This is a genomic window from Mesorhizobium sp. M0968 (genome assembly GCF_040319065.1).
GTDB lineage: Bacteria > Pseudomonadota > Alphaproteobacteria > Rhizobiales > Rhizobiaceae > Mesorhizobium.
Genome location: NZ_JAMYNL010000017.1, coordinates 57,672 through 111,585, shown reverse-complemented (window position 1 = coordinate 111,585; position 53,914 = coordinate 57,672). Strand labels below are relative to the sequence as shown.

General features: G+C 63.4%; 62 protein-coding genes and 1 pseudogene (2 of these 63 only partly in view). 27 read left to right on the top strand and 36 right to left on the bottom strand.

The window, feature by feature from the left end; translation table 11 throughout:
- From dapB to NKH67_RS24425, 7 genes are all read right to left on the bottom strand, one after another.
- Positions 1-112, bottom strand: partial view of a 4-hydroxy-tetrahydrodipicolinate reductase gene (gene dapB / locus NKH67_RS24455; protein ID WP_352473556.1) — the 5' end (the start) only. 722 nt of this gene lie to the left of the window's left edge; only the first 112 of its 834 coding nucleotides appear in the window; it begins with the start codon at positions 110-112; its stop codon lies beyond the left edge, outside the window.
- Entirely contained in the window at positions 109-1,968 is a 1,860-nt protein-coding gene (locus NKH67_RS24450; RefSeq protein WP_352473557.1) for an ABC transporter ATP-binding protein, read from the bottom strand. The genes dapB and NKH67_RS24450 overlap by 4 nt, the downstream gene beginning before the upstream one ends.
- A 119-nt stretch (positions 1,969-2,087) precedes the next feature.
- Complete coding sequence (locus NKH67_RS24445; protein WP_352473558.1) at positions 2,088-3,113, bottom strand: glucokinase; 1,026 nt, start codon at positions 3,111-3,113, stop codon at positions 2,088-2,090.
- 121 nt (positions 3,114-3,234) lie between these two features.
- Positions 3,235-4,332, bottom strand: coding sequence for a penicillin-insensitive murein endopeptidase (gene mepA / locus NKH67_RS24440; protein ID WP_502893800.1), 1,098 nt, complete (start codon positions 4,330-4,332; stop codon positions 3,235-3,237).
- Positions 4,333-4,388: 56 nt separating this feature from the next.
- A complete protein-coding gene (locus NKH67_RS24435; RefSeq protein WP_352473561.1) occupies positions 4,389-5,297 on the bottom strand; it encodes an SDR family oxidoreductase in 909 nt (302 codons plus the stop codon).
- Positions 5,294-6,454 (bottom strand): tRNA epoxyqueuosine(34) reductase QueG, encoded by a 1,161-nt coding sequence (gene queG / locus NKH67_RS24430; protein ID WP_352473562.1) that lies wholly within the window; start codon positions 6,452-6,454, stop codon positions 5,294-5,296. The genes NKH67_RS24435 and queG overlap by 4 nt, the downstream gene beginning before the upstream one ends.
- Entirely contained in the window at positions 6,435-7,127 is a 693-nt protein-coding gene (locus NKH67_RS24425; RefSeq protein ID WP_023678968.1) for a glutathione S-transferase family protein, read from the bottom strand. The genes queG and NKH67_RS24425 overlap by 20 nt, the downstream gene beginning before the upstream one ends.
- A 161-nt stretch (positions 7,128-7,288) precedes the next feature.
- On the opposite strand from NKH67_RS24425, the gene NKH67_RS24420 reads away from it, so the two are divergent.
- Together NKH67_RS24420 and NKH67_RS24415 are read left to right on the top strand one after the other, a co-directional pair.
- Positions 7,289-8,095, top strand: coding sequence for an undecaprenyl-diphosphate phosphatase (locus NKH67_RS24420; protein ID WP_352473563.1), 807 nt, complete (start codon positions 7,289-7,291; stop codon positions 8,093-8,095).
- A 94-nt stretch (positions 8,096-8,189) separates the two neighbouring features.
- Positions 8,190-9,440, top strand: a complete 1,251-nt coding sequence (locus tag NKH67_RS24415) for a flavin-containing monooxygenase (RefSeq protein ID WP_353031907.1) — start codon at positions 8,190-8,192, stop codon at positions 9,438-9,440.
- A gap of 56 nt (positions 9,441-9,496) precedes the next feature.
- Here NKH67_RS24415 and NKH67_RS24410 read toward each other — a convergent pair whose 3' ends face one another.
- From NKH67_RS24410 to rsmI, 5 genes are all read right to left on the bottom strand, one after another.
- A complete protein-coding gene (locus tag NKH67_RS24410) occupies positions 9,497-9,622 on the bottom strand; it encodes a PDDEXK family nuclease (protein WP_352502686.1) in 126 nt (41 codons plus the stop codon).
- A 140-nt stretch (positions 9,623-9,762) separates the two neighbouring features.
- Positions 9,763-9,999, bottom strand: coding sequence for a metallothionein (locus NKH67_RS24405; RefSeq protein WP_352926009.1), 237 nt, complete (start codon positions 9,997-9,999; stop codon positions 9,763-9,765).
- Positions 10,000-10,081: 82 nt separating this feature from the next.
- The gene (locus NKH67_RS24400) at positions 10,082-11,053 is read right to left on the bottom strand and encodes a complex I NDUFA9 subunit family protein (protein WP_352473565.1); all 972 of its coding nucleotides are present in this window, start codon (positions 11,051-11,053) and stop codon (positions 10,082-10,084) included.
- A gap of 212 nt (positions 11,054-11,265) precedes the next feature.
- A complete protein-coding gene (locus NKH67_RS24395) occupies positions 11,266-11,643 on the bottom strand; it encodes a YraN family protein (RefSeq protein ID WP_023678973.1) in 378 nt (125 codons plus the stop codon).
- Complete coding sequence (gene rsmI / locus NKH67_RS24390) at positions 11,636-12,562, bottom strand: 16S rRNA (cytidine(1402)-2'-O)-methyltransferase (protein WP_353031905.1); 927 nt, start codon at positions 12,560-12,562, stop codon at positions 11,636-11,638. The genes NKH67_RS24395 and rsmI overlap by 8 nt, the downstream gene beginning before the upstream one ends.
- 176 nt (positions 12,563-12,738) lie before the next feature.
- Between rsmI and NKH67_RS24385 the strand changes: the two genes are divergently transcribed.
- Together NKH67_RS24385 and NKH67_RS24380 are read left to right on the top strand one after the other, a co-directional pair.
- A complete protein-coding gene (locus NKH67_RS24385) occupies positions 12,739-12,924 on the top strand; it encodes a hypothetical protein (RefSeq protein WP_352473567.1) in 186 nt (61 codons plus the stop codon).
- Between the two features lie 7 nt (positions 12,925-12,931).
- On the top strand, positions 12,932-13,117 hold the full coding sequence (locus NKH67_RS24380; RefSeq protein WP_023678976.1) for a hypothetical protein: 186 nt from the start codon (positions 12,932-12,934) through the stop codon (positions 13,115-13,117).
- Between the two features lie 72 nt (positions 13,118-13,189).
- Here the strand turns inward: NKH67_RS24380 and NKH67_RS24375 are convergent, their stop codons facing one another.
- The 5 genes from NKH67_RS24375 to rph are packed head-to-tail and all read right to left on the bottom strand — an operon-like array spanning position 13,190 to position 16,500.
- Complete coding sequence (locus NKH67_RS24375) at positions 13,190-13,513, bottom strand: low molecular weight protein tyrosine phosphatase family protein (protein WP_352473568.1); 324 nt, start codon at positions 13,511-13,513, stop codon at positions 13,190-13,192.
- A 4-nt stretch (positions 13,514-13,517) separates the two neighbouring features.
- Positions 13,518-14,681: a radical SAM family heme chaperone HemW gene (hemW, locus tag NKH67_RS24370; protein WP_352473569.1), complete on the bottom strand. Its 1,164-nt coding sequence runs from the start codon at positions 14,679-14,681 to the stop codon at positions 13,518-13,520.
- Entirely contained in the window at positions 14,678-15,325 is a 648-nt protein-coding gene (gene rdgB, locus NKH67_RS24365; protein WP_352473611.1) for an RdgB/HAM1 family non-canonical purine NTP pyrophosphatase, read from the bottom strand. Before rdgB ends, hemW begins: the two co-directional genes overlap by 4 nt.
- A gap of 14 nt (positions 15,326-15,339) precedes the next feature.
- Entirely contained in the window at positions 15,340-15,750 is a 411-nt protein-coding gene (locus NKH67_RS24360; RefSeq protein ID WP_352473571.1) for a VOC family protein, read from the bottom strand.
- A gap of 33 nt (positions 15,751-15,783) precedes the next feature.
- Positions 15,784-16,500, bottom strand: coding sequence for a ribonuclease PH (rph, locus tag NKH67_RS24355; RefSeq protein ID WP_352473573.1), 717 nt, complete (start codon positions 16,498-16,500; stop codon positions 15,784-15,786).
- A gap of 146 nt (positions 16,501-16,646) precedes the next feature.
- On the opposite strand from rph, the gene hrcA reads away from it, so the two are divergent.
- From hrcA to NKH67_RS24325, 6 genes are all read left to right on the top strand, one after another.
- Positions 16,647-17,759, top strand: a complete 1,113-nt coding sequence (gene hrcA / locus NKH67_RS24350) for a heat-inducible transcriptional repressor HrcA (RefSeq protein WP_502893799.1) — start codon at positions 16,647-16,649, stop codon at positions 17,757-17,759.
- A gap of 36 nt (positions 17,760-17,795) precedes the next feature.
- Positions 17,796-17,993: a hypothetical protein gene (locus NKH67_RS24345; protein ID WP_023678983.1), complete on the top strand. Its 198-nt coding sequence runs from the start codon at positions 17,796-17,798 to the stop codon at positions 17,991-17,993.
- 100 nt (positions 17,994-18,093) lie between these two features.
- Entirely contained in the window at positions 18,094-19,449 is a 1,356-nt protein-coding gene (locus NKH67_RS24340; RefSeq protein ID WP_352473575.1) for a PQQ-dependent sugar dehydrogenase, read from the top strand.
- 87 nt (positions 19,450-19,536) lie between these two features.
- Positions 19,537-20,154: a LysE family translocator gene (locus NKH67_RS24335; RefSeq protein ID WP_352473576.1), complete on the top strand. Its 618-nt coding sequence runs from the start codon at positions 19,537-19,539 to the stop codon at positions 20,152-20,154.
- A 165-nt stretch (positions 20,155-20,319) separates the two neighbouring features.
- Positions 20,320-21,300, top strand: a complete 981-nt coding sequence (cysK, locus tag NKH67_RS24330; RefSeq protein WP_352473577.1) for a cysteine synthase A — start codon at positions 20,320-20,322, stop codon at positions 21,298-21,300.
- 175 nt (positions 21,301-21,475) lie between these two features.
- Positions 21,476-22,099: a glutathione S-transferase family protein gene (locus NKH67_RS24325; RefSeq protein WP_352473578.1), complete on the top strand. Its 624-nt coding sequence runs from the start codon at positions 21,476-21,478 to the stop codon at positions 22,097-22,099.
- Between the two features lie 15 nt (positions 22,100-22,114).
- On the opposite strand, the gene NKH67_RS24320 is transcribed toward NKH67_RS24325, so the two are convergent.
- A complete protein-coding gene (locus NKH67_RS24320) occupies positions 22,115-23,371 on the bottom strand; it encodes an RNA polymerase sigma factor (protein WP_352473579.1) in 1,257 nt (418 codons plus the stop codon).
- Positions 23,371-23,724, bottom strand: coding sequence for a YciI family protein (locus NKH67_RS24315; RefSeq protein WP_023718846.1), 354 nt, complete (start codon positions 23,722-23,724; stop codon positions 23,371-23,373). Before NKH67_RS24315 ends, NKH67_RS24320 begins: the two co-directional genes overlap by 1 nt.
- Before the next feature lie 253 nt (positions 23,725-23,977).
- Here NKH67_RS24315 and NKH67_RS24310 point away from each other — a divergent pair, with 253 nt between their 5' ends.
- The 3 genes from NKH67_RS24310 to NKH67_RS24300 all read left to right on the top strand — a co-directional run bounded on the left by NKH67_RS24310 (position 23,978) and on the right by NKH67_RS24300 (position 27,572).
- Entirely contained in the window at positions 23,978-24,937 is a 960-nt protein-coding gene (locus NKH67_RS24310) for a TAXI family TRAP transporter solute-binding subunit (RefSeq protein ID WP_352473580.1), read from the top strand.
- Between the two features lie 158 nt (positions 24,938-25,095).
- Positions 25,096-27,192 (top strand): TRAP transporter permease, encoded by a 2,097-nt coding sequence (locus NKH67_RS24305; RefSeq protein WP_352473581.1) that lies wholly within the window; start codon positions 25,096-25,098, stop codon positions 27,190-27,192.
- Complete coding sequence (locus tag NKH67_RS24300; RefSeq protein ID WP_352451865.1) at positions 27,189-27,572, top strand: DUF1850 domain-containing protein; 384 nt, start codon at positions 27,189-27,191, stop codon at positions 27,570-27,572. Before NKH67_RS24305 ends, NKH67_RS24300 begins: the two co-directional genes overlap by 4 nt.
- Here the strand turns inward: NKH67_RS24300 and NKH67_RS24295 are convergent.
- The 3 genes from NKH67_RS24295 to NKH67_RS24285 all read right to left on the bottom strand — a co-directional run bounded on the left by NKH67_RS24295 (position 27,461) and on the right by NKH67_RS24285 (position 30,060).
- Positions 27,461-29,212, bottom strand: a complete 1,752-nt coding sequence (locus NKH67_RS24295) for a saccharopine dehydrogenase family protein (protein ID WP_352473582.1) — start codon at positions 29,210-29,212, stop codon at positions 27,461-27,463. The two genes, NKH67_RS24300 and NKH67_RS24295, sit on opposite strands and share 112 nt — an antisense overlap.
- 63 nt (positions 29,213-29,275) lie before the next feature.
- Positions 29,276-29,719: a thiol-disulfide oxidoreductase DCC family protein gene (locus NKH67_RS24290; RefSeq protein WP_352473583.1), complete on the bottom strand. Its 444-nt coding sequence runs from the start codon at positions 29,717-29,719 to the stop codon at positions 29,276-29,278.
- 194 nt (positions 29,720-29,913) lie between these two features.
- Complete coding sequence (locus tag NKH67_RS24285; protein WP_023718851.1) at positions 29,914-30,060, bottom strand: hypothetical protein; 147 nt, start codon at positions 30,058-30,060, stop codon at positions 29,914-29,916.
- A 400-nt stretch (positions 30,061-30,460) separates the two neighbouring features.
- Between NKH67_RS24285 and NKH67_RS24280 the strand changes: the two genes are divergently transcribed.
- From NKH67_RS24280 to ligD, 3 genes are all read left to right on the top strand, one after another.
- A complete protein-coding gene (locus NKH67_RS24280) occupies positions 30,461-30,967 on the top strand; it encodes a YciE/YciF ferroxidase family protein (RefSeq protein ID WP_352473615.1) in 507 nt (168 codons plus the stop codon).
- A 119-nt stretch (positions 30,968-31,086) separates the two neighbouring features.
- The gene (gene ku / locus NKH67_RS24275; RefSeq protein ID WP_352502680.1) at positions 31,087-31,938 is read left to right on the top strand and encodes a non-homologous end joining protein Ku; all 852 of its coding nucleotides are present in this window, start codon (positions 31,087-31,089) and stop codon (positions 31,936-31,938) included.
- 9 nt (positions 31,939-31,947) lie between these two features.
- Complete coding sequence (gene ligD, locus NKH67_RS24270; protein WP_352473587.1) at positions 31,948-34,449, top strand: DNA ligase D; 2,502 nt, start codon at positions 31,948-31,950, stop codon at positions 34,447-34,449.
- Between the two features lie 120 nt (positions 34,450-34,569).
- Here ligD and NKH67_RS24265 read toward each other — a convergent pair whose 3' ends face one another.
- Positions 34,570-35,244: an ArsR/SmtB family transcription factor gene (locus NKH67_RS24265; protein WP_352473588.1), complete on the bottom strand. Its 675-nt coding sequence runs from the start codon at positions 35,242-35,244 to the stop codon at positions 34,570-34,572.
- Positions 35,245-35,312: 68 nt separating this feature from the next.
- Here NKH67_RS24265 and NKH67_RS24260 point away from each other — a divergent pair, with 68 nt between their 5' ends.
- The 3 genes from NKH67_RS24260 (at position 35,313) to NKH67_RS24250 (ending at position 36,298) form a co-directional block, all read left to right on the top strand.
- On the top strand, positions 35,313-35,528 hold the full coding sequence (locus tag NKH67_RS24260) for a DUF1127 domain-containing protein (RefSeq protein ID WP_352473590.1): 216 nt from the start codon (positions 35,313-35,315) through the stop codon (positions 35,526-35,528).
- A gap of 96 nt (positions 35,529-35,624) precedes the next feature.
- A complete protein-coding gene (locus tag NKH67_RS24255; RefSeq protein ID WP_352473591.1) occupies positions 35,625-35,957 on the top strand; it encodes an NIPSNAP family protein in 333 nt (110 codons plus the stop codon).
- A complete protein-coding gene (locus tag NKH67_RS24250; protein WP_352473592.1) occupies positions 35,954-36,298 on the top strand; it encodes an antibiotic biosynthesis monooxygenase family protein in 345 nt (114 codons plus the stop codon). The genes NKH67_RS24255 and NKH67_RS24250 overlap by 4 nt, the downstream gene beginning before the upstream one ends.
- On the opposite strand, the gene mbfA is transcribed toward NKH67_RS24250, so the two are convergent.
- Complete coding sequence (mbfA, locus tag NKH67_RS24245; protein ID WP_352473594.1) at positions 36,295-37,278, bottom strand: iron exporter MbfA; 984 nt, start codon at positions 37,276-37,278, stop codon at positions 36,295-36,297. The two genes, NKH67_RS24250 and mbfA, sit on opposite strands and share 4 nt — an antisense overlap.
- Positions 37,279-37,457: 179 nt before the next feature.
- Here mbfA and NKH67_RS24240 point away from each other — a divergent pair, with 179 nt between their 5' ends.
- From NKH67_RS24240 to NKH67_RS24230, 3 genes are all read left to right on the top strand, one after another.
- Positions 37,458-37,775 (top strand): hypothetical protein, encoded by a 318-nt coding sequence (locus NKH67_RS24240; RefSeq protein WP_352451855.1) that lies wholly within the window; start codon positions 37,458-37,460, stop codon positions 37,773-37,775.
- 197 nt (positions 37,776-37,972) lie between these two features.
- Positions 37,973-38,950 carry a threonine ammonia-lyase gene (locus NKH67_RS24235; protein ID WP_352473596.1) on the top strand — a complete coding sequence of 326 codons (978 nt, stop codon included), beginning with the start codon at positions 37,973-37,975 and terminating at the stop codon, positions 38,948-38,950.
- Between the two features lie 92 nt (positions 38,951-39,042).
- Positions 39,043-39,696: a glutathione S-transferase family protein gene (locus NKH67_RS24230; RefSeq protein WP_352473598.1), complete on the top strand. Its 654-nt coding sequence runs from the start codon at positions 39,043-39,045 to the stop codon at positions 39,694-39,696.
- Between the two features lie 36 nt (positions 39,697-39,732).
- On the opposite strand, the gene NKH67_RS24225 is transcribed toward NKH67_RS24230, so the two are convergent.
- Genes NKH67_RS24225 through NKH67_RS24210 form a run of 4 tightly spaced genes read right to left on the bottom strand, consistent with a single transcriptional unit; the run spans position 39,733 to position 43,461 of the window.
- Positions 39,733-40,869: an ABC transporter permease gene (locus NKH67_RS24225; RefSeq protein ID WP_352473617.1), complete on the bottom strand. Its 1,137-nt coding sequence runs from the start codon at positions 40,867-40,869 to the stop codon at positions 39,733-39,735.
- A gap of 8 nt (positions 40,870-40,877) precedes the next feature.
- Complete coding sequence (locus NKH67_RS24220) at positions 40,878-41,798, bottom strand: ABC transporter ATP-binding protein (protein ID WP_352473600.1); 921 nt, start codon at positions 41,796-41,798, stop codon at positions 40,878-40,880.
- Positions 41,795-42,748 (bottom strand): HlyD family secretion protein, encoded by a 954-nt coding sequence (locus NKH67_RS24215; protein WP_352473602.1) that lies wholly within the window; start codon positions 42,746-42,748, stop codon positions 41,795-41,797. The genes NKH67_RS24220 and NKH67_RS24215 overlap by 4 nt, the downstream gene beginning before the upstream one ends.
- Positions 42,745-43,461, bottom strand: a complete 717-nt coding sequence (locus NKH67_RS24210; protein WP_352473604.1) for a CerR family C-terminal domain-containing protein — start codon at positions 43,459-43,461, stop codon at positions 42,745-42,747. The genes NKH67_RS24215 and NKH67_RS24210 overlap by 4 nt, the downstream gene beginning before the upstream one ends.
- 88 nt (positions 43,462-43,549) lie before the next feature.
- On the opposite strand from NKH67_RS24210, the gene NKH67_RS24205 reads away from it, so the two are divergent.
- The 3 genes from NKH67_RS24205 to NKH67_RS24195 are packed head-to-tail and all read left to right on the top strand — an operon-like array spanning position 43,550 to position 45,800.
- Positions 43,550-44,023, top strand: coding sequence for a CYTH domain-containing protein (locus NKH67_RS24205; protein ID WP_352473606.1), 474 nt, complete (start codon positions 43,550-43,552; stop codon positions 44,021-44,023).
- Positions 44,020-44,961, top strand: coding sequence for a CHAD domain-containing protein (locus NKH67_RS24200; RefSeq protein WP_352502682.1), 942 nt, complete (start codon positions 44,020-44,022; stop codon positions 44,959-44,961). The genes NKH67_RS24205 and NKH67_RS24200 overlap by 4 nt, the downstream gene beginning before the upstream one ends.
- Positions 44,962-45,002: 41 nt before the next feature.
- Positions 45,003-45,800: a C40 family peptidase gene (locus NKH67_RS24195; RefSeq protein WP_352472849.1), complete on the top strand. Its 798-nt coding sequence runs from the start codon at positions 45,003-45,005 to the stop codon at positions 45,798-45,800.
- A 126-nt stretch (positions 45,801-45,926) separates the two neighbouring features.
- Here the strand turns inward: NKH67_RS24195 and NKH67_RS24190 are convergent, their stop codons facing one another.
- Positions 45,927-46,730: a helix-turn-helix domain-containing protein gene (locus NKH67_RS24190; RefSeq protein ID WP_352472848.1), complete on the bottom strand. Its 804-nt coding sequence runs from the start codon at positions 46,728-46,730 to the stop codon at positions 45,927-45,929.
- A 115-nt stretch (positions 46,731-46,845) separates the two neighbouring features.
- Here NKH67_RS24190 and NKH67_RS24185 point away from each other — a divergent pair, with 115 nt between their 5' ends.
- A complete protein-coding gene (locus tag NKH67_RS24185; RefSeq protein ID WP_352472847.1) occupies positions 46,846-47,706 on the top strand; it encodes an SMP-30/gluconolactonase/LRE family protein in 861 nt (286 codons plus the stop codon).
- 39 nt (positions 47,707-47,745) lie between these two features.
- On the opposite strand, the pseudogene NKH67_RS24180 reads toward NKH67_RS24185, so the two are convergent.
- From NKH67_RS24180 to NKH67_RS24170, 3 genes and pseudogenes are all read right to left on the bottom strand, one after another.
- Positions 47,746-47,970, bottom strand: a pseudogene (locus NKH67_RS24180) (sodium-independent anion transporter); the annotation flags it as partial.
- A 258-nt stretch (positions 47,971-48,228) separates the two neighbouring features.
- Complete coding sequence (locus NKH67_RS24175; RefSeq protein ID WP_352472846.1) at positions 48,229-48,930, bottom strand: phosphatase PAP2 family protein; 702 nt, start codon at positions 48,928-48,930, stop codon at positions 48,229-48,231.
- 14 nt (positions 48,931-48,944) lie between these two features.
- A complete protein-coding gene (locus NKH67_RS24170; RefSeq protein WP_023679017.1) occupies positions 48,945-49,283 on the bottom strand; it encodes a hypothetical protein in 339 nt (112 codons plus the stop codon).
- Between the two features lie 199 nt (positions 49,284-49,482).
- Between NKH67_RS24170 and NKH67_RS24165 the strand changes: the two genes are divergently transcribed.
- Positions 49,483-51,474 (top strand): PhoX family protein, encoded by a 1,992-nt coding sequence (locus tag NKH67_RS24165; protein WP_352472845.1) that lies wholly within the window; start codon positions 49,483-49,485, stop codon positions 51,472-51,474.
- A gap of 101 nt (positions 51,475-51,575) precedes the next feature.
- On the opposite strand, the gene NKH67_RS24160 is transcribed toward NKH67_RS24165, so the two are convergent.
- From NKH67_RS24160 to NKH67_RS24145, 4 genes are all read right to left on the bottom strand, one after another.
- Positions 51,576-52,256, bottom strand: a complete 681-nt coding sequence (locus NKH67_RS24160) for a GNAT family N-acetyltransferase (RefSeq protein ID WP_352472844.1) — start codon at positions 52,254-52,256, stop codon at positions 51,576-51,578.
- Positions 52,253-52,744 carry a MarR family winged helix-turn-helix transcriptional regulator gene (locus NKH67_RS24155; protein WP_352472843.1) on the bottom strand — a complete coding sequence of 164 codons (492 nt, stop codon included), beginning with the start codon at positions 52,742-52,744 and terminating at the stop codon, positions 52,253-52,255. The genes NKH67_RS24160 and NKH67_RS24155 overlap by 4 nt, the downstream gene beginning before the upstream one ends.
- A gap of 154 nt (positions 52,745-52,898) precedes the next feature.
- Positions 52,899-53,660, bottom strand: coding sequence for an ABC transporter permease (locus NKH67_RS24150; protein WP_352472853.1), 762 nt, complete (start codon positions 53,658-53,660; stop codon positions 52,899-52,901).
- A 14-nt stretch (positions 53,661-53,674) separates the two neighbouring features.
- Positions 53,675-53,914: the final stretch of an ABC transporter ATP-binding protein gene (locus NKH67_RS24145; RefSeq protein ID WP_352472842.1), read on the bottom strand. 687 nt of this gene lie beyond the right edge of the window; 240 of the gene's 927 nt are visible here — the last part of the coding sequence; its start codon lies beyond the right edge, outside the window; its stop codon occupies positions 53,675-53,677.

Here is a 53,914-nt window from a genome sequence, read left to right as displayed (position 1 = left end):
CGACACGCGCGCCCGGTATCGTGTGGATGGCGCGGATCAGCGCCTGGCCCATGCGGCCAGCCGCGCCCACCACCACCAGGCCCATTTCACTCACGGTCGGCGTGTCGCTCATGAATGTCTCCCGACCGCCTTTTTCGCGTGATCATTTTGCGCCGCAGTCTGGATTGGCTTGGCGTCATCGACAAGCCCCAGCCCTTTCCTGCCTTGCACCCGATGGAACCGGGCATAGACGCTGTGCGGGTCGGCCATCAGCGAGGCATGCGTGCCCTGTTCGACCAGCCGGCCCTGCTCCAGCACGATGATATGGTCGGCATTGACCACCGTCGACAGCCGGTGCGCGATGACAATGGTGGTGCGCCCTTCCATGACATGGGTCAGCGCTTCCTGGACGCGGGCCTCGGCCTCGTTGTCGAGCGCCGAGGTCGCTTCGTCGAGCAGCAGGATCGGCGCCTGCCGAACGATGGCGCGTGCAATCGATACGCGCTGGCGCTGGCCGCCCGACAGCGTCACGCCATTCTCGCCGACCGGCGTGTCGTAGCCTTGCGGCTGCTGGCGAATGAAATCGTGTGCCGCGGCCTGTTGGGCGGCGCGTTCAATCTCTGCGTCGGTGGCGCTCAGCCTGCCGTAGCGGATGTTGTCGCGGATGGTGCCTTCTAACAGATAGGGCTGCTGCGATACATAGGCGATCGAGCCGCGCAGCGAATGCTTGGTGACCTTTGAAATGTCCTGGCCGTCGATTTCGATCCTGCCCGACTCGACATCGTAGAAGCGCTGCAGCAGCGCAACCAGCGTCGTCTTGCCAGCGCCCGAGGCTCCGACGATGGCGGTCACCTTGCCGGCGGCGGCGACAAAGGTCAGATCCTGCAGGACCGGCGCCTCTTCGACATAGCGGAAGGACACGTTGTTGAAGCGCACTTCGCCAGAGGTGAATTTCGCCTCGGCGGCTGCCGGCACGTCACCTTGCTGCGGCTCGAGGTCGAGAAGCTCGTAGATCATGCGCGCATTGACCAGCGACTTTTCCATGCCAACCTGCATACGCGCCAGCCGCCTGGCCGGATCATAGGCAAGCAGCAGGGCGGTGATGAAGGCAAACACCGCGCCCGGCGGCTGGCCGCCGACGGTCGCCCGGTAGCCGGAATAGGCGATGACGCCGGCGACGGCGAAGCCGGCCAGCATGTCGGAGATCGGCGTCAGCCGTTCCGAGACGCGGGCGATCTTGTTTGCCCGCTGCTCGGCGCCGGCGACCAGGCCGCCGATGCGGCGCGACAGCTCGTCTTCCAGGGTGAAGGCCTTGACGATGGCGATGCCTTGCGTCGCTTCCTGCATGGCGCCGATCAGCCGCGAGTTGATCTGCACCGATTCACGGGTGATGCGACGCACCCGGCGCATCAGATAGGTGACACTGTAGATCAACGGCGGCCCGATCAGCAGCGACATCGCCGAGAGCATCGGGTCCTGCCAGATCATGACGCCGACTAGCGCGACAAGCGATACCGCATCGCGCGCCAGCGATGTCAGCGTCATCGACAGGAGATCGCGGATGCCGTTGACGTTCTCGTTGATCTGCGCGGCGAGCCGGCCCGAGCGGGTGTCATTGAAGAAGCCGACGCCGAGCTTCATCAGATGGTCGAAGATGCGGCGTTGATAGCGCGCCACCAGATTGTTGCCGATTTTGGCCAGCGTCACTGCCTGGCCGTAGCTGGCCAGGCCGCGCAGCATAAAGGCGGCCAGGATCGACACGCTGATCAGCGCGATAAGATCGCCGCGCCGTTGGTAGAAGATCTGATCGATGACATCCTTCATGATCCAGGCTGTGAAGGCGGTCGTCGCCGCGATCGTCACCAGGCACAGCACGGCAAGAGCATAGTACCAGCGATAATCGCGGCTGTTCTCGGCGATGATGCGGCGGATCACCGCCACGATCTCGCTGGGACGGACTTTCCCTTTGGTTGGTGCTGGAATTGTCACGTTGGAGCGCTTTGTGGTTTCGGTTCGGCCGGACTGCAATTCGGCAACCTCTTAACGCCCCGATGGCGGCTTGCCTATGGCCGGGGACGGCGAAACTTCGTCGCGGCGCAGCTTGTGTCCTAAACCCGCCAGCGCCGCCCCGCCGTCTGCACGCCGAACAGCGACGGATTTCTGGCATAGGCGGCCAGCCCTAAAAGCGCCGCAAGCGGATGGGTGATGACGTAGACCGGCATGCCGCGCATCAGGGCGCTGTGCGGCGCCTTGTCCTCGAAGGCGGCGCGGAAATTGCCGGTGCGCAGCGCCGGCAGGATTTTTTGCGCGATGCCGCCGGTGAGAAACACGCCGCCGCGGCTCATGAACACCAGAGCGAGATCGCCGGCGGTGCGCCCTAGGCAAGTGACGAAGATCGACAGCGCCTCTTCGGCCACCGGATCGTTCTTTGCCAGCGCCGCGGCGGTGACCTCGGCAGGCGTTGTAAAGGGCGACGGCTTGCCGTCCGCCTTGGCCACCGCCCGGTAGGCATTGACCAGGCCGCGTCCGGACAGGATCTGTTCGCCGGAGATGCGGCCCTCGAGCTTCTCGATATGCGGAAACACCTGGAAATCGCGCGGTGAGCGCGGGCCGATATCCATATGGCCGCCCTCGCCGGGCACCGGTATCCAGTGATGCAGCGCATAAACCAGCCCGGCGACACCGAGCCCGGTTCCCGGGCCGAGCACCACCCGCCCGGAATTCGGTTCCGGCTCGTCGCCGCCGATCTTTTCCATATGCTCTTCGCCGAGCGCGACGACAGCCAGCGCCTGTGCCTCGAAGTCGTTGAGCACCACGACGTCGCTGAGACCGAGACTGGCGAACATCTGTCTCGGCTTGACGATCCATGGGCAATTGGTAAGCGGGATCTCGTCGCTTTCGACAGGACCGGCTACCGCCAGCACAGCTGAATTCGGCCGGACCGACGAGCGGTCGAGCACGGCCGACTGGATCGCCTCGTCAATCGTATTGAAGTTGGCGGTCTGGACGATGGTCGGCTCGCCGGCCTCGGAATTCGCGTCTAGTACGATCGAGAAGCGCGCATTGGTGCCGCCTATATCGCCGATCAGGATCGGAAATCGCAACAGAGTGTCGTCGTCGCTTACGCCTGGCATGCTCTCGTCCGTTCCCGACGCGTATCGCCGTTCTCTCGTTGACTAGCGCATGACCGCAAAAAGGGAAATCGGTTTTCGAAGTGGAGATGCACGGATGCAGACAGCGAACACGCTGCCCGCATCAGTGCCCCGGTCGTGGCCGGGGCAGCGGAATGCCGATCTCGGGCGTCGCCACAAAGGCGTTCGCCGAGGCCGGAAGCGCTCCCGCGCCGGCTGCGACCGTTGGCTGCGGCGCAGGCTCGGCTGCGAGAGCGGGTGCGGTGGCCGCGATCGGCACGCCGTCGCCATAGTAGGTGACTGCTTCCGCCGACGGCGGAGCTGGCGCGTCGAGCACGAACTGGCATTGCCTGGGCAGGTTCGCCATCGTCATCAGGTCGCGTGCCTTCGGCTTGTCCGGGTTCTTGTTGGGGCGCCACGGCTCCTCGGTGAACCACCAGGCCAGCGCCTGGTCGCAGCCATCGCCTGGCGCCGTCGCTTCCTGTGCCTTGCAGTCGGGTGATCCAGCTTGGCAGCCGATGCGAATGTGGAAGTGGTAGTCGTGGCCCCAGAACGGCCTGACCTTGCGCAACCAGCTACGGTCGCCTTTGACCGTGTCGCAGAGCTTCTTCTTGATCCCGGGATTGACCAGGATGCGCTCGACTTCGGGATAGCTCGCGGCGCGCTTCAACAACCGCGTGTGCATCGGCGTCCACAGCCCGTCCTTCACCAAATGGGTCTTTTCATCGACCATCAAGGTAGCGCTGATGTTTTCGCGCTCTTCGGCCGAGAGCTTACGGTCGGGCATCGGCGTCAGCCAGATGTCGGCGTCGAGGCCGATCTGGTGCGAGGCATGGCCGGTCAGCATCGGACCGCCGCGCGGTTGCGAGATGTCGCCGATCAGCAAGCCCGGCCAGCCGTCGGCAGCGGCATCGCGCGACAGTTTCTCGATCAGCGCGATCATTGCGGGATGACCCCAGCGGCGGTTGCGCGACGGTCGCATCACCTCCCAGTGCCGGCCGTCCATGGGTAGGGCGACGCCGCCGGAAAAACAGCCTTTGGAATAAAAGCCGATCGATTGCGCTGCTGCGAGTGCCGGCAGCTTTTTGGCGCCGAACAGGTCCTTTGCCCGTTGCTCGGCGCTCCCTGGCTGCGTTGCAAGCGCCGCCAAGCCGGCGATGGCCAGTACTGCCGTCAGCAGCAGCGTTTTGCCCGGCAAGGCTCGCGCTAACGTCTTCCCCAAGCTGGACCCCTCCGCGATTTGAACCGCATCATACCATAGCCCGCGCAACGTATCGATCATGACCGTTTCATCGGGCTGCGCGCCTCGCCGTCGCGCCAGTCGCCGCTCGCCCACATGGCATCGAGCGCCGAGCGATAGTCGGGAAAGCGAAAGCCATAACCGGCCGCCTTGATTGCCGCGTTGGCGACACGCTTGTTCTCGCTGTAGAAAGACCGCGCCATGGGCGAAAGTTGGGCGGTCTCGAACGGAATTTCGGGCGGCGGCTCGATGCCCATCAATTGGGCGGCATAGGCGACGACGTCCTGCGGCGGCGCCGGCAGGTCGTCGGTGACGTTGAAGATGCCGCCGCGATTGCCCTCGGCGAGATGCCAGAGCGCACCGGCAATATCGTCGCAATGGATGCGGTTGAACACCTGGCCCGGCTTGACCAGCCGCCGCGCAGTGCCGTTTTCCAGGTTGACCAGGGCGTTGCGGCCCGGCCCGTAAATGCCGGAAAGCCGCAGGATCGCCACCGGCCGGTGGATGTCATGGCCCAATTGTAGCCAATCCTGCTCGGCTGCAACACGCATCACCGACCGCTTCGACAACGGCCGGCATTCGGCGGCCTCGTCCACCCAATTGCCGCCACGGTCGCCATAGACGCCGACGGTGGAGAGATAGGCGATCCATTCGAGCTCCGGCATGTTGGCCGCGATCTCCTCGCGTGCCGCGCCCAGCATCGGGTCGCCGGCCTTGTCCGGCGCGACCGAGACGACGAGATGGGTTGTCCTGCCAAGGGCATCGCCGATTTCGGAGGTCAGCGTGCCATCGAAACGCAGCGGCACGATACCGGCTTGCCGCAGCGCCGCGAATTTTTCCAGCGACCGTGTTGTACCGAAGATCGTTGTGTCGGCATCCCTGTTGGCGCGGGCGAAGGCCCTGCCCGAATAACCGGCGCCGAAGATGAAAATCTGCTTTTTTGTCATGTATGCGCCTCGATCGGCTTTGGCAGGGCCAGAAGCCATTCGCCTCTCACCGCCTCGTCATGTTCTGCTTGCAAAGCGGCTGCGGCACGTTCGGCGAACTCCCGACCCGGCACCAGCCGCGACAGCGCCCATACCGCAGCTCCGCGAACCAGGGGCGAGGCGTCGTCGAGCAGCGCGCGAACGGCGCCGGCCAGCGACAAGTCCTGGGAATTGCCGGCCGCTATCAGCACGTTTCGGATAAAACGGTCGCGGCCGATGCGCTTGATCGGCGAGCCCGAAAAAAGCGTGCGGAAGGCAGTGTCGTCGAGACGCAGCAGCTCGGCGAGCGGCGGTTCGCGCAAGTCCGCGCGGGCGGCAAGCTTTGCCTCCGAAGCGGCTTGGGCGAACTTGTTCCACGGGCAGGCGGCCAGGCAGTCGTCGCAGCCATAGATGCGATTGCCGATCTTTTCCCGGAACTCATGCGGGATCGGTCCTTTGTTCTCGATGGTGAGGTATGAAATGCAGCGCCGTGCATCGAGCCGGTAAGGCGCCGGAAAGGCGTCCGTCGGGCAGGCGTCGAGGCAGGCTCGGCAGGAGCCGCAATGATCGTTCTCAGGCGCGTCCGGCACCAGCTCGGCCGTCGTGAAGATGGTGCCGAGGAACAGCCAGGAGCCATGCGCGCGGCTGACCAGGTTGGTGTGCTTGCCTTGCCAGCCGAGGCCGGCCGCCTCGGCCAGCGGCTTTTCCATCACCGGCGCGGTGTCGACAAACACTTTCACGTCCCCGCCGGCGCGCGCCACGATCTTGCCGGCGATCTCCTTCAGCCGGCCTTTCATCACGTCATGATAGTCGCGGTTCTGCGCATAGGCCGAGATCGCGCCGCGGTCGCGCTTTGCCAGGATGTCGCGTGGGTCGTGGTCGGGCCCGTAATTCATCGCCAGCACGATGATCGAGCGGACCTCTGGCCAAAGCGTTGTCGGTTTGCCTCGCCGCTCGAGCGTTTCGGCAATCCAGCCCATCGAGCCGTGAAAGCCGTCGGCAACGAATTCGGCCAGCCGTTCCGGCGCCTGCGGAATCGCATCGGGCGTGGTGACGGCAACGGCGTCGAAGCCGGCATTCCGCGCCTCGCGGTCGATCAGCGCGCGCAGCTTTGCCGTATCAGAAATCGAGATCCGCATAATGTGACACCGGCGACAGGCCGCGCACCCGGTCGGACAGAAGCGGCCGGAACGAAGGCCGTGATTTCACCCTTGTATACCATTCGCGCGCGGCGCTGTGTTCGCGCCAGTCGATCTCGCCGAGATAGTCGAGCACCGACAGTGCCGCCGCCGCCGCGAGATCGGCATAGGTGACCTTGTTGCCGGCCAGCCAATGACGGGTGCCGGCCAGCCAGTTGGTGTATTTCATGTGCTGGCGGATATTGGCGCGGGCGGCGCGGATCGCCGCCGAATCGGGCGAGCCGCCGCCTGCCGTTTCCGGCATGACCGGCTTCAGGACGCGCTCGCGCACTAGGTGCCGGGTAACCTCGCTTTCCGCCTTGTTGAGGTACCAATCGGTCAGCCGTCGGATTTCGGCGCGCTCCATCGGATCCTCGGCGAACAGCCGCTTGTCGCGCTTGAGTACCCCGCGCGTCTCGTCGAGATATTCGGCAATGACCACTGCGCCAACGATCGGCACGTCGCCTTCGGCGAGCAGGATCGGCAGCGTGCCGGCCGGGTTCAGCGCCAGGAACTCCTTGCGCCGCGTCCACGGCTTCTCTTCGATCAGCGCCAGTTCCTCGCCATACTCGCCAAAGGCGAGGCGGACGAAGCGGCAGCTGGCGAACATCGGATGGTGGAAAAGCGTCAGCATGGTCCCGCGATAATAGAGCGCACTGGCAAATCGCCGGCTGCGCCGGTAAGTCTTGGCCGCCCGATTCAGGGGCTGTCAGGGTGCTGCGACCTATAGGGGGAGTTCCGCGCCGTGACAAGCAAGCCCTTTTCTCACGCCCTCACTCCAACGCCGAGGTTGCCATGGAAAGCCAGACCGTCGTCGAAGCGCTGCTGCTCGGCATGCTCGAGGGCCTGACCGAGTTTATTCCGGTGTCTTCAACCGGTCATATCCTGCTTGCCGGCCATTTCCTCGGCTTTCATTCGACCGGCAAGGCCTTCGAGATCCTGATCCAGCTCGGCGCCATATTGGCGATTCTCAGCGTCTATTTCCGCCGTCTCTGGAAGATGCTGCTCGAGCTGCCCTACGATCGGCTGACGCGGCATTTCGTCCTTGGCATCCTCATCGCATTCCTGCCGGCGGCCATTATCGGCGCGCTGGCGCACGATTTCATCAAGACGGTGCTGTTCGAATCGCCGCGGCTGATCTGCATCATGCTGATCATCGGCGGTGTCATCCTGCTGCTGGTCGATCGCATGAAGCCGAAGCCCTATTACCACGATGTCGAGCGGTTTCCGACCAGGCTTTATCTGCAGATCGGGCTGTTTCAGTGCCTGTCGCTGATCCCCGGCACGTCGCGCTCGGGTTCGACCATCGTCGGCGCGCTGCTGCTCGGCGTCGACAAACGGGCGGCGGCGGAATTCTCCTTCTTCCTTGCCATCCCGACGATGGTCGGCGCCTTCGCCTTCGACCTGTTCAAGAACCGCAATGTGCTGAGCAGCGCCGACCTGCCCATCATCGCCGTCGGTTTCGTCGCCGCCTTCGTCACCGCGCTAATCGTCGTGCGCTTCCTGCTCGACTACGTCTCGCGCCATGGCTACGCGCTGTTCGGCTGGTGGCGGCTGGTCGTCGGCATCGTCGGCCTGGCGGGGCTGGCCATCTGGGGATGAGCCGGCGCGGATAGCGCAATCCCAGCGGGAACTCTATTCTTGCCCGAAGTCGAGCCATACGATCTTGTGGACGTATGGTTGGCAGGGGGAATGCGTGAGCGAAGTTCTTGACGCCCTCGTTATTGGCGCCGGTCCGGCGGGACTCGGCGTCAGCTACTTCTTGAAACGGCAGGGCCGCGACCACCGTGTACTCGATCGAGGCCGGATCGGCGAAACGTGGCGAACGCAGCGGTGGAACTCGTTTCGACTCAATTCGCCGACCATTCGCTCCATCTTACCCGGTGATTCCTACGAGGGGCCCGAGCCGTGGGGCGCGATAACCCACCACGAATTTGTCGCGTATCTCGAAGGCTATGCCGAGCGGCACCGCCTGCCGGTAAGCACCCAAACTCCGGTGCAAGAGCTGACGAGAGACGACGGGATCTTTCGCATCACCACGACGGACGGGGCATTTCTGGCGCGCAATGTGGTGATCGCCACCGGCGACCAGAATCGGCAGGTCCGGCCAGCAGGGTCGGCGGATTTGCCAACCGCAATTCGCCAAGTCGATTCCTCGGCTTATCGCAACCCGGCCGAGTTAGAGAGTGGCGCGGTGCTGGTGGTCGGCAGCGGTCAGTCGGGCGGCCAGATCGCCGAGGATCTGGCGCTGGCCGGACGTGCGGTCTTTTTGGCGACCAGCCGCAACGGCCGTTGGGTGCGGCGCTACCGCGGGGGCAACATACTTAAATGGCTGACGCTGTCCGGTTTTCTCGACGTTCCGCGCAAGGAACTCGTCCTCCCCTCCGGCAAGCTGCAGGCCCGCGCGCTGGTCGGCGCGACCCATACGATCAGCCTGCAATCGCTGAGTGCACAGGGCGTGGTGCTGCTCGGCCGCTTCAGGGGTGTGGAGAACGGCAACCTCGTCTTCGGCGACGAGCTCGACGACCATATGCGATTTGCCGACGAGGTCTCCGCGAATGCCAAGCGCCTGGTTGACGAGTACATCGAGCGCGCCGGCCTCGATGCGCCACTGGCCGACGATGATCCAGCCGAGACGATTGAACCGAGCTTGCCCGATCCTCCGATCCGCTCCCTCGACTGGACGGCGAGCGGCATCAGATCAGTGATCTGGTGCACGGGCTTCACCGGCGATTTCTCATGGGTTCGGCTTCCCGGCGCGCTCGATGCCGCCGGCCAGCCCGTCCACGAGGATGGCGTCGGCGCTGTTCCAGGTCTCTTTTTCGCCGGCCTCGATTTCGGATCGACGCGGAAGTCGGGCACCATACCGGCCATTCCAGAGGAGACGGCCGCCGTCGTGGAGCGACTCGTCCAAGCGGGAGCCGACTTGCCACGGAACGGCGTCTAAACGAGCCGTCGAACGCGGGTTCTTGAACGTGCAAGAACATGACAGCTCTGGCGCGATCAAGACGACGCACGCTGCCTTTTGTCGAAGCGCACCGACAATTTTCCGTAGTCCGATTGGTGCGACAGCCAGAAATCGCCGGCACCTTCGATACGGCGCTCCGATTCGTGGCCGACTGCATCCATTGCCTCCATCAACGTGCGGCGGCCTTGACCTCGGCGTCTTGACCTCGGCTGGTCGTCGTCGTGCTGACAGCACTGGCAATATGGGGTGAGCCGGCGCAGTCGTTCGGAATGGTCGACCCGGAGACGCCAAAGGAGGTGCATCAAGGCGCGCGATCGGTCAGCGCGTTCGCACCTTCCTCCGCGGCGCAATGTGCGCAGCAGTAGATGATGTCATCCTGTTCGACGCCATGTCCGATGATCCGGCATCCGCAATGCGGACATATCGGAGCAAGTTTCTGGACCGCGCATTCGAAGCTGTCGAACGTGTAGGTCTCCTCGGCCATCGTCACTTTGAAAGCCTTGTCGTAGTCATTCCCGCATTGATCGCATCTGGCCATAGTTCGTTTCCTTCTTTCACGGCTTCAAGCTCGACCAACCTGTCGCGCGGCGATAGGTTCCCGCCAGGATCAGGGGGCCGTCCTAAGGCGGAGACGAGCGCGAGCCTACGCCACGGCGCTGTTCGATCGCACGGATCACCTCGTCGATATCCCGCGGCTCGATGTCGAGTTCCTTCAGGCCAGGCGCGTCGATTGCTGCCACATTGTCCTGACGCATAAGATCGATCTGGTTGCGCGTTATGGGGGCAGCCGGGAGGAGTTCCGCGACGCCAGCCAAGGCGTTCCATACCGCAAACGGCACCGGCATCAGCTTGACGTGCGTATCGAGCTGTCGGGCGATCTCCCGAAGCAGTTCCTTATAGGTATAGATGCGCGGGCCACCGAATTCGAATATGGATGAACCCTTGTGGGTTCGCCCGTCGATCAGCCGGCTCACTGCTTCGGCGACGTCCGCCACATAGACCGGCTGAAGCCGTGTGCCACCATCGCCGAACAGCGGATAGACCGGCAGGAGGCGTATCATCCTCACAATGGTCGTGAGGAAAGCGTCGTCAGGTCCTGTCATGACGGCGGGACGCACAATGAAAGCGCCGGGAAATGCGCTTTCCACGGCGCCTTCTCCGCGCCCGCGCGCCCTTATGTAATTCGAATCCGATTGAGGATCGGAGCCGATCCCTGAAATCTGGACGAATTGGTCGATCGCGCGGTCGCGCGACGCGGCAGCGAGATCGGCCGCGGCTTTCACATGCACGCGTTCAAAGGTCTGGACGCCGTGCTCGACGTAAAGACTGACAGCATTCACGACCGCCTGTGATCCGGTAATGGCCGACCCGATCGAGGACGCATCCAATATATCCGCCTCGACTGCCTCGGGCATCCTTGTAATCGAGGAAAAGACCAGGGCCACGCGAGCCGGATGGCGAGATGCAGCGCGCACCGTGAAACCTCTTTCCAGGAGCCGCTTCACGATCCTGCGCCCGAGAAAGCCAGTTCCGCCGAACACGGTGACGATCCGTACCGGGTTGAGATCGTCGGGATCCATTTGCCTCGCCATCCCTTTGTCCTCGCATAGCTGCCACGAGGACTGCCCAGGCCGGCATTTGAACCAGCCCGTCGAACATCAGGACGATTGGGGAACAACGCAGGAACGCTTTTGTTCCAGTCAGCGCTGGGCGGATGCCAGTCAGCGCTGGGCGGATGCTTGACGGATCGGCAAACCATGATCTGAACCGCAGGCGCAGCAAACGGCCCCACTTCGGGAATAGCCTAGTTTCGCCCGTAAAACACATTCTCGACATGCACCGGCCAGCGCCACGGCAGCACCGCCACCATGTCGAAGCGCACCGATAATTTTCCGTAGTCGGATTGGCGCGAAAGCCAGAAATCGGCGGCGCCTTCGATGCGGTGCTCCGATTCGCGACCGACGGCTTCCATTGCCTCCATCAGCGTGCGGCGCGCCTTGACCTCGACGATCAGCACCAGATCGCCACGCCGCGCGATCAGGTCGATCTCGCCGAACCTGGTGCGGTGGCGGCGGGCAAGAATTCGGTAGCCTTTCAGCATCAGCGCCGCCGCCGCCAGCCATTCGCCGTGATGGCCGCGCCGGTAGGCCTTTTGCCGGCTGGCGCTCGGCCGTTCAGCCATCGCCGCCTCCGCCGGTCCCGTCTCTTCCAGCATTCTTGAGGTCGAGCAGCCGACGATAGAGCGCCTGCTTCTGGCCACCCGTCATCTTGGCGGCTTCCGCCGCTGCCTTGGAGGCCGGCATCTCGACGGCGAGCGAAAGCAGCAGCCGGTCGATGTCTTCTGGCTCATCAGCGACCGCATCGGCCGGGCCGACGCAGATGACGATTTCACCCTTGGGCGTATCGGCTCCCGCATAATGGCTGGCGAGCGATTGCAGGGTGCCGGTCCGCATCTCCTCGAAAGTCTTGGTCAGCTCGCGGCCGATCGCCGCCTTGCGGGCACCGCCCAGCACCTCGACCATGGCACTGAGCGTCTCGGCCAGCCGGCGCGGCGATTCGAAGAAGATCAACGTTGCCGGCACCGCCTTCAGCGCTTCCAGCCGCGTCAGCCGCTGCCCGGTCTTCACCGGCAGGAAGCCGGCAAACAGAAACGCGTCCGAGGGCAGGCCGGATGCCGTCAACGCGGCAAGTGGCGCCGACGGTCCGGGGATCGGCACGACACGAATGCCGCGATCCAGCGCCTCACCAACCAGCCGGTAGCCGGGGTCGGAGATGAGCGGCGTGCCGGCATCCGAGATCAGCGCTGCGCTTTGGCCGGCCTCGAGCGCCGCGATCAGCTTCGGTCCGGCCTCGCCGGCATTGTGCTCGTGGTAGGCGGTGGTGCGGCGGCGGATGCCGTAGCGGTCGAGCAGCACGCGGCTGACACGTGTGTCCTCGCAAGCGACGATATCGGCGGCGGCGAGCGTTTCCAGCGCGCGCAGCGTGATATCGGCGAGATTGCCGATAGGCGTCGCCACCAGGTAGAGCGCCGGCTCGAGCGGCCGGGCGGCGATTTCGGTCTGCCCGACCACATAACTGCGTTTGGCCGATTCGCCGGTCACCTGCACAACTCCGTTCGACCCTGTTTGGCACGGCTCACGCTTGGTTGCAAAAGCCTGGGTTGCAAAGGCCCTGGTTCCAAAAGGGATGCCGACGTGAACCAGCCGCCATGCCTTCGCCATAGTAGGGAACGAAACCGTTGCCGGCGAATTTTACACCTGATCTCGGGAGGAGCAGGATGAACAGCCTGACGATACAGGACGTTTTCGAACCCTACTATGCCGGCCGCAAACGCTTCGCCGCGCCATGCGACAAGAACCTGCCTGCCGAAGCCGCAGATGGCAGAGCCAAGAAGCCGCTTGCACGCCAGCGATCGGCAGAGAGCAAGCCCGCAAACGAAACCGCCCGCACGATGGAGCACTGACCGGACGATGCCCAATCGCTTCGACATTTTCATCACCCGCCTCGAAACAAAAAGCGCCCGCGATGGCGCAGCGTCACATTCCACAGACGACCAGCACCATGCCTCACGCGACAAAAGCGAGATCAAGCCGGCCCGTTCCGGAGAGACCAGCGAAAAAGATCGCGCCAAACACCGCCACAAGCACGAGGCTTGACCACCGCAGACCTTCGCGATTGGTCGAGACAGCTCTCGAAAGCGCGGTTGCGCATGCTCCGCGATGTATCATTCAACCCAGATACTTCGAGACACGCGCCTCCAGCAGGCCCACCAGAGCCGGGTCCATGAATGCATAGTCGTCGGGAATATCGAGGCAGATTACTCGAGCCTTTTTCAGGCTTGTCTTGAATTTCTGCTGCAGTTTGGCGCGGTGCATTTTTTCCATCACGAAGATGATGTCGGCCCAGGCGACGAGTTCATGCGTCAACGGAATGTCGGCATCGTGATTAGTGCCGGCCGAAGCGACCTCGATGTCCCGCCGCTTGGAAAACACCTGCTCCGCCGTCGGGCTGCGCAAGCGATTCTGGCTGCAGATGAAGAGAACGTTCTTCAACGTGCTATCTGGCCAAGTCCGCCACGACCGCATCGAGCACGATCATGCCGGCCGGCGTGGCGCGCAGGCGCCCATTGCCGATCGGCGCCACCAGGCCTTCGTCCTGCAGTACCGACAGCCGTGCCGTCGACAGGCCGCGCCCTGAAAATGCCTCGTAGCGGGAAAGGTCGATGCCTTCCGCCAGCCTCAGCCCCATCAGCAGGAACTCGTCGGCCTCTTCCGACCGCGTCAGGATCTCGCCGCCGGTAACGCCATGGCCCTTGGCCTCGACCAGATTGGCCCAAGTCTCCGGCATTTTCTCGGCGATCGTCACCACGCGCCGGCCATTTTCGACGAACCGGCCATGCGCGCCGGGACCGACGCCGACATATTCGCCATAACGCCAGTAGGTGAGATTGTGCCGGCTTTCGGCGCCGGGCCTGGCATGGTTGGAAATCTCGTAGGCCGGCAGTCCGCGCGCGGCGGTGATCTCCTGTGTCAACGCGTAGAGATCGGCGGCAAGCTCATTGTCTGGAATGATGAACTTGCTTGCCGCATGCAGCGCATGGAACGGCGTGCCTTCCTCGATGGTCAGCTGATAGAGCGACAGATGGTCTGCGGCGTGGCCGATCGCCTGCTCGAGCTCCGCCTGCCACGCTTCCGGCGTCTGACCGGGCCGCGCGTAGATCAGGTCGAACGACAGCCGTGGGAATATCTCGCGCGCCAGGCCGATCGCATGCAGGGCCTCATCGACATTATGCAAACGGCCGAGGAAGCGCAGATCCTTGTCGTGCAGCGCCTGCACGCCAAGCGATACCCGGTTGACGCCGGCCGCGCGATAGCCGCGAAAGCGCTCGGCCTCGACGGAGGAGGGATTGGCCTCCAGTGTCACCTCGATGCCATCAGGCACCGTCCAGTTCTTCGCCACTGCATCCAGCACCGCCGCCACGGTCTGCGGTTTCATCAGCGATGGCGTGCCGCCGCCAAGAAAGATACTGGTCACCTCGCGCGGCCCGGTGCGGCCGCGCATCGTCGCCAGCTCGGCCTCGAAGGCGCGGGCAAAACGCTCCTGGTCGACCGGCTGGTGGCGGACATGGCTGTTGAAGTCGCAATACGGGCATTTGGCCGCGCAGAACGGCCAGTGGACGTAGACGCCGAAACCAGGCCTGCGGTCGAGCAGCATGGTCATACGGCGGCCAATCGGGCTTGCGCGAATTTCTGGAAGGCGCGGGCACGGTGCGACAATGCGGTTGGCTGGCCGGGCTTCCAGCCATGCTTGTCCTTCGCGCTCATCTCGCCGAAGGTCTTCTCGAACCCATCGGGCAAGAACACCGGATCGTAGCCGAAGCCGAGCTCGCCGCGCGGCGGCCATACCAGCGTGCCCTCGACCTCACCGCGAAAATATTCCGCCTGGCCATCGGGGAAGGCCAGGCAGATGACCGCGACAAAGTGGCCCTTGCGCTGGGCAGGCGTGATCGCGCCAACTTCTTGCAAGGCCACTTCCGTGCGCTGCATGGCCATGCCGAAGTCGCGGGAGCCGTCCGGCGTCTCAGCCCAGTTGGCGGTGTAGACGCCGGGTGCGCCGTCGAGCGCATCGACACACAGGCCGGAATCGTCCGACAGCGCCGGCAATCCAGTGGCCTTGGCGGCGGCCAAGGCTTTTATGAGGGCGTTCTCCTCGAAAGTGGTGCCGGTCTCGTCCGGTTCCGGCAGGCCGTATTCCTTTGCGGACTTCGCTTCAATGCCGAATGGCGCCATCAGATCGGCGAATTCTCGCAATTTGCCGGCGTTGTGGCTTGCGACGATGATCTTATGCCCATCAAGCGAATGAATAGTTGGCGAATGCATCAGATGCCCCAAATTCGTGGCTCGGCGAATTCGATCGAATTGCCGGAGGGATCGCGAATATAGATCGAGCGGCCGCCTTGCGGCCACTCGAACTCGCTTTCGATGGCGATTTTCTTCGCCTCAAGATGCGCTTTCCAGCGTGGGATTTCATCCGCGCTTGCGGCGAAGCAAAGATGGCCCTGGCCGACCGCGCCATGCGGCGGCACGGGCAGCTTGGCGTCGGCCCGCGGCGGCACTTTGGTGGCCTCGGCATTGAAGATAAGCAGCACGCCGTCGCCGCAGCGGAAGAAGAGATGCCTGCCATCGACCTTACCGAGCAGATCGAGCCCGAGCACGCCCGAATAGAACCGTTCCGCGGCAGCAAGGTCGGTCACGTAGAGTGCTGATTCCAGGATTGCGGAAGGAGTCACAGGATCGCCAATCTCATCAATATTGGACCGCAGCTAAGCCACCGCCATTTGCTGCAAGCTGACCAGGCGCTGAATGCCTTTCTTGGCGAGCCCCATCAGCGCCGCGAACTGCTCTTCCGAGAACGGCTCGCCCTCGGCCGTGCCTTGGATCTCGACGATGCCGCCCTTGCCGGTCATGACGAAATTGGCGTCGGTGCCGGCCGAGGAATCCTCGATGTAGTCGAGGTCGATGACCGGCTGGCCATCATGGATTCCGCAGGAGATTGCCGCAACGTGATCCTTCAGCACCTTGCTCAGGCTCGCCATCTGGCGGGCTTCCATCCAGCGCAGGCAGTCGTAGAGCGCCACCCAGCCGCCGGTGATCGAAGCGGTGCGCGTGCCGCCGTCGGCCTGGATCACGTCGCAGTCGACGGTGATCTGCTGCTCGCCGAGCGCCTGCAGATTGACCACGGCGCGCAGGGAGCGGCCGATCAGCCGCTGGATTTCCAGCGTGCGGCCGCCTTGTTTGCCGGACGAAGCCTCGCGGCGCATGCGCTCGCCGGTCGAACGCGGCAGCATGCCGTATTCCGCCGTCACCCAGCCCTTGCCGGAGTTGCGCATCCAGCCCGGCACCTTTTCCTCCAAGCTGGCCGTACACAGCACATGCGTGTCGCCGAACTTCACCAGGCACGAGCCTTCCGCATGCTTGGAGACGCCGCGCTCGAAGGAGATGGGGCGCATTTCGTCGAATTGGCGTTTGGAAGGGCGCATTCAGGCTTCTTTCTTTCTTCGGAATCTTGGCCGGGGAATCTTGGCCGGCTTGTAGCCGCACGGGGCGTGAGGCGCAAAGGAAAATGGACCGGTTGCGCCGACACCGCGGAAGTCTATATCTTCGGGGCGGAGGTTTTTGGCTCGAAATGACAAAGGCAGTCGATCCCGGTTTGCAGTCGCACGTGCTCCCGTCGCACGCGCTGCAATCGCCCGCGCTTCAATCGCTCGACATGCGTTCGCGCGACATCTTCCGGCGCATCGTCGATTCCTATTTGAGGGATGGCGAGCCGGTCGGTTCGCGCAGCTTGTCGCGCATCCTGCCGTCGTCGCTGTCGCCGGCCACCATCCGCAACGTGATGAGCGACCTTGAGCATCTCGGCCTGATCTATGCGCCGCACATTTCGGCTGGCCGGCTGCCGACCCAGGCAGGCCTGCGCTTCTTCGTCGATGCTTTCATGGAACTTGGTGACCTCTCCGACGAGGAGCGCCGCACCATCGAGGCCCAGGTGCGCGCCTCCGGCTCGGGCGCAACTCTGGAGCATATGCTGACCGAGGCCAGCCAGATGCTGTCCGGGATGTCGCGCGGCGCCGGCCTCGTGCTCGCCGCCAAGAATGAGGCGGCGCTTAAGCACATCGAATTCATCCAGCTCGAGCCGACCAAGGCGCTGGCCGTGCTGGTCTCGCAGAACGGCGACGTCGAAAATCGCGTCATCGATCTGCCCGCCGGGATCACCATCTCGCAATTGCACGAAGCCTCTAACTTCCTCAACGCCCATATCCGCGGTCGCACCCTGGCCGAGGCGCGGGTCGAGATCGCCCGCATCAAGGAAGAGACCAGGGCGGCCCTCGACACGCTGTCGCAGGATCTGGTCGAGAAGGGCCTGGCGGTCTGGGCAGGCGCTGAAAGCGGCGTGCCTGGGCGGCTTATCGTGCGCGGTCGCGCCAATCTCCTGGAAAACGTCACTGCCCAGGCCGACATAGAATTGCTGCGGCATCTGTTTGAGGATCTGGAGACGCAGGATGGGCTGATCCAGCTTCTCGACCTCGCCGAGGCAGGCCCAGGCGTGCGCATATTCATCGGTTCGGAAAACAAGCTGTTTTCGCTGTCTGGCTCCTCGCTGGTGGTGGCACCCTATCGCGACAAGGACGCGCGTGTCGTCGGTGCGCTCGGCGTCATCGGGCCGACGCGGCTGAATTATGCGCGCATAGTACCGATGGTCGACTATACGGCGCAGCTGATTTCGCGCATGCTGAGCTAGGAGCCGCCGCGGGCCTGCCGCAAGGAGGAGAAAAGAATGGCGCTGGAATCGTTCAAGGCCCAGATCAGTCTGCTGCTCGAAGAAATGATCAACCAGCCAGAGGATCAGCACGAGGTACAAGAGCAGTTGCGCGAGAAGCTGCAAGAGATGCGGGCGATGGGTTTACCGCTGCCGGCCGATCTGGTCGCGCTGGAAAAGCGCCTCGACGACGACTTTTACGCCTCTGGCAACTGAACGGGTTCGGCTTCAAATCCTCGTGTGCTGGACGGCCGCTTGGAACGATCAATGCCTGATGCCGTTTGCCCCTGTTCGAGGCGAATCCCGGAGGACGTTGATGATCCGACCTGGCGGCTTTGCGGCCTTGGCCGCTGCCCTCCTTGTTGCGACACCGGCAGCCGCCCAGCAGGCGGACCAGAATGTGCTCAAAGGCGAAGCCGCGTTTGGCGATTGGCACGCCGACAGGCCTGGCGTCCGACGCCTGATTGGGCCGCGAGACATGCCGGCAGCCGACCCCGCCCAATCCGCTTCGAACGGCGCCGGCGTGGCGGAACGGCCCGAAAGCGCCAAGCCAGAATTGCCGTCGGGCTTTTCGGCTGAAATGATCGCATCCGGCATCGTCAATCCACGTGTCGTGCGCGTCGCTCCGAATGGCGACCTGTTTGTTGCCAACAGCCATGCCGACCAAATACGCGTCTATCGTCTCGCCGAGGGCAGCGCCAGGCCCATCGAGAAAGCGATCTTCGCCAAGGGGCTCAATTATCCCTACGGCATCGCCTTCTATCCGCCAGGAGACAAACCGCAATGGGTTTATGTCGCGAACAGCGACAGCATCGTCCGCTTCCCCTATCGCGATGGCGACCTGAAGACATCCGGCAAACCAGAAACCATTGTCGCCCAAATCCCGTCGGGTGGTCACACGACCCGCGACATCGCCTTCTCGCAGGACGGCAAAACGCTTTATTTGTCGGTTGGCTCCGCCTCGAACGTAGCCGAGGATATAGGCAAGGAGCCGGATAGCGGCCTCGACGCCTGGGCCAAATCAAAGCCGCTCGGGGCGGCCTGGGGCTCCGAGGACGGCCGTGCCGATGTGCTCGCCTTTGACCCGGATGGGAAAAATCCCCGAACTGTCGCCACTGGCCTGCGCAACTGTACGGGCATGACCGTGCAGCCCGCCACCGGCGCATTGTGGTGCGTCGTCAATGAGCGCGACGAACTCGGCGACAATGTGCCGTTCGAATTTGCAACGGCGGTCAAGGACGGCGGATTCTATGGTTGGCCTTGGTACTACATCGGCAATAACGAGGATCCGCGCCATCAGGGCGAGCGGCCAGACCTCGCCGGCAAGGCCACTGTCCCCGATGTATTGATGCAGGCGCATTCGGCGCCGATGAATATAGCCTTCTACGACGGCAAGAACTTCCCGGCGGATTATCAGGGTGACGCCTTCGTCGCCATGCATGGTTCGTGGAACCGTGGCGCCAGGACCGGCTACAAGGTGGTGAGGCTCAAATTCAGGGATGGCAAGCCGACAGGCGAATATGAGGACTTCATGACCGGCTTCGTCATCTCGAACGACGCCGTCTGGGGCCGCCCGGTCGGTGTCGCGATGGCCAAGGACGGCTCCCTGATCGTCACAGAGGACGGTAACGGCACCATCTGGCGCGTTACCTACGAAGACGGCCGCTCCTGAACGGCGGTGTCGCCTGCTGCGCTGGCGCAATCGAATCCGGCCCGAGGGAATTCACCCAACTTCAACATTGTGCGACAAGCGCCGATCATGACACTCACCGGGTTCCTCGCCTATAGTGCTGCCCTCGGCATCGCCGCGGCTATCCCGGGCCCAGGCGTCACCGCGCTTGTTGCGCGTGCGCTGGGTTCCGGCTTCCGCTCGTCGCTGGCCATGTCGTTCGGGCTGATGCTCGGCGACCTGACCTATCTCACTGCCGTGGTGCTCGGCCTGGCTTTCGTCGCACAGACTTTCGGCATGGTCTTCCTGGCCATCAAATGGCTGGGCGTCGCCTACCTCGCCTTTCTTGGCTGGCGTTTCTGGACGAGCGGCATCACGCCGGAAACGGTGGAGGCGAAGAAAGGCAAGGGCGGCTTGGCATCCAGCTTTGTAGCCGGCTTTGCCGTCACGCTCGGCAATCCGAAGACGATGATCTTCTATCTTGCCATCACCCCGACCATCGTCGATCTGAAGACGATCACGCTGGCCGATTACGGCATCCTCGTCGCGCTCACCATCGTCGTCCTGCTCGTCGTGCTGGTGCCCTATCTGGCGCTGGCGGCCAAGGCGCGCTGGTTCCTGAAGTCGCCGCGGGCGCTGAGGGCACTCAACCGCACCGCCGCCGGCTTCATGGTCGGCGCGGCGGCGGCAATTGCCGCCCGCCAATAGATCTGTTTCGCCAATCCGCCCAAGGATTGCCACGCCTTGCAAGGGCGGGGGTACTCAGCACGAACTTCACTCGGATATTTTTCGATCGACAGCCTATCTTGCGCGGTGGATGGCTCTATCCTATGCCCGCGCGACTTTTGCCGCTTGACCTCTGGGAGGAAATCAATGAACAAGCCCGCCACCCACACACACGTGCCCGGCCGCGGCCGCATCTACAATTCGATCACCGAGACGATCGGCGACACGCCGCTGGTGCGGCTTGATAAATTCGCCAGGGAGAAGGGTGTCGTCGCCAATCTGCTGGCCAAGCTCGAATTCTTCAACCCGATCGCCTCGGTCAAGGACCGCATCGGCGTGTCGATGATCGAGGCATTGGAGGCTTCGGGCAGGATTACGCCCGGCAAGACCACCCTCATCGAGCCGACCTCGGGCAATACCGGCATCGCACTCGCCTTTGCCGCCGCTGCCAAGGGCTACAAGCTGATCCTGACCATGCCGGAAACCATGTCCGTCGAACGCCGCAAGATGCTGGCTCTGCTCGGTGCCGAACTGGTGCTGACCGAAGGGCCGAAAGGCATGAAGGGCGCCATCGCCAAGGCCGACGAGCTGGCGGCAACGCTGCCCGACGCTGTCATTCCGCAGCAATTCGAAAACCTGGCCAATCCGGAAATCCATCGCCGCACCACCGCCGAGGAAATCTGGAACGACACCCATGGCGAAGTCGATATCTTCGTTGCCGGCATCGGGACCGGCGGCACCATCACCGGCGTCGGCCAGGTGCTGAAGAAGCGTAAGCCCTCGGTGCATGTCGTCGCCGTCGAACCGGAAGCCTCGCCGGTGCTGTCGGGCGGCCAGCCAGGCCCGCACAAGATCCAGGGCATTGGCGCCGGCTTCGCGCCAAAAATCCTCGACACGACGATCTATGACGAGATCGTCAAGGTCTCGAACGAGGATTCGGTTGCTAATGCACGGCTCGTCGCTCGGCTCGAAGGTGTGCCGGTCGGCATCTCGTCGGGGGCCGCCCTGCAAGCGGCGATCGTCGTCGGCTCGCGGCCCGAGAACAAGGGCAAGAACCTCGTCGTCGTCATCCCCTCCTTCGCCGAGCGCTATCTCTCGACGATCCTGTTCGAGGGATTGGGCGCTTAGACACGAGCGTTTTTGACCGGTCAGTAGCGATCCTTCGCGATGCCCCTCCGACATCAAATACTCAGTATCACGCGTCGGCGTGGACCGCTGAAAAACCACCTGTGGCGGGCGTCGTTCGCTTGAGCGGCGGGTCACTTCCGTATCAATCGTCGCTGCCCGGCAGGTGGAGGACTTTATGTACAAGCTCTATACGCGTGCCAATACCGGCGGCTTTGTCGTCGAGGCGGCGCTCGCTTTGGCGGGCGTGCCTTTCGACCAGATCGACGTTCCGAAGGGCCGACCCGACCAGGCCTTTCTTGATATCAGCCCCTTGAACCAGGTGCCGGTCCTGATCTTGCCGGACGGACGCTCGATGACCGAATCGGCGGCGATCTGCATCCTGCTGGCCGAGCGCCACCCCGAAGCAGGACTGGCGCCCGCAGCAAGTTCGGCTGACCGCGCCGACTTCCTGCGCTGGATGTTTTTCATGTCCTCCGTCATCTATTCGGCTGGCCTGCGGTTCTTCTACGCTCATCGCTACACGACCGATCCCCGGGGTGTGGACGCTGTCAAACAGGCGGCGGTCTCGGAAATGGATCGCAGCCTCGCCATTCTCGATGCCGCCCTCGACGGCCGCGACTGGCTGGCCGGCGACCAACTCTCGCTGGCCGACATCTATCTCGTCATGCTGGTGGCCTGGCATCCGGAGGTCGCGAAGGTTCCAACCGCTTGGCCGAACATCGAACGCCTGTGGGCCAATTTGCGGGAACATCGGGTGATGAAGAGGCTGAATGCTTCCCACGACATGTGGCCGGCCTAAGCACTCCGCCTTGTCTCAGTGTCTTTCCGCGCGGCCGAGCCCTGCCCGTCGTTCCTGCAGGAACCGGCGCACGGCCGGATCTCGTTCGAGGCCGATAGCCCGGTCATAGGCCTCGCTCGCTTGTGGAACTTTGCCGAGTCTGGCCAGCAGGCCCGCGCGGGCGGCCCAGTAAGGTTGATAGTCATACAGCCGCTTGTCGCCGCTGAGTTGATCAAGCGCGCCCAATCCTTCTGAAGCACCTTCGGCCTCGGCAATCGCCACCGCACGGTTGATCGACACCACCGGCGAGCCGGCAATCACCGACAGCGCGTCGTAGAGCTCCTTGATCGCGACCCAGTCGGTACAACCGGTCAGCCGCCGTGTCGTATGGGCGGATTGCACGGCGGCCTCGAGCTGGTAGCGGCCGACAACACCCTCGGCGGCCGCGCGCCCGAGCAGCGCCTCCGCTTCATCGATCAGGGTATCGTCCCACAATGCAAGATCCTGCTCGGCCAGCGGCACATAGTCACCCGCCGCATTGCGCCGGGCTGCACGCCGCGCCTCGGCGAACAGCATCAGCGCCAGCAGGCCGAGTGCTTCCGGCTCATCCGGCATCAGCGAGGCGATCAAACGGCCGAGCCAGATGCCTTCGGTCGCGAGATTGCGGCGCCGCGTTTCGGTGCCGGCCGGGTCGGACCAACCTTCGGCAAACGCCGCGTAGATCGCTTCCAGAACGGTGCCCAGCCGCTCGCCGAGCTCGGCCCGCTCCGGCACGCGGAACGGAATGCCTGTCTCGCGAATTCGCGTCTTGGCGCGCACCAGGCGCTGGCTCATCGTGGCTGGCGAGACAAGAAAAGCCGAGGCGATGGTCGCTGCGTCGAAGCCCAGGACCGTCTGCAGGATCAGCGGTGCTCGCACGCCGGCCTCAATCGCGGGATGGGCGCAGGCAAACATGAGCCTGAGCCGCTCGTCCGGCAGGTCTTCCTCGGCCATGCGCGCCTCCATCTCCTCGGCGATCAGTCTGAGGTGGTCGCGGCCCGCCTCGCGTGTCAGCCGCCGTCTGACCGCGTCGACGCGGCGCTTGCGTGCCACCGCCAGCAGCCAGGCTTCCGGCTTGTCGGGCACGCCCGCCTGTGGCCAACGCTCGAGCGCCGCTGCAAAGGCATCGGCCAATGCGTCCTCGGCAGCGGCCACGTCGCGCGTGCGTGCGGCGAGATAAGCGACCAGCTTGCCGTAGCTTTGCCGGGCGGCCGCTTCCGCCGCCGCCCGCGCAGTATCGGGCAATTCCGGCATCACATGGTGAGTTCCCAGATCGGCCGCACCTCTACCGTGCCGGTGCTGGCGCCCGGGCAGCGCGCCGCCCAGGCAATGGCGGCGTCGACGTCCTCCGCTTCGATCATATAGAAGCCGGCAAGCTGCTCCTTGGTGTCGGCATAGGGGCCGTCGAGCACGTTGGTCTTGCCATTGGCCATCCGCACCGAGGTAGCGGATTGCGTCGGCTTCAGCCGGTCGCCGGCGAGCCAGGCGCCGGATTTCTTCAGCGCTTCGGTGTAGGCGACGTACGCGCTCGACATCTGTGTCACCGCATCTGCTGGCGCGGCTGCCATCCCCGCTTCGTTTCCATAGATCAAAAGCATGTATCGCATGGTCTTCTCCCGTTTCTCGAGGGCCGCATCGTTGCGAGCCGGACTTATGTCGCGCGGCCCTGCCGGATTTCGACAAGCGCTGGAAAAATCTTTCTGCCGCGATGCGACCTTGCGCAAGCGCCAACGTGTTGCGGCACTGCTTAGTCGTTCGTCTAGTCGCTGCTATTGCGGGTTGGCATTTCCCGCCCGCTGTCTAAACTCGCTTCGTGCCGCCGAGGAGGGCACGGCGGCGAATTTTCAGGGAGGAAATCGCATGCTCAATTTCAGGACGAAATTTGTTGCAGCCGGCGTGCTGGCGCTGTCGCTTGGCCTTGGCGCGGTATCGGTCAAGGCACAGGAATTCATCAACGTGCTGACCGGCGGCACGTCCGGCGTCTACTATCCGCTCGGCGTCGCGCTGTCGGAAATCTACGGCAAGGGCATCGAAGGCGCGCGTACTCAGGTGCAGGCGACGAAAGCGTCGGTCGAAAACCTCAACCTGCTTCAGCAGGGCAAGGGCGAGATCGCCTTTGCGCTCGGCGATTCCGTCAAGCTGGCCGCCGAAGGCAATACCGAAGCAGGCTTCCCAGGCAAGCTCGACAAGCTGCGCGGCATTGCCGCCATCTATCCCAACTACATCCAGATCGTCGCCAGCAAGGAATCCGGCATCAAGACGCTCGCCGATCTCAAGGGCAAGAGCCTTTCGGTCGGCGCGCCGGCCTCAGGCACCGAGCTCAACGCCCGCACGATATTTGCCGCTGCCGGGCTGAAATACGAAGACCTCGGGCGGATCGAATATCTGCCCTTCGCCGAATCGGTGGAGCTGATCAAGAACCGCCAGCTCGACGCCACGCTTCAGTCGGCTGGCCTTGGGGTCGCGTCGATCCGTGACCTCGCCACCTCATTGCCGGTAAACATCGTTGCCGTGCCGGCGGAGGACGTCGCTAAGATCGGCTTGCCCTATCTTTCCGTGGTCATCCCCAAGGGCACCTACGAGGGCCAGACCGAGGATGTTGCGACCGCCGCCGTCGGCAATTTCCTGATCACCAGCGCCGATGTCTCCGACGAGACCGCCTACCAGATGACAAAACTGCTGTTCGAGCATCTCGACCAGCTCACCGCTGCCCACGCCGCCGCCAAGGCGATCGACCCGGCCAAGGCGCTCGACGGCATGCCAGTGCCGCTGCATCCAGGCGCCGAGAGGTATTACAAGGAAAAGGGATTGGTGAAGTAAGGAGCCATCCCTCCCCCTTGAGGAAAAGGTGAACAGCTGCCGAAGGCGAATGGACCGGTAGGGTCGGTTGAGGCCGTACACTGCCGCACCGACCCCACCCGCCTAGCTTCGCTCGCACCTCCCTCGGGGAGGGGAGCGCCCCGCCAGGAACCCCGCTAATGACCGCAACCCCGACCGTTCTTTCCCCCACAGCGGAAGCTCCTGTCGAAGGATTGCCGCCTGGCTTCGGCGAAGGCATCGCTGGCAAGGCGGCTTTTTTTATCGCCATCGCCTTCTCCATCTTCCAAATCTACATCGCCGCCTACGGCAGCCTACCGAGCCAGGTCATACGCGCCATGCATGTCGGCTTCCTGCTGCTGCTCGGCTTTGCCCTAATCGCCAATCTGCGCGCCAAAAGCGTCCCGGCGAAAGCAGTGTTCTGGACGCTCGGCCTGCTTGGTTTCGCCACCGGTCTGTACAATTGGGTGTTCTATGCCGACCTCATCCGCCGCTCCGGCTTTCTCACCACGCCTGACCTGATCGTCGGCGCGGTGCTGGTCGTGCTGGTCTTCGAGGCGGCGCGGCGGTTGATGGGACTGCCGCTTGCCGTCATTGCCTTCATCTTTCTCGCCTACGCATTCGCCGGCAATCATCTGCCACCGCCGTTCATCCATCGCGGCTATGATTTCGCCCAGCTCGTCGACACCTTCGCCTACGGTACCGAAGGCATCTACGGCACGCCGATCTATGTCTCGGCCGCCTACATCTTCATCTTCGTCGTTTTCGCCGCCTTTCTTGAGCGCGCCGGCATGATCGCGCTGTTCAACGATTTTGCGCTTGGCCTGGTCGGCTCATGGCGCGGCGGCCCGGCGCAAGTCTGCGTGCTGTCCTCGGCGCTGATGGGCACCATTTCCGGCTCCGGCGTCGCCAATGTGGTGGCCAGCGGCCAGTTCACCATCCCGCTGATGAAGCGCTTCGGTTTCCGCTCGGCTTTCGCCGGCGCCGTCGAGGCGACCTCGTCGATGGGCGGTCAGATCATGCCGCCGGTGATGGGAGCGGTTGCCTTTATCATGGCCGAGACCCTGAACATCCCCTATGCCGCTGTGGTCAAGGCGGCGATCATTCCGGCGCTGCTCTATTTCGGCGCCTGTTTCTGGCAGGTGCACCTGGAAGCCGGCAAGGCCGGCCTGCACGGCATGGCCAAGGCCGACCTGCCCAACCCGTGGGATGCGGTGAGACAACATTGGCCGCTGGTACTGCCTCTCGCAGCACTGATCTACCTGCTGTTTGCCGGCTACACACCGGTGTTCGCCGGCACCATGGGCCTGGCGTTGACCATTGTGCTTATCCTCGGCACGCCGCTGGCAGCATCGATCGGGCCGCTCGCCTTCCGCATCGTCTTCTGGTTGGCGCTCGGGCTTGCCGCGGCTTCCTTCATGAAATTCGGCGTCAACATCCTCAGCCTGGTCATCGCCGTGCTGGTCGCCGCCTGCCTCACCTTCAAGGGCGGGCGCGAGACGCTGCGCATATGCGTGGATTCGCTTGCCGAAGGAGCAAAGAACGCGCTGCCGGTCGGCATTGCCTGCGCCATTGTCGGCATCGTCATCGGTACGTTGACGCTTACCGGCATCGCCTCGACCTTCATCGGCTGGATCATCTCGATCGGCGAGAACAATCTGTTCCTGTCGCTGCTTTTGACCATGCTCACCTGCCTGGTGCTCGGCATGGGCATACCGACCATTCCCAACTACATCATCACTTCGTCGCTGGCCGGGCCAGCGCTGCTGTCGCTCGGCGTGCCGTTGGTGGTCAGCCATATGTTCGTCTTCTATTTCGGCATCATGGCCGATCTCACCCCGCCTGTGGCGCTGGCCGCCTTCGCCGCCGCACCCATGGCCAAGGAAAGCGGCCTCAAGATCGGCGTCCAGGCCACCAAGCTTGCCATTGCCGGCTTCGTTGTGCCGTTCATGGCGGTCTATACCCCGGCGCTGATGCTGCAGGACCCCGGCCCGATCGCCGCCCAGTTCGGCTATCCCGTCGAGGTCGCCTATATCGTCATCAAAGCCTGCATGGGTATCGTCCTGTGGGGCGCCGCGGCCGTCGGATTTCTCGCCCGGCGCATGGCCTGGTGGGAACGCCTCGTCGCCTTCGCCGCCGGCGTGCTGCTGGTTGCGGCGCTGCCGCTCACCGACGAGGCGGGCTGGGCGCTGTCCCTTGTCTGGATCGGCTGGCACTGCTGGCGCGCGCGGCAGGCTTCGCTGGCTAATTCAGCATGAGCCTCTGCATCGTCGCGGCCGGCAAGACGGTAACGCTCGCGGTCGCTGCCTTCACGCTCTCCTGGGTGCATTCGGTGGAGAAGACCCAGTGGCAGGAAGACTGGAAGGTGCTGCCGTCCGGCCTGCAGCTCGTCGAGGCCCGCATCAAGGGATCGGGCGCCGGGATGGAGCCGCCGCAAGGCTCGGTGCTGAGAAACGGCTGGTGGGTCTATGCGCCCAAGGTCGGGCCACAGCGGCGCCTCGCGCTCGCCGCCTCGGGCGCAACGGGTCAGGGCTGGACGCTGTGCACGGCGCAGGACTGTCGCGAATTGGCCAAGCTGGCAGGCGGCACGATCTCGCTGGAGCCGTGCGGGCCGGAGGGCTCCAGCCAGCCGCGGTAGCGGACGATCATGCCGGCAAGCGGATGCGAGATCTCGACATGGAAGCGGAAGCGGCCATCCTTCACCGTTTCGTAGGAAGTCGAGCGTGGACCGAGCCACATCGGAAGCGGCAGGCCAAAAAAACTCCAGCGGCGCAAGACCAGCGCCAGCCGGCCGTCTTCTGCAACCAGCGCCATCGCGAAGGTCAGCGGGCCGAAGCGTTCGCACAGCAGGCGCTGCGATCGACCCCGGCCAGCGGACTGTACGCTCGAAAAACTGTGCTTGCCGAATGTCCGCGTCCAGGTCTCGCCGTCCTTGTCGGTGTCGAAGCGGACATGAACCGGGATGGCCCCGCTTGCCCCGGGGAAGCCGACCGTCCAGGCCATTAGCCGGCCAAGAACATTGCGCCCGCGGTCGACGCACGCGCGGCCTGCCGCCGTGATCGTACGGTCATGCATTGAACGAATTGCCTCGGGAAGGCCTTGCCAGGCGGCACCGAGCAGCTCGGCATAAAGCGGCTCGCTCTCGTCGCTGGGCTCGTCCCTGAACCCGGTGCAGATCGTTTTGCCAGCGAACAGGGCTTCGTAATCCCGGAGTTCCAGATCGCGCACGGCAGCCCGTGCGCCCGGCGCGGGCTGATCTCCGGCCAATGCTTTGCGGACCAACGCTTCGACCGCCATCGACGGGATCAGCGGCCCGTCATTGCCCTCCGCCAAGAGATGCGACGAGCGCTTGACGATGGCGCCCGCCCGGTCCGATCCCTCCACCTCGACGAACATGCCGCCGCGATGCTCGCCCCAGCACAGCCGGTTCGTTGCCTGATGCATCAGCGGCGCCAGCGGCGAAAGCGAACCGATCAATCCGGCGCACACCAGCCAGGCGAGGCCGATCAGGGCGCGGTGCAGCGTCTCGGGAACCGGCCCGGCGCCCATCCAGATGGTCTTCGCCTCCGGCCAAAGCTTGGCCAGAGCGCGCAGGTCCGGAACGTCGACCAGCGAGAACAGCGTGTTTCGAAGCGGCAGCCGGCCCGGCGGCGCGACGGAGTAGCGCAATTGCTCTGTGAACGGATGGCCTTGTTCGGGACGGCCGTTACGAACAAGCCGCACCGGCTGACCGGCGTAACCGGCGATAGCCCGAATCACGTTCTCGCCGACTCCGGCAAAGGGCGACGGCGCGATGCCGCCGCGAATGCCGTCGACCCGCGTCAGGTCCGAAGACAGGCGACGCACCACTGCCGCCGTCAGCACCGGAAAGCTCGACACGCCGGACAGCACGAAGACGCCGGCGTTTCGCGCCGCCTCGTCGAACGCAGAGACACCGGCGACGAAATCCGAGCCGTCGGCTAGATCGAGATAGTTGATGCGCCGGGCGATGCAGCCCTCGATCAGGCGATAGCGTCCCTCGCCATAGGCCTGGAACGGACCGCTCGCGTCGACTACAATATCAGGCTCAAATGCAGCGAGTTGCGCGGCGAGATCGCTGTCACGGTCGAACAGTGCCGGCACCAGCTGGGCTGCTGTCGGGGCGCGCTTCTTGCAATAGGCATCGGCCCTGGCAAGCGAACGCCCGGCGACGATCAGGATCAGACGCGGCTCGTCCTCAAGCAGCTCGACGATACGGCCACCAAAGGTGCCATAGCCGCCGACTATAAGAACCTTCATTCGCAGTTCCCCCAAAGTGCCGGCGCGCCGCCCGCTCGCTACGTCCGGCGACGGCAACGAACCCTAGCCGATCAACCTTGCCCTGACCTCGGCGGAAGGGATTTCGCAATTGTCTTTCTTGCCGAACAGGGCGTAGCGGTTCTTTGCGATGCGGCCGTAGAGCCAGTCGCGAAGCGGGCGCGGCAACAGCAGCAGGATCCGCGCCGACCGACACGGCCAGCCGAGTTCGGCCATGACGGCAACGAAACTGTCCAGGCGGGTGAAAGCCGCGCCATCGACGATGACGAGATTGGTCTCGTAGCGATCCGTCCGCAGCCCGTATTTCTTGAACAGCACCTCGCCGAACGGTGACTGCGCCGTTACGAAATGGAAGTGGCCCTTGCGGTCGAGCTTCACCACCATGCGCACAAAGCCCGAGCACAACACGCAGACGCCGTCGAACACGATCAACGGGCGACTTGCATCGAATTCCGGCGGCTCAGGAGAATGGTTCGGCTTGACGGTCACGTGGCGCCTGACAGCTGGTGTCAGATGAAACTAGGCCTGCCGGCGGCTGGATCAAAGCCCGGAATGTCAGGGCCTTGGCGTTGTCGCACGCCGTCTGTCGGTCAGCGCAGGGCGCTCGGCGCGATAGGTCGTTGACCGGTTGTCGGCGTCGGGCCGGCAGATCCGGCTGTCGTGACGGCTTTCCGTGGTCATCATCAGTGCACGCTGATCCCAAGCGTGTTGCCACGGCGCGCGCAGGCGGGGCCTGGGCCGCGCATATAATAGCGCTCAGGCCGATAGGTCGGAGCGACGAATTCGCGGATGGCGGCGGCATAGCCGGCGATTTGATTCCAGAAGCTCATTTTACTCGGTCCCTGTCCCGCTTCCCTTCCGAATTGCGGGGATCATAGCGTCCAGGCGTGAATAGTCGGTGAACGCGATGTTAATCTCTGGTCGAAAATGCCTTTGTTCATGGCTGGAATGCGGCTGATTCGCGGTGTTTCCATGCAGTCCGTCGGCATTTCGTCCAGTGTGACTTTTGCATCACATATGTTTCGCCTGAATGTCGCAGAGGCGCGGTTTTGTTTCAGGTTTTGCCGGACCGCGAAATTTCCGTGCACGCGGCCGGAAAACCAGGAACCGGCCCGTCAGCCGCACGTTGATTTCCCAGTGCCGGGACGAACCGGCTCCGCAGGCTGTGGTGCTCGGGTGGGCCGCAGCCAAAAAATCCGAAACCGCAAGAGCAATGGAAAGGCAAAGGCCATGGGTTTCTTTTCGAAGGATATCAAAACCCTCGACGACCTCTTCGTGCACACGCTGCGCGACATCTATTACGCTGAAAAACAGATCGAGAAATCGCTGCCGAAGATGATCGACAAGGCGAGTGATCCGCAGCTGAAAGCCGGCTTTGAGAAACATCTCGCTCAGACCAAGGGTCATATCCAGCGTGTCGAGCAGGTGTTCGAACTGCACGGCGTGAAGGCCAAGCAGGTCGACTGCCCAGCCATCGACGGCATTCTCGAAGAAGCCGACGACGTCAGCGGCGACATCGCCGACAAGGAGGTCCTCGACGCTGCGCTGATCGCCTCCGCCCAGGCGGTCGAGCATTATGAGATGACCCGTTACGGCACCCTGATTGCTTGGGCCAAGCAACTGGGCCGCAGCGACTGCGCCAATGTGTTGGCCAACAACCTCAAGGAGGAGCAGGCAACCGACCGCAAGCTTACCGAGATAGCGGAAAGCAAGGTCAACCTGCAAGCCGCCGAGTAGCGCAGTGAGCGAGAACAAGGCAAGGCTGGGTTGAAAGCCCGGACTTGCCTTTTGCGCCGCCGGAACCGGAACGGACTTTGCCCGTTCTCGGTTGAACATTGTCGTGCAGGGAGTTTGTCATGGCGCCGCGCCCGGCCTGGAGAGGGTATCTCAAGCTTTCGCTGGTCACTTGCGCCGTCGAACTGACCAATGTCGTCACCCAGGCGGAGAAAGTCTCATTCCGCGTGCTCAACCGCAAGACCGGCAATACCGTCAAGCGCGTCTATGTCGATTCGGCAAGCGGCAAGCCGCTCGATGAAGGCGACGAGATCAAGGGCTACGAAATCGGCGACGGCGACTTCGTCCAAATCGAGGAGGAGGAGATCGAAGCCGTGCAGATCGAATCCTCGCACACGATGAGCCTCGATGGTTTCATCGAAAAATCCTCGATCCAACAGATCTATCTCGACGCGCCCTATTATGTGACGCCTGCGGACGAGGTCTCGGAAGAGGCCTTCGCCGTCATCCGCGACGCCATGGCCGCCAAGAAGACGGCGGGGCTAGCCCGCATTGTGCTCTATCGCCGCGAACGTCCGGTGGTCATCGAGCCGTTGGGCAAGGGTCTGCTGCTGACGACCTTGCGCTATGGCGATACGGTTCGCAGGCCCGAGATAGTGTTCGGCGACATCAAGACGGTGAAGACCGACGCCGAGATGATCAGGCTGGCCGAACACATCGTCGATGAGAAACAGGCGGGGTTCGATCCTTCCGAATTCGAGGACAAATACGAAAATGCCCTGATCGAGCTGGTCCGCGCCAAGAAGGCCGGCAAGAAGGCACCGAAGGCCAAGGCGGAACCACGGCCCTCCAACGTCGTCAACCTCTTCGATGCGCTGAAGAAGAGCCTTTCGTCGGAAGCCGGTGCGCCGGCAAAGACCGGACGCCCGGGAAAAGGCGCCAAGTCCAAAGCCGCCCGGCGCAAATCTGCTTAGGATCCGCCCATGGCCAGCCTCGAGCAGTATCACGCCAAGCGCAATTTCAAGAAGACGGCCGAACCAGCCGGCAAGGTTTCGCGCGGCAAGAAAGCCGTGGCGGGTGGCATCTTCGTCATCCACAAGCATGCCGCCACCAGGCTCCACTACGACCTTCGTCTCGAGCATGGTGGCGTGCTGTGGAGCTGGGCCGTGACGCGAGGCCCGAGCCTCGACCCGCACGAAAAGCGGCTCGCCGTGCACGTCGAGGACCACCCGATCGACTATGCGCCGTTTGAAGGCACTATCCCGAAGGACCAATATGGCGGCGGCTCGGTCATTGTCTGGGACGAGGGAACTTGGGTCCCCGATGGCGAACCGGCAAGGGCGATGAAGAAAGGCCATATCAGTTTCGAACTGTATGGCCACAAATTGCATGGCGCCTGGCATCTGGTGCGGCTGAAGCCGCGTCCGGGCGAAAAGCGTGACAACTGGTTGCTGATCAAATCCGACGATGCCGCCGCGCGTCCGGGCGAGGACATTTTGCAGGAGGCGCCGCAATCGGTGAAATCCGGCCTGACCATCGAAGAGGTCGGCGAAGGCAAGACCGCCGACGGCAAGAAGCCAAGCGTCTGGCAGTCCGACAGGCCGGCCGCCAGCAAAGCGAAGGCCGTCGCGGCAAGGCGGCTGGAATTCATCGAACCGGCGCTCGCAACGCTGGAGCGGGACGCCCCGCCCGGCAAGGACTGGCTACATGAGGTGAAGTTCGACGGCTATCGCATGCAGGCGCAGCTTGCCGGCACCGAGGTGCGGCTTTTGACACGCGCCGGCCTCGACTGGACCGACAAATTCGGTGGCGCAATTGTCGCGGCACTTGGCGGCCTGAAATGCACCGATGCTATCATCGACGGCGAAATCGTCGTGCTGGCGCATAATGGCGTGTCATCATTCTCGCTGCTGCAGCAAGATCTGTCGGCGGGCCGTACGGATCGTTTCATCTACTACGTTTTCGACCTGTTGCGTCTCAACGGTGAGGATATCCGTTCAGAGCCGCTGGTCGAGCGCAAGGAAAGGCTGCGCACTTTGCTCGCCGGACAGGCCGAGGATCAGGCCGTGCGCTTCAGCGACCACTTTGCCGAGCCCGGCAAGATCATGCTGGAGCATGCTTGCCGGCTGGGGCTCGAAGGCGTCGTCTCCAAGCGCGCCGATGCGCCCTACCGCAGCGGCCGTGTCCCGTCCTGGGTGAAGTCGAAATGTACGGCGCGCCAGGAATTCGTCATCGGCGGCTACATGCCGTCGGACAAGACCGGGCGGGGCCTGCGCTCGCTGCTGGTCGGCTATCACGAGGGCGGCAAGCTGCGCTATGCCGGCCGCGTCGGCACCGGCTTCACGGCCAAAAGCACCAACGAGCTGAAGAGGAGGCTTGATGCGCTGAAGACGACAACCTCGCCCTTCGACAGGGCGGTGCCAAGGGGCAAGGGGCTGGTCTGGGTCAAGCCCGAACTTGTCGGCGAAGTGGAGTTTCGCAGTTGGACGTCGGACCGTATAATACGCCACGCGTCGTTCCAGGGATTGCGCGAGGACAAGCCGGCGGAGGAAGTCGTGCAGGAGAAACCGAAAGCACGCTCAGCCACGGCCGAGCCGAGGCCAAAGCCCGCCGAACCCGCCGGCGCGGCGAAAACCTCGGTTACGCTGTCCCGCCCCGACAAGCTTCTGTGGCCGCAGGAGAACGTATCGAAGCAGGATCTGGTCGATCACTACGCGCTGGTCTGGCCGCGCATGAAGCAATTCGTCATCAACCGGCCGCTCAGCCTCGTGCGGGCGCCGGACGGTGTTGGCGGCCAACGGTTCTTCCAGAAGCATGCCTCGGCCGGCATGCACGACAAGATCGCCGTGATGAAGGACCCCACCGACGGCGAGGAGATATTGTTCATCCGCGATTTCGACGGTGTCGTGGCCCTCGTTCAACTCGGCGTCGTCGAGATCCACATCTGGGGCTCGACCACGGACGAGCTGGAAAAACCAGACCAGATCATCTTCGATCTCGATCCCGACGAGGGTGTCGACGTGAAGGCGGTGCGTGCCGCGGCGCTCGATATCCGCAGCCGGCTCGACGAACTGTCCCTGCCTAATTTCGTCAAGACCTCGGGCGGCAAGGGCTATCATGTCCTCGTCCCGCTGAAGCCGTCGGCGGACTGGGACGAGGTCAAAGGCTTCGCCCATGAGTTCGCCCGAGCGCTCGAGCAAGCCGCACCCGACCGCTACACGGCGACGCTGTCTAAGAAGGCGCGCACCGGCAGGATATTCGTCGATTATCTGCGCAATGGCCGTGGCGCGACCACGGTCGCGCCCTATTCGTCGCGCGCCAAAAAAGGCGCCACGGTATCAATGCCGGTGACCTGGGCGGAAATCGAGGCCGGATTGCCGCCGAACGCCTTTCCGATCGGCGACAAGACGACGCTGAAGCGGCTTGGGCAAGCCGATCCCTGGGAGGATTTTTTCAAGCAGGCCAAGCCGCTCAAGCGCGGCTAGAGCAATTCCAGGAAAAGTGTGGAACGGTTTTCCGTCTGGGATTGCGTCAAAACAAAAAAGATAGAGCGGTTCGGTGTTTCCGTGAAACGACGAGCCGTTCTAGTGCGTCGAAGCGAGCCGTCAGGCGAGAAACGTCTTCTCGAACGCCTGCTTGCCTGTCGGCGAGAAAATCACCGCACGGCTGTCCTTCTCGCGCCGCGCCCATTTCTCGGCGAGGATCTTGTCGAGAATGGCGGCGCCCAGCGTGCCGGCGAGGTGCGAACACCGCACGCTCCAGTCGAGGCAGGCCCGGCACACCGGTCGCCGCGCCTTGCCCTCGACATCGATGCCGATCGCGGCGAAATGCGAGGCGGCCGACGGCCCAAGCTGAATCTCCTCGTCATCTCGCAGGAGCACTTGTCGAGCGACGAGACGGTCCAGCATCGCCACCGCCTGCTCGCCGGCGAGGTGGTCGTAGCAGACCCGCGCCACGCGCATGGCCGCGTCGCGTGGGCCAGGCCGCACTCGTTGCGGCCCGGCCGCAGCGGCAACACCTGTGATCGCCTCGATCATGCCTGCTACCTGCGGGCCGGCGAGGCCGTAGTAGCGATGCCGTCCCTGGCTTGCCAGCGTCAGCAGCCCGCCTTCCATCAGCTTCGACAGATGGGAGCTCGCTGTCGGAAGCGACACCCCGGCCTCGAGTGCCAGTTCACTCGCCGTCAGTGCCGTGCCGCCCATCAGTGCGGACAGCATGTTTGCCCGCGCTGGATCGCCCACCAGGCTGGCAATGCGGGCTATGTCAGGTCCTTCGCGCATGGTTCGTTCCTCATCGAAGCATCCTCGTCAGAAAAGCATTAGTCTCGATGCAAATCAAGGAGACAACGATGCCTGCAAGGACCATTCACGGCGCCGCGCCTGCTCGCCGGCCGTTCCCGTTCATTGTCTTGCGGCGCTTGCGGCTGCGGCTCCTGAAGCGGTGGTACGACCGTCATCTGCAGCGTCTCGACCTCGCCGAGATCGACGATCATCTGCTGCGGGACCTTGGCCTGACACCTGAAGACGTCCGCCGCGAATGCGCGAAATCGTTCTGGCAGGCATGATCAGCGAAGGATTTGCCTAGCATATCGATCTTCGGAACGTTTCGATCCGGCTCGAACTGTGACCGCAAGAAAACATCCACCGCCAAGGAGGCGAAAATGACCATCACCTGCTTCATCCGCTACGAGATCGATCCGTTCGGCAAGGCGGCGTTCGAGGAATATGCACGCAATTGGGGGCAGGCGATCCCGCGTTGCGGCGCCGATCTGATCGGCTATTTCGCGCCGCACGAAGGCTCGGCCACCAGGGCTTATGCCACCTACAACATCGACAGTCTTGCGGCCTACGAAGCCTACCGCGCCCGGCTCGCCGCCGATCCCGCCGGTAAGGCGAATTACGAGTTCGCCCGGCGGGAAAAATTCATCCTGAAGGAGGACCGCACCTTCCTCAAGCTGGCCTCCGGGCCACATGCTCCTTTGGTGAAACCATGATCGCCGTCATCTTCGAGGTCGAGCCGGCGGCGGGCATGCGCGATGCCTATCTCGGCATCGCCGCCGATCTGCGCCCACTGCTCGACGGCATCGACGGCTTCCTGTCGATCGAGCGCTTCCAGAGCCTTGCCGATCCGAACCGCATCCTGTCGCTGTCCTTCTGGCGCGACGAGGATGCGGTGAAGGCCTGGCGCAACACGCAGGAACATCGGCAGGCGCAGAAGGCCGGGCGCGGCGGTATCTTTGCGGACTATCGTTTGCGTATCGCTCATGTCGTGCGCGATTACGGCCTGACCGAACGCGCCGAGGCGCCTCAGGACAGCCAGGCGGTGAATGGTTAAGCATTCCCGATCAGCACCCCTGCCGCAAACACCAGCGCGCCACCCAGCACCACCTGGAAGGCGGCGCGCCAGAATGGGGTCTGCATGTAGCGGTTCTGCACGAAGGCGATCGCCCACAGCTCGAAGAAAACCACCACGGCGGCGACAATGGTCGCCGTCCAAAAAAGCGGGATGAGATAGGGCAGCGCATGGCCGAGCCCGCCCAGCGTCGTCATGACGCCGACGGTCAGCCCGCGTTTTGCCGGCGAGCCGCGGCCAGATAATTTGCCGTCGTCGGAAGCCACCTCGGTGAAACCCATCGAGATGCCAGCGCCGATCGAGGCGGCAAGCCCGACCAGAAAGGTCTGGAACGTATCATGCGTGGCAAAGGCGGCGGCAAAGATCGGCGCCAGCGTCGACACCGAGCCATCCATCAGCCCGGCCAGCCCCGGTTGCACATAGGTCAGGATGAACTGGCGCTGCTCGGCCGCCGCCTCTTCGTCCTTGACCGCGCCCGGCACATGCTTTTGCTCCAGCCGCTGCGCCAGTGTCTCGTGGCCCTGTTCTGCGATCGCCAGGTCGTCGAGCAGCTTTCGCGTCGACGCATCGCCTGTGCGTTTGGCCGCCTCGATATAGAACAGGTAGGCTTGGCGCTCCATGGCCTCGGCCTGGCTGCGCACATGATCGATGCCGAGCGGCCTCACCAGCCAGTCCGGCTTGCGCTCGTAATAGCCCTTCACATGTTCGCGCCGGATCAGCGGTATGCGCTCGCCGAAGCGCTTGCGGTAAAGCTCGATCAGCGAATCGCGATGGCCGTCCTCCTCCTCCGCCATCTCCTCGAACACCTTGGCCGATTGCGGAAAGCTCTCCGCCAGCCCGTCGGCATAGGCGCGATAGATGCGCCCGTCATCCTCCTCAGAGGAGATGGCGAGCGCCAGGATCTCCTGTTCCGAGAGCGATTCAAAGGGACGGCGGCCGAAGCCGAAAACGCGGGAAAGCATGAGAAATTCACCCTAGTTTAGAACGGTTCTAAACTAGAGCTTCGCACATCCTCGGTCAATCGTGCCCGCTCCACTCATGCTCAAAGGTACAGGCTTCAAAATCCCGAACACATCGCCGTTGCTATCGGCAAACGTTCACCTATATAACCGAATCTCAACCAAGAGAAAGGAACCCGCAGATGCTGGAAAAACAGCAGCCGTTTGACCCCAAGCCGGTTCTCGACCTGATCGCTAACATCGAGGCGGACTTGCAGCGCCTGAAAGGGCTGGTCGAGCAGCAGGTCGAAAAATTTGATCCCGCCAATCCGCATAACAAGGCTCCCGACGGCAAGTTGACCGAGGAGGGCGTCGAGTGCTGCTATCGCCTGTTCGACGAAGGCAAGTCGCGCTATTCGGTCGCTCAGCAGATGAAGATCTCCTTCGCCGCTGCCACCCATCGCTTCAACACCTGGCGCAAGATCGGCGGCCCCAAACGGCAAAAGACGCTGTTGGGGTGAGGGGCGGCCGGCAATGCCGGTAAATCGGCAGCGATTTGTCGAAATGACGAGTGCATGGCGGAGGGCGGAGGAGAGGTGGGTGACAGTCACGCCCACTCCTGCCTCCAAGTCGAATTGTAACGGTCACATTTTTTCATTGGTGCGCGGCTTCCCTTTCCGTGCACCATAGGCCGTCTCATCTCTTGCAGGACCCAGCCATGATCACCCCTCCCGGCATCGCCGATATTCACAGTGCAGCAGCGCGATTGTCCGGACTGATCGTCGAAACGCCGCTGATCGAATCGCCGGAGTTGAACAATCGCTTCGGCGCCAGGATCCTGTTCAAGCCGGAGACGTTGCAGCGCACCGGCTCGTTCAAGTTCCGCGGTGCATACAACAAGCTCTCCTCGCTCTCGGCGGAAGAACGCGCCTGCGGCGTCGTCGCCTTCTCGTCGGGTAATCACGCGCAAGGCGTTGCCGCCGCAGCGGCGATGTTCGGCGTCAAGGCCGTCATCGCCATGCCCGCCGATGCGCCGGCGATGAAAGTCGGCAATGTCAGGAAGATGGGCGCGGAAGTGATCACCTTCGACCGGGTCCGCGACGATCGCACTGCCGTCGTCCGTTCTTACGTGGAAAAGGGCATGGTCCTGGTGCCGCCCTATGACGATCCGGCCATCATCGCCGGCCAGGGCACGATCGGCCTCGAATTGATGCGCCAAGCAAGAGCGCTTGGCGTCAGCCTCGATGCGGTAGTGGTTCCCTGCGGCGGCGGCGGGTTGAGCAGCGGCATTTCGATCGCGGTCAAGGATGCCCCGCCGGGCACCGCCGTCTGGGCCGTGGAACCTGAGCATTTCGACGACACACGCCGCTCGCTGATCAAAGGCGCCAGGGTGTCGAACGCGCCCGGCCACACCTCGATCTGCGATGCCCTTCTCGTCGCCGAGCCGGGCGCCATCACTTTCGAGATTAACCGCAAGAATCTCGCGGGCGCCATCGCCGTTTCCGACAAGGCGGTGGCACAGGCGATGCGCGATGCGATGGCTTGTCTGAAGCTGGTGGTCGAACCCGGCGGTTGCGTCGGCTTGGCCGCGCTGTCGTCAGGCGAGATCGACCTTGCCGGGAAATGCATTGCCGTGGTGCTCTCCGGCGGCAATGTCGATCTCAGCACCTATGCCGAGATCATTGCTGCCAGCTAAGATAGCAACCAATTCCAGGTCATGTGCCGGTTCGAGGCGCTCGAGCCTCCGTTGCGCCCAGCCGAACCGGTACCCTTCAAAGACTGAGATCAATGAAACTGTTCTTCAGCCGCAATCCCAATCCTCGCCTCGCGGTCGCGGTGGCACGGTATCTCAACGCCAAGGTCGAGTTTGAATTCGCCTCTCCCTTCGCTCCGGGCCAGGCCGAGCGATTTCGGCCGCTCAATCCAAATCTTTCATTGCCCATCCTTATAGGTTCGGGAAAAAGCCTATGGGAGGCCGACGCCATAGCCTGTCGGCTTTCGCGCGATATGCATTCGGATTTCTGGCGCGCTGGCGACGACGAGCCCGAGATGATCCGATGGCTGAGTTGGGGGAAAGAGAACTTCGCAAGAGCCTGCGATGTCGTGCATTTCGAACGCGGGACCAAACAGCGCTATGGGCTCGGCCCGATCGATCAGGCGCGGGTTGAGGAGGGCCTGAGCGACTTCCGCACGGCCGCTGCCATACTTGATGCCGAGCTTTCTGAGCGAGAATGGCTGGTTGGCGCTTCGGTTTCCTATGCCGACTTTCGAATGGCGACGTTTCTGCCCTTCAACGATGTCGCCCGATTGCCGCTCGATGACTATCCCTCTGTCAGTCGCTGGTATCTTGAACTCGAAGAAATCGACGCCTGGCGCGATCCCTTCGAAGGGCTCAATGCGCCTGAATTGACACCGGTCCCGGGCCAGGCCAAGTCCGTGTAAATCTCGATCACTTGCACAAGCGGATCGAGTTCGACCCTAATCCAGCGTCCGGCGGAACCGCACCAGCGCAATACCGGCGAACAGCGCCACGAACACCACCAGCCAGCCGATTTCCGTTGCCACCGCCGGCAGCTCGGCGCCCTTCAGCATCACCGCGCGGATGATGCGCAGGAAATGCGTCAGCGGCAGCACCTCGCCGAAAATCTGCGCCCAGTCCGGCATGCCGCGATAGGGAAACATGAAGCCGGACAGCATGATCGACGGCAAGAAGAAGAAGAAAGTGAGCTGCAGGGCCTGCATTTGCGTGCGGGCGATCGTCGAGATCGTGTAGCCGAGCAGCACCAGCGCCAAGACGAAGATAAGGACCGCCGTCAACAGCAGCGACATCGACCCGGTGAAGGGGATGGCAAACAGAAGCTTCGAGGCTGCCAGCACCACCAGCACCTGCACGGCGCCGACCGCCAGATAGGGCAGCACCTTGCCCAGCATTATCTCGAGCGGGCTGGACGGCATCGCCAGAAGGTTCTCCATCGTGCCGCGCTCGGTCTCGCGCGTCAGCGCGATCGAGGTCATCATCACCATCGTCATCTGCAGGATGACGCCGAGCAGGCCGGGCACGATGTTGTATTGTGAGACGGCTTCCGGATTGTAGCGCCGGTGCACCACCACCTGGAGCTGGCCCCGGGCAGCTTCGGCCGCCGTCTCCTGCATACCGCGTGCCCTGAGCAGCGCCTGATTGGCGACGGTGCCGAGCGTCGAGATGGCGCCGCTGGCGACGGCCGGGTCGGTCGCATCCGCCTCGATCAGGATCTGCGGGCTGTCGCCGCGCTCGACCCGTCGGGCAAAATCGGCGGGAATGGTGACGACGAAGGCGACGTCGCCGCGCGCCATCAGGAATTCGGCTTCGGCGGCACTTTGCGCAACATGGTCGAAGCGGTAATAGCCGGTGGTCTGCAGCGCCGAAACCATGGCTCGCGTGTAAGGATCGCTGCTCATCGTCACCAGCGCTGCCGGCAGGCTCTTCGGATCGTTGTTGATGGCATAGCCGAACAGCACCAGCTGCATCAGCGGTACGCCGAGCATCATGGCGAAGGTGATGCGGTCGCGCCGCATCTGGATGAACTCCTTGATCAGCAGCGCGCCTAGCCTGGCGAACGAAAAGATGCTGTCTATCCCATTTTTCATCCCATGTTGTCCTTCGAACCGGACATGAACTGGATGAACACATCTTCCAGGCTGGTCTCGCCGGGCGTCACCGTAACGCCCTCGTGCTCTTTCTCGACATCGGCGAGCGCTGCCTGAAGTGCCGTCCTGTCGGAGCCGACGACATGCAGCGTCGCGCCGAACGGCGCCACCTGGTCGACGCCGGGGCGGCCATGAAGTGCGGCAGCGACCTGATCGAGCCGTGGCCCTTGCAGGACGAAGGTGGTCAGCCCGGCATTCCTCACCACGTCCTCGACCGTGCCGGTGGCCAGCATCTTGCCGTAGGAGATGTAGCTGATGCGGTGGCAGCGCTCGGCTTCGTCCATGTAGTGGGTGGAGACCAGCACGGTCAGGCCGCCGCTCGCCAGCCGGTGGATCTCGTCCCAGAATTCGCGTCGCGCTTTCGGGTCGACGCCCGCCGTCGGTTCATCGAGCAGCAGCAGTTTCGGCTTGTGCATGATGCAGGCGGCCAGCGCCAGCCGCTGCTTCCAGCCGCCGGACAGGGTGCCAGCCAACTGGTTCCTGCGCGATGTCAGGCCGAGCCCCTCAAGCGTCTTAGCAACGTGCTCGTCGAGCGGCGTCAGCCGGTAGAGCCGTGCCACGAATTCGAGATTCTCGCCGATCGTGAGATCTTCGTAGAACGAGAATCTCTGCGTCATGTAGCCGACTTCGCGTTTGATCCGCAGGCTGTCGGTGCGGATGTCGAAGCCCAGAACGGTGCCTTCGCCCTCATCCGGCGTCAGCAAGCCGCACATGATGCGGATGGTCGTCGTCTTGCCCGAGCCGTTCGGCCCGAGGAAGCCGACGATCTCGCCCTCGGCCACAGCCATAGTCACATGATCGACGACGGTCTTGTCGCCGAAGCGTTTGACCAGGCCGTGCACGTCGATGACGTTCATTTTCCGATGTCCGCCAGATCGACGTCGACGATCTGCCCGGGCTGCAATGCGCTGGCGTCGCCCTCCGGCCGCGCTTCGACCAGATAGACCAGCTTTTGCCGGGTTTCGAGCGAGTAGATCACCGGCGGCGTGAATTCCGGATCCGGCGACACGTAGCTGACGCGAGCCTTCACGCCCGATCCGCAGCCGTCGCAACGGACGTTGAGCAGCGTGCCGACGTCGACCGAGGAGAACGCGCTTTCCGGCACATAGACGCTGAGCTTCACCGCGCCATCCGGCAGCATGGAGATGACCGGCGCGGTCGGCCCGGCCGTGTCGCCAGGATAGCGGATGACATCGTTGACCCGGCCGGGCGAGGGCGCCGTCAGCACGCGCTTCGACAGCCGCCATTGCGCTTGCTCCAGCGCCGACTGCGCCTGCCTGACCTGATTGTCGGCGGCCTTGATCGTCTCCGGCCGTGCCGGCAGGCCGCCGACGGCGAGATTGGCCTCCGCCTGGCCGACCTGCGCGTTGGCCGTCTCCAGCGTCGCGGAAGCCGTGTCGTAGTCGGCCTGTGTGCCGGTGCCGCGTTTGAACAGATCGCTGGCGCGGATGTAACGGCGTTTGGCGTCGGCGGCTTGCGCCTTGGCCATGTCGAGCTGCGCCTTGAGCACCGCAATCTCTTCAGGCCGCTTGCCGACCTGCAGGTCGGCAAGTTGCGCCTGGGCCTGCGCAAGGGCCGCCTCGGCTTGTGCGATGGCGATCTTGGCGTCGGCGTTTTCCAGCGTCACCACCGGCGTGCCGGGCGCGACGCGGTCGCCGCGCTTGACCGCAATCGTCTCGACCTGCGCCACCTCGATCGGCGCGAGCAGGACGTAGTCGCCCTCGACGTAGCCGACGGCGAGCGGTGCTGCCGGCGCGCAGGCGCTGAAAAGCTGGGCGGCAAGCGGCAAAGAACAGAGCAGGCTCATGATCCACGATCCTTTCGGGCAGCCAAATCGCGCCGAGCCAAAATCGCGCTGAGATTATCCGTCACCACCGCCGCGATCTTTCCGGCCTCGTCATTGCCGATCTCGCGCCAGCCCATGCGGCGCATAACCGCCTCGCGGCCGATGCGGAAATAGACGACCTGGCCAATCAGCGTGAACACGGTGAGTTTTGTGCGCTCGCTCTCGGCCGGCTCGCCCGTCGCCTGTTCCCAGATCAGGCAGAGCCGGTTATGCGCCGGTTCGAACACGCCGTCATAGATACGGTCGAGCGCCGCGGTAGGATGCGACAGCTCGCGCAGGACGAACTGTACAATCTCGCCGGCTTCCGGCCTTGCCGCGATGAAGGCGACCATCCGCTCCAGTGCGACGGCTAAATGTGCCCGCGCGGCCTCGGTGTCGGCCAATGCCGCGACCGGCGCCTGCAGATTGCCGATCGCCTGGCCGGCAACGGTCTGGATGGTGTCGACGATGTAGTCGGCCGCCGCGTTGCGGAGCCCTTCCTTGCCGCCGAAATGATAGGCGATCGAGCCGATATTGGCCTTGGCCTCCGCCGCGATCTGGCGCGTCGAGGTGCCGTCGAAACCTTGCCGTCCGAACAGTTTCAACGCCGCGCGGACAAGTGCCGCCCGCGTCATATCGGCGGCGGTCTTGGGCGCCTCATGAGGAAGGCCGCTGGCGCTGGGCGATTTGATCATGGCCAACAATTTAATCAATCGAATGATTAAAGTCAAGTGCGGTCAAGCGGCTTGCCAACTCTGGCCGTGCGCGCTTTAGTGCCTGGCCATGGGCAAGGAAATCGAGCGTAAATTCCTGGTCTCAGGTGAGGAATGGCGGGCAATGGTCGAGGCGGACATTCATATCCGTCAATTCTATCTTGTCGCCGAACCCAGCCGTACGGTTCGTGTTCGCATCAGCAACGATGCGGCCGCCAAGCTGACGCTCAAGTTCGGCAGCCAGGCACGCGAGCGCGATGAATTCGAATATCCGGTACCTTTGGCGGAGGCGCAGGAGATGCAGGCCTTTGCCATCGGACATGTCATCGAGAAGACACGCCACCATGTTAAACATCGCGGCTATCGCTACGAAGTCGATGTCTTCGGCGGGACGCTTGCGGGGTTGGTGATCGCCGAGCTCGAGACGCCGGATGATATACAGGACGAAATGCTGCCACATTGGCTCGGCCGTGAAGTCACCGGCGAGCCGAGATTTTACAACGCGTCGCTCGCCCTTGGGGGGATTCCGGAGATCGTCGCATGAGCTTTCGTATCGATCCGCGCATGTCGCTGACCGGAGAGGTCAGGCGCATCCTCGCCGAGGAGATCGGCAAGGTGATCGACCATCTGAACGCGGCGCGTGACAGGCCCGAACCGGGGCTGCACAAATGCCGCAAACGGCTGAAGAACGTCCGCGCCTTGCTGCGCCTTGTCCGTTCCGGAGACGAAACATTCTGCGTGACGGAGAATCAGTGCTACCGCCAGGTGGCGGCCCTGCTTGCCGGCCCGCGCGAGGCGACCGCGCTGGTCGAAACAATCGACCGGCTGGCGGCAAGCTTTCCCGAGCAAAGTGCCGGCGATGGCCTCGGTGCCGTCCGTGACAGGCTCGTCGCGCGCCAGCATGAACTGCATGGCGGAGGAGGCCTCGATGCTGCGATAGGCGCGGCGATTTCCGCTTGCGAGGAAGGTGTCGCCCGGATCGACAAGCTCGCTCTGCCCGACAAGCCGGAGCAGGCTGCCGACGTGCTCGCCGAAGGCGCGCGCACCACTTTGCGCCGTGCCAGGAAAGCGCTGGACAAGGCGGCTTCGCGCGGCGAAGCCGATGACTTTCACGACCTGCGCAAGGCGGCCAAGACGCATGGCATGCACCTGTCGCTGCTCGGCCGGCTGTGGCCGACGCCGATCAAAACGCGGCGCAGGGCCGTCGACGAATTGGGCGAGCGGCTCGGCGAGCTGCACGATGTGTTCGTCATGCGCGCGCTTCTCGATGCCGAGGACCAGCCACTCGGTCCTGCTGAAGAGACGCGGTTGCTTGCCAAGCTGCTGAAGCGTTCGGAAAAGAGCCTGAAAAAGACCTGCCTCGCCGAGGCGGCCGAGCTTTTCGGCGACAGCCCGAAGCGCTCGACGAGGAAGTTCGCCCGTAAGGCGCGCGAAGATCTCACAGTTGCGCACGAAGACGCCGGCACGCCTGGCGTGGGCTGATCATGGTCTAACTTGCCGCCCTGTGGTAATCGCCGTCTGGCATGACCGAGCCCGGCGACACGCTTCTGGACCGACTTGGCCGCTGGCTTGCCGGCCGGCTGCAGGAGGAATCGTCCGGCTACGAGCCTTACACGCCGTCGGACGCCGAAACGTTGCGCCGCACGCTCGAGCCCGGCGACATCCTGCTCATCGAAGGCAACCAGAAGATCTCGGCGGCGATCAAATACCTCACCCAGTCGACCTGGTCGCATGCCGCCTTCTATATCGGCGATGCATTGCCGGAGCCGGAGGACGGATCGGAGCGGCGGCGCCTGATCGAGGTCACGCTCGGCGATGGCTGCATCGCCGTGCCGCTGTCGCGCTATCGCAGCTACAACACCCGCATCTGCCGGGCGAGTGGCCTGGCTCCGAACGATCGCGAAGCGGTCGTCGCGTTCATGATCGGCAGGCTCGGTCTCAGATACGATCTCAGGAACATATTCGACATGCTGCGCTACTTCTTGCCGACGCCGCCGGTGCCGGTGCGCTGGCGCCGCCGCATGCTGGCTTTCGGTTCCGGCGACCCGACGCGCGCCATCTGCTCGTCGCTGATCGCCGAGGCGTATGGCCTGATCCGCTACCCGATCCTGCCGGAGATTACCCGGGCGCCTGGCCGTGCCTCGGCCCAGTCGAGCTTTTCGCGCAGGGAAATCCTGCACATCCGCCATCACTCGCTCTACACGCCGCGCGATTTCGACCTGTCGCCCTATTTCCGTATTGTCAAGCCGACGCTGGAATACGGCTTCGACTACCGGCAGATGGTCTGGGATGACAAGGTGGCGAACAAGACCGCCGAATAGCCGCTCGATCTTGTGTTTGAGCAGGGGACCTTCTGAGAACCGGTTTGCGGCCGATACTCAGGGGTAAGAAGCTCAGTCAGACTGGCTGCCGCCAACAGCCCGGACTCGGTCGTTCTGCATTTTGACCTAGGCCGGCAGACGTCGTCCGTTTGCGGCAGCCGCAACTCGATCGTCCGTCCGTGCGCCTGCGTCGCGCGGATGCGGCCCGATCGGCATGATCACCGGGAACGGCGTTGCGCCGAACGCAAACGTCCATTTGTAGCCGACCAGTCGGTCTTCAGGCGTCGTGTGCTGGTCGTGATGAGCAAGCAATTTGGCGCGCTCCGCCAATTCCTCCGCCTCGCGCCTGACCATTTCCGCCGTTTCCGGCCGCATCCGCCTGGAGAAGCTGACGAACGTCGACTCGCGCTCAAGATGGGTGATGGCCCAGCCGATGAAATTCTTGTTGGTCGTCTCGAACAGCGGCCGCAATGGCCCCTCGAAATTCCACTGGATCGGCGCCTCGATCAGCAGCCTTGCCGACAGGCCGCGACCGAGTGCGACCAGGCCGAGTTCCTCGAGCTCGCGCAGATAGAGGAACATCGAAGCCTCGCTCAGCCCTTGTGAGCGCATGATGCCTTCGGGCGTGAATTTCTCGGAAAGCATGACAAAGACGAACAGCAGTGCCGGCCGCCCGGCGAGCGTGCGCTCGATCTCCGGCGCGATCTGGTTGGCGGGTCCTGGTCCTCTGTTCATAGAGCCGAGCACGTTCTCCAACTCTACGCCGGCGGCAGTGCAGATCTCCATCAGCCGGTCGAGCTTGCAGTTGCGCTCGTGGAAAATGCGCTTCACCGTCGGCTCGGAAACACCCATCCGCTCGGCAAGGACGCGATAGGTGATGCCCTTTGCCTTAAGCGTCCGCTTCAGCGCTTCGAAGATCAGGCCGTTCATGGGATGCACCTCTTTTGCACGATTTGGTATCAGCCTTCGGTACTAGTCCTGATAGCTCTTCCCGAAAAGTATCGAAAGGCCTAGCTCTCCGCCAGTCCATTGCAGGAGACTAGCCATGAAGAGCCTCTTCACCTCGATGCTTCTCGCCCTGGTCGGCATCGCCGCCGCGCCGGCAGTTCAGGCCGCTGAACTCTGGCGCACCGGCGGCCTCGAGCAGCCTGAATCGGCGCTGTTCGACGCCGCCGGCCAGCGCGTTATCGTCTCGAACATCGTCGGCAATCCCGGCGAAGCCGACGGCAACGGCTATCTGTCGATCCTGTCGATGGACGGCAAGCTCGTCACGCAACACTGGACCGACGGCATGGACGCGCCCAAGGGCATGGCGATTGTCGGCGGCAAACTCTACGTCGCCGACCTCACCCATGTGCGCGTCGTCGACCTCGCAAGCGGCAAGCTAACATCGACGATCGACGTGCCGAACGCGGTCTTTCTCAACGACATGACCGCCGACGCATCCGGCAAGGTCTACGTCACGGATATGCTTGCCGATACGATCTATCGCATCGACCGCGACCGGCCCGAACTGTTCGTCAGGGATGCGGCGCTTGCTTCGCCGAATGGCATCTTCGCCGATGGCGGCCGGCTGATCGTCGCTTCCTGGGGCAAGGGCATCAAGCCCGACTTCAGCACCGCGGAGCCGGGCGGCCTGCTCTCGGTCGATCTTGCTACCAAGGCCGTTTCGCCACTGACTGGCGCGGAAAAGTTTGCCAACCTCGATGGCGTCGTTGCCATCGGCGGCAGCATCTACGCCACTGCCTATATGACCGGCACGCTCTACCGCTACAAAGCCGGCAGTGCGCCGCAAGTGGTTGCGACGTTCAAACCGGGCAGCGCCGACATCGGCACCGACGGCAGGTCGACAATCTTCGTGCCGCTGATGAACGAGGGCGAGGTCTCAGCGTTGGGCCTCGACTAAGCCGGCAGTTGCCAGCTCAGGCGGCGGGCGCGGCTTTCCTCAGCTGCGCCCGCGATCCGTGATCGAGGCGGCATAAGTCACCAGCGGCCGCTTGACGCCGTGGGTGATCAGCATGCGGCGTATCTGCGGCGAAGCGCCTGATATAATGAAGCGAACGCCGGCGCGGCTCGCCTTGTGGGCCGCACCCTCGATGACATTGGCCGCCGTTGAATCGAAGAACGGCACCGCCGAACAGTCGAGGATGAAGTTCCTGCGCTGGCGCGGTCGGCGACGTCTTCCTGCACCAAGGATTGATCGTCTGCCTCCAAACATGCGGCACTCTTTGCCAGCCGATGCGCTGTCATGCTACAAACCTCGGCATCGTTGGCTGGACATCCACTGCGACCCCGATTTCACAGACACGACTTCAAAAGGATGAGCCGGTGAAGATCTTCAAAGCGTTGGCGACCTCGACAGCCTTGCTGTCGATGGTTTTCCTGCTGGCAGGCTGCGGTCATGGCCTGATCAACAGGCTGATTTGAGTCAGGTGCCGTCGGCCCGCCCAAGCCATCGCTGCAGGAACCGTGCCGCAAGCCAGCACAGCATCGCCCAGGCAAAGCCGGCGCACCAGCCGGCCAATACGTCGGACGGCCAGTGGACGCCGAGATAGATGCGGCTGATGCCGACCACCACCGTCGTCAGCACCGCCAGCCCGAGTACATAGATCTTCGTTGTCCGCCCGGGCAAAAACCGCGCCGCCATGCTGCCCAGCGTCAAATATGTCACCGCCGACAGCATGGCGTGGCCGCTCGGAAACGAAAGCGATGCCACATCGGCGAGATGCGAGACCAGATCGGGGCGCGGCCGGTCGATGTCAAATTTCAGCACGCTTGACAGGAGCTGGCCGCCCGCTACCGCGACGAACATGAGAAGCGCCGCGCCTGGCCTGCGGATAAGGAGCAGATAGACGATCATTGCTGCCGTGATCAGCACCAGTACGCTGGCGCTGCCGAGGCTGGTGATGTCGCGCATCGCCCCTTCCAGCCACGCCGGTCCGATCGGATTGTCGGGCTGCCCGGCCTTGCGGAAGGCAAGCAGGATTTCGGTGTCGAAGGCATGCGGCGTGGTGGCCCGCGCCAGCTCCATCAGCTCCTCGAACCCCCACAGCCCGCCGGCAATGACCAGCCCGGCCAGCAGAACCGGGAACTCCAGCCAGTTGCGCAGTCTGCTTGCAATCTTCTTCATCGGCCCGATCGCAGTTACAGCCTTTGCAGATAGGGCCCGAGCGTGATCAGCGCCACAGCTGCGATGGCAAGCACGATGCCGGTTGCCTGTAAGGCATTGACGCGCTCGCCGAAGAAGACCAGCGCCACCACATTCACCGACACCAGCTGGATCACCGCCGACAGGCTGAACGACACCGACATGCCGAATTCACGGATCAGCCTCAGCATGATCAGATTGCCCAGCGAATAGAGCGCCAACGTCAGCACAATCTTGCCGAGGCTCGGCGCCAGCCCCCACTGTTTTGCGGCCATCGCCGCCAGCAGGAAGATCACCGTCGAAACGCAGAGCTGCCCAAGTCCCCAGAAACTCACTTTGTTCCTCCCGATGCGGTCCCTACCGCCTGCCGCAGCTCTTGTTTCCGAAGCGCCGGTCGCGGTCAAGCGGGGCCGATGTTGGATACGAAATCGCAGGTGGCAATTAGCCGGCATGTCATCAAACTGTGACCTGCCGGTAATACCGGATTGGCCAGGCAACACGCTCCAGCAATCCATCCAGCCAGAGGCAGGCCCTATGACCGAACATCGCACCCCTGACGCCCATTTCCGCACCAGCCTGCTCGAGGAAAACGATGGGCCAGGAGCCAATCCCACCGACAACCGCACCATGGGTGAGATCATCGCCGCGCGGTTCTCGCGCCGCGGCTTCCTCAAGGGTTCGCTTGCCGTCTCGGCCATAGCCGCTACCGTCAGCCCGCTGGCGCTGATCACCGCCGACAACGCCCGCGCCGCCAAAGGCTCCGCCTTCACTTTCGACGAGCTCGAGGCCGGCATCGACGACAAGCATCACGTCGCACCTGGCTATGACGCCGACGTGCTGCTGCGCTGGGGCGATCCGCTGTTCGCCGATTCGCCGGGATTCGATCCGACAAAACAGTCGGCGGAAGCCCAGGCCAGACAATTCGGCTACAACAACGACTATGTCGGTTATATCCCGATCGACGGCTCGGCCGAGCACGGCCTGCTGGTCGTCAATCACGAATACACCAATCCGCACCTGATGTTTCCGGGTCTCGTCACCATCGTCGATGGCAAAGCCAAGCAGGCGCCCCTCAGCAAGGAGCAAGTCGATGTCGAGATGGCCGCGCATGGCGGCACTATCGTCGAGATACGCAAGGTATCAGGCAAATGGCAGGTCGTTCGCGACGGCAAGCTCAACCGCCGCATCACCTCCAACACCGAGATCGCGCTCTCCGGCCCGGTCGCCGGCCACGACCGCGTCAAGACCAGCGCCGATCCGACCGGCACGAAGGTCATCGGCACCATCAACAATTGCGCCGGCGGCGTCACGCCGTGGGGCACCTATGTCATGGCCGAGGAGAACATCCACGGCTATTTCTCGGGCGAGCTGCCGCAGGGGCATAAGGAAGCCGCCAATTACAAGCGCCTCGGCATTCCCGAAGGTGCCTATGAGTGGGCAGCGCATTACGACCGTTTCGACATCGGCAAGGAGCCTAACGAGCCGAACCGCTTCGGCTGGATCGTCGAGGTCGACGTCCAGGATCCGACTTCGGTGCCGAGGAAGCGCACCGCCATGGGCCGCTTCAAGCATGAGGGCGCCGAATCGATCGTCGCCCAGGATGGCCGTGTCGTCTTCTATCTCGGCGACGACGAGCGCTTCGACTATGTCTATAAGTTCGTCACCACAGGCAAGTTCGATCCGGACAACCGCGCCGCCAACATGGATTTGCTCGACGACGGCACCTTGCATGTCGCCAAGTTTGCCGACGACGGTTCGGTCGAATGGCTGCCGATCGTCTTCGGCCAAGGGCCGCTGACGGCGGAGAACGGCTTTGCCAGCCAGGCCGACGTGCTGATCGAGACGCGCCGCGCCGCCGACCTGCTCGGCGCCACCAAGATGGACCGCCCGGAAGACATCCAGCCCAATGCCGCCAACGGCAAGGTCTATGTCATGCTGACCAACAATTCGAAGCGCAAGGCCGACCAGGTCGACGCTGCCAACCCGCGTGCCGAAAATGCCTTTGGCCACATCATCGAGATCGTCGAGGACGGCGGTGATTTCACCGCGACAAAGGGCAGGTGGGAAATCCTGCTGAAATGCGGCGATCCCGCTGTGGCCGACGTCGGCGCCACCTTCTCGACCGCAACCACCGCCAATGGCTGGTTCGGCATGCCGGACAATTGCACAGTAGATTCGGCTGGCCGCCTCTGGGTCGCCACCGACGGCCAAGGCCCGAAAGCCACCGGCCGCACCGATGGTCTGTGGGCTGTCGATACGGAGGGGACGGCACGGGCGACATCAAAGCTGTTCTTCCGCGTGCCGATCGGCGCCGAAATGTGCGGTCCCCTGTTTGCGCCGGACGACCAGACCGCCTTCGTTGCCGTCCAGCATCCGGGCGACGGCGGCGAGGACTGGGAGGCTTTCGGCCGTCCGTCCTACTATGAGGATTTGTCGACGCGCTGGCCCGACTTCAAGCCGGACATGCCGGTGCGCCCGGCGGTCGTTGCCATCACCAGGCAAGGCGGCGGCAAGATCGCGGTCTGACACGCAGCAAGGTCTTGCAGTCTCAAGGAAGGATTTCGGCCGTACGAAATCCTTCCATCCGATACCGGATGCATCCATGCTGCGCATCAGGCGCCGACTAATCATTCGGTGCGCTGAACCACGGCGACATTCATTGTGCTTCGCAACCTGAAGCCGATGGACTCGTATAACGCTGTGGCCGCGGCGTTGCTGGCATAGGCGTGGAGATAGGGAACTTCGCGGCGCGCCACTATCCGGTTTGCCACGAATAGGGACAGCAGCTTTCCTAGGCCACCGCCGCGAAATTCCGGATGTGAGCACACCCCGCTGAGTTCGGAATAGCCAGGTTGCTTCATGCGCTCGCCGGCCATTGCCGCAAGCCTGCCCTCGATTTTCACACCCCAAAAATCGCCCAGGCTCAAGGCTTCGAGCGTGAATGGGCCAGGCTTGGTGAGCAATGCCAGGGCGAGCATCTCAGCAGCATCGTCTCGGGTCAGACGATGCACGCGCGGGTCGGAGACGATCTGCAATGGCTGCTCGGCGATCATCTGAACCCCGGCTGCGGTCGAAGTCGCGGAAAGCCCGGTGGGCAGAGCAATCGCGTCCGCTTGAAGCAGGATCACACTCTCGCCCGGGGAGACAAGGTTTTCGAGCGCCCGCAGGCTTTCCGGGTCGTCCGCGCCAGTGGCGGCGAAAGGGACGATCGACGGCCGATATCGCATGGCGAGGTTGTCACCCTCCGCGAAGGCCCGATGTCGCGTCTGAAGCGCGCTCCAGATAGGGCGGTCGAGCAGATGTCTCATTGCGCGGCACCCTGAGGCTTATTTACACGACGGTCGAGAGGGGCAGCGGCGAGGCCGTCCTCGATGGCAGCCAGCTGCTCAAGAAGCGGCCCCGAAAAACCTGCGCACAAATCCGCGACCACGTTCTCGATGCAAGGCCAGACGTCGCGCTTTGCGACATCGACCAGCCGCCGGCCGTCCCGAGTAAGCGAGACGATCCTGCGCCGCTGGTCATCGGTCGACGGACTGACTTCGAGCAGTCCCAATTCGGCCAGAAGCGAGACGCTTCGCGTTACGCCTGGCTGCGCGATGCCAAGGGATTGCGCCAGTTCCCCGACCGACAGCGGACCCAGCCTGTCGAGCGCGGCCAGCAGCGGGTATTGGCTCGCCTGAACCGGGACATCCAGCCTGTCGAGCAGGCGCTGCGCCTCCGCTTGCAGTTGCTCGCCTATACGCTTCAGCCTGCTGCCCAGGCACAGAAAGCCAAGCGATCGTATGACGTCTTCCATAGGCCAACTCATCCCCATGAACATCGATAACATGATATATAACAATGCATGAAAAGCAACATCGAGGCATTCAAGCGCCGGGTTCCAGGCCTATCGCCTTCGGCAAGGAAAGGTCGATCGATCAGGCTGCTTCGCCTGGACGAGGCCCGTTCGATCAGTTGCGCAGCCGGTAGCCGGTCCTGAAGATCCAGGCGACGATCGTTATGCAGATGAGCAGGAAGACCACCGTCATGCCGAGGCTGACGCCGACCGAAACGTCGGACTTGCCGTAGAAGCTCCAGCGGAACCCACTGACCAGGTAGACCACCGGGTTGAACAGCGTCACCGTGCGCCAGATGCCGGGCAGCATGTTGATCGAATAGAAGCTGCCGCCGAGGAAGGTCAGCGGCGTGATGATCAGCAGCGGCACCAGCTGCAGCTGCTCGAAGCTCTTCGCCCAGATGCCGATGATAAAGCCGAACAGGCTGAAGGTCACCGCCGTCAGCACCAGGAAGGCGAGCATCCAGAACGGATGCTCGATCGTCAGCGGCACGAACAGCGAGGCCGTCGCCAGGATGATCAGGCCAAGCACGATCGACTTTGTCGCCGCGCCCCCGACATAGGCGATGACGATCTCCAGATAGGACACCGGCGCGGACAGCAATTCGTAGATCGAGCCGACGAATTTCGGAAAATAGATGGCGAAAGAGGCGTTGGAGATCGATTGCGTCAGCAGCGACAGCATGATCAGCCCCGGTACGATGAAGGCGCCGTAGCTGATGCCGTCAATCTCGGTGATGCGCGAGCCGATGGCCGAACCGAAGACGACGAAATAGAGCGACGTCGAAATGACCGGCGAAACGATGCTCTGCAGCACAGTGCGAAGGGCGCGCGCCATCTCCACCCGATAGATCGCCCATACCGCATGAAGATTCATAGCCGCGCGCGGGTTCATGCCGGTTTCCTCACCAGATTGACGAAGATCTCCTCGAGCGAGCTGTTTTCCGTATCGATGTCGCGGAATTGGATGCCGGCCGCCTCGAGCTCGCGGATCAGCGAGGCGACGCCCGGCCGTTCGCTCTGGTTGTCATAAGTATAGGTCAGCTGTCCGCCATCCGGCGAAAGCTCCAGCGCGTAGTGCGAAAAAGCATCGGGAACGGTGGCCAGGGGACTGCGCAGTTCCAGCACAAG

Coding starts and splice junctions, on each gene's coding strand:
- NKH67_RS24240 (WP_352451855.1), top strand. CDS start 37,458: ATGCTGGAAAAACAGCAGCCGTTTGACCCCAAGCCGGTTCTCGACCTG.
- NKH67_RS24310 (WP_352473580.1), top strand. CDS start 23,978: ATGCTCAATTTCAGGACGAAATTTGTTGCAGCCGGCGTGCTGGCGCTG.
- NKH67_RS24305 (WP_352473581.1), top strand. CDS start 25,096: ATGACCGCAACCCCGACCGTTCTTTCCCCCACAGCGGAAGCTCCTGTC.
- NKH67_RS24230 (WP_352473598.1), top strand. CDS start 39,043: ATGAAACTGTTCTTCAGCCGCAATCCCAATCCTCGCCTCGCGGTCGCG.
- hemW (WP_352473569.1), bottom strand. CDS start 14,681: ATGACCATGCTGCTCGACCGCAGGCCTGGTTTCGGCGTCTACGTCCAC.
- NKH67_RS24185 (WP_352472847.1), top strand. CDS start 46,846: ATGAAGAGCCTCTTCACCTCGATGCTTCTCGCCCTGGTCGGCATCGCC.
- NKH67_RS24315 (WP_023718846.1), bottom strand. CDS start 23,724: ATGCGATACATGCTTTTGATCTATGGAAACGAAGCGGGGATGGCAGCC.
- rph (WP_352473573.1), bottom strand. CDS start 16,500: ATGCGCCCTTCCAAACGCCAATTCGACGAAATGCGCCCCATCTCCTTC.
- NKH67_RS24340 (WP_352473575.1), top strand. CDS start 18,094: ATGATCCGACCTGGCGGCTTTGCGGCCTTGGCCGCTGCCCTCCTTGTT.
- NKH67_RS24175 (WP_352472846.1), bottom strand. CDS start 48,930: ATGAAGAAGATTGCAAGCAGACTGCGCAACTGGCTGGAGTTCCCGGTT.
- NKH67_RS24215 (WP_352473602.1), bottom strand. CDS start 42,748: ATGAGCCTGCTCTGTTCTTTGCCGCTTGCCGCCCAGCTTTTCAGCGCC.
- NKH67_RS24260 (WP_352473590.1), top strand. CDS start 35,313: ATGCCTGCAAGGACCATTCACGGCGCCGCGCCTGCTCGCCGGCCGTTC.
- NKH67_RS24210 (WP_352473604.1), bottom strand. CDS start 43,461: ATGATCAAATCGCCCAGCGCCAGCGGCCTTCCTCATGAGGCGCCCAAG.
- mbfA (WP_352473594.1), bottom strand. CDS start 37,278: ATGCTTTCCCGCGTTTTCGGCTTCGGCCGCCGTCCCTTTGAATCGCTC.
- NKH67_RS24280 (WP_352473615.1), top strand. CDS start 30,461: ATGGGTTTCTTTTCGAAGGATATCAAAACCCTCGACGACCTCTTCGTG.
- NKH67_RS24435 (WP_352473561.1), bottom strand. CDS start 5,297: ATGACAAAAAAGCAGATTTTCATCTTCGGCGCCGGTTATTCGGGCAGG.
- NKH67_RS24285 (WP_023718851.1), bottom strand. CDS start 30,060: ATGAGCTTCTGGAATCAAATCGCCGGCTATGCCGCCGCCATCCGCGAA.
- cysK (WP_352473577.1), top strand. CDS start 20,320: ATGAACAAGCCCGCCACCCACACACACGTGCCCGGCCGCGGCCGCATC.
- NKH67_RS24195 (WP_352472849.1), top strand. CDS start 45,003: ATGACCGAGCCCGGCGACACGCTTCTGGACCGACTTGGCCGCTGGCTT.
- NKH67_RS24385 (WP_352473567.1), top strand. CDS start 12,739: ATGAACAGCCTGACGATACAGGACGTTTTCGAACCCTACTATGCCGGC.
- hrcA (WP_502893799.1), top strand. CDS start 16,647: ATGACAAAGGCAGTCGATCCCGGTTTGCAGTCGCACGTGCTCCCGTCG.
- NKH67_RS24295 (WP_352473582.1), bottom strand. CDS start 29,212: ATGAAGGTTCTTATAGTCGGCGGCTATGGCACCTTTGGTGGCCGTATC.
- NKH67_RS24235 (WP_352473596.1), top strand. CDS start 37,973: ATGATCACCCCTCCCGGCATCGCCGATATTCACAGTGCAGCAGCGCGA.
- NKH67_RS24410 (WP_352502686.1), bottom strand. CDS start 9,622: ATGGATGCAGTCGGCCACGAATCGGAGCGCCGTATCGAAGGTGCCGGC.
- NKH67_RS24250 (WP_352473592.1), top strand. CDS start 35,954: ATGATCGCCGTCATCTTCGAGGTCGAGCCGGCGGCGGGCATGCGCGAT.
- NKH67_RS24255 (WP_352473591.1), top strand. CDS start 35,625: ATGACCATCACCTGCTTCATCCGCTACGAGATCGATCCGTTCGGCAAG.
- NKH67_RS24220 (WP_352473600.1), bottom strand. CDS start 41,798: ATGAACGTCATCGACGTGCACGGCCTGGTCAAACGCTTCGGCGACAAG.
- NKH67_RS24320 (WP_352473579.1), bottom strand. CDS start 23,371: ATGCCGGAATTGCCCGATACTGCGCGGGCGGCGGCGGAAGCGGCCGCC.
- NKH67_RS24380 (WP_023678976.1), top strand. CDS start 12,932: ATGCCCAATCGCTTCGACATTTTCATCACCCGCCTCGAAACAAAAAGC.
- NKH67_RS24150 (WP_352472853.1), bottom strand. CDS start 53,660: ATGAATCTTCATGCGGTATGGGCGATCTATCGGGTGGAGATGGCGCGC.
- NKH67_RS24165 (WP_352472845.1), top strand. CDS start 49,483: ATGACCGAACATCGCACCCCTGACGCCCATTTCCGCACCAGCCTGCTC.
- NKH67_RS24445 (WP_352473558.1), bottom strand. CDS start 3,113: ATGCCAGGCGTAAGCGACGACGACACTCTGTTGCGATTTCCGATCCTG.
- ku (WP_352502680.1), top strand. CDS start 31,087: ATGGCGCCGCGCCCGGCCTGGAGAGGGTATCTCAAGCTTTCGCTGGTC.
- NKH67_RS24155 (WP_352472843.1), bottom strand. CDS start 52,744: ATGGAAGACGTCATACGATCGCTTGGCTTTCTGTGCCTGGGCAGCAGG.
- ligD (WP_352473587.1), top strand. CDS start 31,948: ATGGCCAGCCTCGAGCAGTATCACGCCAAGCGCAATTTCAAGAAGACG.
- NKH67_RS24400 (WP_352473565.1), bottom strand. CDS start 11,053: ATGGCGAGGCAAATGGATCCCGACGATCTCAACCCGGTACGGATCGTC.
- NKH67_RS24335 (WP_352473576.1), top strand. CDS start 19,537: ATGACACTCACCGGGTTCCTCGCCTATAGTGCTGCCCTCGGCATCGCC.
- NKH67_RS24300 (WP_352451865.1), top strand. CDS start 27,189: ATGAGCCTCTGCATCGTCGCGGCCGGCAAGACGGTAACGCTCGCGGTC.
- NKH67_RS24425 (WP_023678968.1), bottom strand. CDS start 7,127: ATGCTGACGCTTTTCCACCATCCGATGTTCGCCAGCTGCCGCTTCGTC.
- NKH67_RS24265 (WP_352473588.1), bottom strand. CDS start 35,244: ATGCGCGAAGGACCTGACATAGCCCGCATTGCCAGCCTGGTGGGCGAT.
- NKH67_RS24160 (WP_352472844.1), bottom strand. CDS start 52,256: ATGAGACATCTGCTCGACCGCCCTATCTGGAGCGCGCTTCAGACGCGA.
- NKH67_RS24200 (WP_352502682.1), top strand. CDS start 44,020: ATGAGCTTTCGTATCGATCCGCGCATGTCGCTGACCGGAGAGGTCAGG.
- NKH67_RS24405 (WP_352926009.1), bottom strand. CDS start 9,999: ATGGCCAGATGCGATCAATGCGGGAATGACTACGACAAGGCTTTCAAA.
- NKH67_RS24345 (WP_023678983.1), top strand. CDS start 17,796: ATGGCGCTGGAATCGTTCAAGGCCCAGATCAGTCTGCTGCTCGAAGAA.
- NKH67_RS24395 (WP_023678973.1), bottom strand. CDS start 11,643: ATGGCTGAACGGCCGAGCGCCAGCCGGCAAAAGGCCTACCGGCGCGGC.
- NKH67_RS24420 (WP_352473563.1), top strand. CDS start 7,289: ATGGAAAGCCAGACCGTCGTCGAAGCGCTGCTGCTCGGCATGCTCGAG.
- NKH67_RS24190 (WP_352472848.1), bottom strand. CDS start 46,730: ATGAACGGCCTGATCTTCGAAGCGCTGAAGCGGACGCTTAAGGCAAAG.
- NKH67_RS24325 (WP_352473578.1), top strand. CDS start 21,476: ATGTACAAGCTCTATACGCGTGCCAATACCGGCGGCTTTGTCGTCGAG.
- NKH67_RS24205 (WP_352473606.1), top strand. CDS start 43,550: ATGGGCAAGGAAATCGAGCGTAAATTCCTGGTCTCAGGTGAGGAATGG.
- queG (WP_352473562.1), bottom strand. CDS start 6,454: ATGCGGATCTCGATTTCTGATACGGCAAAGCTGCGCGCGCTGATCGAC.